Origin of the sequence: Pectobacterium sp. S5 (genome assembly GCF_051707265.1) — a bacterium.
GTDB lineage: Bacteria > Pseudomonadota > Gammaproteobacteria > Enterobacterales > Enterobacteriaceae > Pectobacterium > Pectobacterium polare.
In genome coordinates, this window is record NZ_JAULSZ010000008.1 from 1 (window position 1) to 56,724 (window position 56,724).

The 56,724-nt window shown below is 54.5% G+C and carries 50 protein-coding genes, 2 tRNA genes, 3 rRNA genes and 2 pseudogenes (1 of these 57 only partly in view); 30 read left to right on the forward strand and 27 right to left on the reverse strand.

Going from position 1 to position 56,724, the window contains the following annotated elements; translation table 11 throughout:
- Positions 1 to 32: 32 nt before the first annotated feature.
- The 6 genes from rrf (QWJ20_RS20390) to QWJ20_RS20415 all read left to right on the forward strand — a co-directional run bounded on the left by rrf (QWJ20_RS20390) (position 33) and on the right by QWJ20_RS20415 (position 2,387).
- Positions 33 to 148, forward strand: a 5S ribosomal RNA gene (rrf, locus tag QWJ20_RS20390).
- An 18-nt stretch (positions 149 to 166) separates the two neighbouring features.
- A tRNA-Thr gene (locus tag QWJ20_RS20395) sits at positions 167 to 242 on the forward strand.
- Between the two features lie 37 nt (positions 243 to 279).
- A 5S ribosomal RNA gene (rrf, locus tag QWJ20_RS20400) occupies positions 280 to 395 on the forward strand.
- Between the two features lie 52 nt (positions 396 to 447).
- Positions 448 to 520: transfer RNA gene (locus tag QWJ20_RS20405), tRNA-Asp, on the forward strand.
- Between the two features lie 168 nt (positions 521 to 688).
- Positions 689 to 804 (forward strand): 5S ribosomal RNA (rrf, locus tag QWJ20_RS20410).
- A gap of 302 nt (positions 805 to 1,106) precedes the next feature.
- Positions 1,107 to 2,387 (forward strand): MFS transporter, encoded by a 1,281-nt coding sequence (locus tag QWJ20_RS20415; RefSeq protein WP_095992750.1) that lies wholly within the window; start codon positions 1,107 to 1,109, stop codon positions 2,385 to 2,387.
- A 108-nt stretch (positions 2,388 to 2,495) separates the two neighbouring features.
- Here the strand turns inward: QWJ20_RS20415 and pssA are convergent, their stop codons facing one another.
- From pssA to trxC, 4 genes are all read right to left on the reverse strand, one after another.
- The gene (gene pssA / locus QWJ20_RS20420) at positions 2,496 to 3,851 is read right to left on the reverse strand and encodes a CDP-diacylglycerol--serine O-phosphatidyltransferase (RefSeq protein ID WP_109412982.1); all 1,356 of its coding nucleotides are present in this window, start codon (positions 3,849 to 3,851) and stop codon (positions 2,496 to 2,498) included.
- A gap of 200 nt (positions 3,852 to 4,051) precedes the next feature.
- Positions 4,052 to 6,700 (reverse strand): bifunctional acetate--CoA ligase family protein/GNAT family N-acetyltransferase, encoded by a 2,649-nt coding sequence (locus tag QWJ20_RS20425; RefSeq protein ID WP_433993343.1) that lies wholly within the window; start codon positions 6,698 to 6,700, stop codon positions 4,052 to 4,054.
- A gap of 32 nt (positions 6,701 to 6,732) precedes the next feature.
- A complete protein-coding gene (locus tag QWJ20_RS20430) occupies positions 6,733 to 7,482 on the reverse strand; it encodes a tRNA-uridine aminocarboxypropyltransferase (RefSeq protein ID WP_404826138.1) in 750 nt (249 codons plus the stop codon).
- 395 nt (positions 7,483 to 7,877) lie between these two features.
- Complete coding sequence (gene trxC, locus QWJ20_RS20435; RefSeq protein WP_127158117.1) at positions 7,878 to 8,297, reverse strand: thioredoxin TrxC; 420 nt, start codon at positions 8,295 to 8,297, stop codon at positions 7,878 to 7,880.
- Positions 8,298 to 8,546: 249 nt separating this feature from the next.
- Here trxC and QWJ20_RS20440 point away from each other — a divergent pair, with 249 nt between their 5' ends.
- Positions 8,547 to 9,698 (forward strand): tRNA/rRNA methyltransferase, encoded by a 1,152-nt coding sequence (locus QWJ20_RS20440; RefSeq protein WP_095992746.1) that lies wholly within the window; start codon positions 8,547 to 8,549, stop codon positions 9,696 to 9,698.
- Between the two features lie 69 nt (positions 9,699 to 9,767).
- On the forward strand, positions 9,768 to 10,202 hold the full coding sequence (locus tag QWJ20_RS20445; protein WP_095700415.1) for a DUF3574 domain-containing protein: 435 nt from the start codon (positions 9,768 to 9,770) through the stop codon (positions 10,200 to 10,202).
- 66 nt (positions 10,203 to 10,268) lie between these two features.
- Here QWJ20_RS20445 and QWJ20_RS20450 read toward each other — a convergent pair whose 3' ends face one another.
- From QWJ20_RS20450 to QWJ20_RS20480, 7 genes are all read right to left on the reverse strand, one after another.
- Positions 10,269 to 11,453: a NupC/NupG family nucleoside CNT transporter gene (locus QWJ20_RS20450; protein WP_323637002.1), complete on the reverse strand. Its 1,185-nt coding sequence runs from the start codon at positions 11,451 to 11,453 to the stop codon at positions 10,269 to 10,271.
- A 206-nt stretch (positions 11,454 to 11,659) separates the two neighbouring features.
- Positions 11,660 to 13,195 carry a multidrug efflux MFS transporter permease subunit EmrB gene (emrB, locus tag QWJ20_RS20455; RefSeq protein WP_095700413.1) on the reverse strand — a complete coding sequence of 512 codons (1,536 nt, stop codon included), beginning with the start codon at positions 13,193 to 13,195 and terminating at the stop codon, positions 11,660 to 11,662.
- A gap of 17 nt (positions 13,196 to 13,212) precedes the next feature.
- Positions 13,213 to 14,388 (reverse strand): multidrug efflux MFS transporter periplasmic adaptor subunit EmrA, encoded by a 1,176-nt coding sequence (gene emrA, locus QWJ20_RS20460; RefSeq protein ID WP_095992744.1) that lies wholly within the window; start codon positions 14,386 to 14,388, stop codon positions 13,213 to 13,215.
- A 274-nt stretch (positions 14,389 to 14,662) separates the two neighbouring features.
- Entirely contained in the window at positions 14,663 to 15,178 is a 516-nt protein-coding gene (mprA, locus tag QWJ20_RS20465) for a transcriptional repressor MprA (RefSeq protein ID WP_039487011.1), read from the reverse strand.
- A gap of 189 nt (positions 15,179 to 15,367) precedes the next feature.
- Positions 15,368 to 15,697 (reverse strand): L-valine transporter subunit YgaH, encoded by a 330-nt coding sequence (ygaH, locus tag QWJ20_RS20470; protein ID WP_039475517.1) that lies wholly within the window; start codon positions 15,695 to 15,697, stop codon positions 15,368 to 15,370.
- On the reverse strand, positions 15,694 to 16,425 hold the full coding sequence (locus QWJ20_RS20475) for an AzlC family ABC transporter permease (protein WP_109412988.1): 732 nt from the start codon (positions 16,423 to 16,425) through the stop codon (positions 15,694 to 15,696). The genes ygaH and QWJ20_RS20475 overlap by 4 nt, the downstream gene beginning before the upstream one ends.
- Positions 16,426 to 16,641: 216 nt before the next feature.
- Positions 16,642 to 17,862, reverse strand: a complete 1,221-nt coding sequence (locus QWJ20_RS20480; RefSeq protein ID WP_095700410.1) for an MFS transporter — start codon at positions 17,860 to 17,862, stop codon at positions 16,642 to 16,644.
- Positions 17,863 to 18,020: 158 nt separating this feature from the next.
- Between QWJ20_RS20480 and QWJ20_RS20485 the strand changes: the two genes are divergently transcribed.
- A complete protein-coding gene (locus QWJ20_RS20485; protein ID WP_174870349.1) occupies positions 18,021 to 19,181 on the forward strand; it encodes a lactonase family protein in 1,161 nt (386 codons plus the stop codon).
- Between the two features lie 60 nt (positions 19,182 to 19,241).
- Here QWJ20_RS20485 and proX read toward each other — a convergent pair whose 3' ends face one another.
- The 3 genes from proX to proV are packed head-to-tail and all read right to left on the reverse strand — an operon-like array spanning position 19,242 to position 22,737.
- The gene (proX, locus tag QWJ20_RS20490; RefSeq protein WP_433993379.1) at positions 19,242 to 20,246 is read right to left on the reverse strand and encodes a glycine betaine/L-proline ABC transporter substrate-binding protein ProX; all 1,005 of its coding nucleotides are present in this window, start codon (positions 20,244 to 20,246) and stop codon (positions 19,242 to 19,244) included.
- A 27-nt stretch (positions 20,247 to 20,273) separates the two neighbouring features.
- On the reverse strand, positions 20,274 to 21,542 hold the full coding sequence (gene proW / locus QWJ20_RS20495; protein ID WP_433993344.1) for a glycine betaine/L-proline ABC transporter permease ProW: 1,269 nt from the start codon (positions 21,540 to 21,542) through the stop codon (positions 20,274 to 20,276).
- Positions 21,535 to 22,737: a glycine betaine/L-proline ABC transporter ATP-binding protein ProV gene (proV, locus tag QWJ20_RS20500; RefSeq protein ID WP_095700405.1), complete on the reverse strand. Its 1,203-nt coding sequence runs from the start codon at positions 22,735 to 22,737 to the stop codon at positions 21,535 to 21,537. The genes proW and proV overlap by 8 nt, the downstream gene beginning before the upstream one ends.
- Positions 22,738 to 23,406: 669 nt before the next feature.
- Between proV and QWJ20_RS20505 the strand changes: the two are divergent.
- A pseudogene (locus QWJ20_RS20505) lies at positions 23,407 to 23,799 on the forward strand (VOC family protein).
- A 46-nt stretch (positions 23,800 to 23,845) separates the two neighbouring features.
- Here the strand turns inward: QWJ20_RS20505 and hpxZ are convergent.
- Genes hpxZ through QWJ20_RS20525 form a run of 4 tightly spaced genes read right to left on the reverse strand, consistent with a single transcriptional unit; the run spans position 23,846 to position 27,462 of the window.
- Positions 23,846 to 24,232, reverse strand: coding sequence for an oxalurate catabolism protein HpxZ (gene hpxZ / locus QWJ20_RS20510; protein ID WP_014916430.1), 387 nt, complete (start codon positions 24,230 to 24,232; stop codon positions 23,846 to 23,848).
- Positions 24,222 to 25,640 (reverse strand): AtzE family amidohydrolase, encoded by a 1,419-nt coding sequence (locus QWJ20_RS20515; RefSeq protein ID WP_174870352.1) that lies wholly within the window; start codon positions 25,638 to 25,640, stop codon positions 24,222 to 24,224. Before QWJ20_RS20515 ends, hpxZ begins: the two co-directional genes overlap by 11 nt.
- Positions 25,637 to 25,849, reverse strand: a complete 213-nt coding sequence (gene hpxX, locus QWJ20_RS20520; RefSeq protein ID WP_120358410.1) for an oxalurate catabolism protein HpxX — start codon at positions 25,847 to 25,849, stop codon at positions 25,637 to 25,639. The genes QWJ20_RS20515 and hpxX overlap by 4 nt, the downstream gene beginning before the upstream one ends.
- 26 nt (positions 25,850 to 25,875) lie before the next feature.
- A complete protein-coding gene (locus QWJ20_RS20525) occupies positions 25,876 to 27,462 on the reverse strand; it encodes a gamma-glutamyltransferase family protein (protein ID WP_039513960.1) in 1,587 nt (528 codons plus the stop codon).
- Between the two features lie 199 nt (positions 27,463 to 27,661).
- On the opposite strand from QWJ20_RS20525, the gene QWJ20_RS20530 reads away from it, so the two are divergent.
- The 7 genes from QWJ20_RS20530 to hpxK all read left to right on the forward strand — a co-directional run bounded on the left by QWJ20_RS20530 (position 27,662) and on the right by hpxK (position 34,558).
- Entirely contained in the window at positions 27,662 to 28,501 is an 840-nt protein-coding gene (locus QWJ20_RS20530) for a MurR/RpiR family transcriptional regulator (protein ID WP_095992736.1), read from the forward strand.
- Between the two features lie 597 nt (positions 28,502 to 29,098).
- Complete coding sequence (locus QWJ20_RS20535; RefSeq protein WP_095700398.1) at positions 29,099 to 29,905, forward strand: transporter substrate-binding domain-containing protein; 807 nt, start codon at positions 29,099 to 29,101, stop codon at positions 29,903 to 29,905.
- A 12-nt stretch (positions 29,906 to 29,917) separates the two neighbouring features.
- Positions 29,918 to 30,583, forward strand: coding sequence for an amino acid ABC transporter permease (locus tag QWJ20_RS20540; RefSeq protein ID WP_174866663.1), 666 nt, complete (start codon positions 29,918 to 29,920; stop codon positions 30,581 to 30,583).
- Positions 30,583 to 31,236 carry an amino acid ABC transporter permease gene (locus QWJ20_RS20545; protein ID WP_029368898.1) on the forward strand — a complete coding sequence of 218 codons (654 nt, stop codon included), beginning with the start codon at positions 30,583 to 30,585 and terminating at the stop codon, positions 31,234 to 31,236. The genes QWJ20_RS20540 and QWJ20_RS20545 overlap by 1 nt, the downstream gene beginning before the upstream one ends.
- Positions 31,217 to 31,960, forward strand: a complete 744-nt coding sequence (locus tag QWJ20_RS20550; RefSeq protein ID WP_014916424.1) for an amino acid ABC transporter ATP-binding protein — start codon at positions 31,217 to 31,219, stop codon at positions 31,958 to 31,960. The genes QWJ20_RS20545 and QWJ20_RS20550 overlap by 20 nt, the downstream gene beginning before the upstream one ends.
- A 94-nt stretch (positions 31,961 to 32,054) precedes the next feature.
- Positions 32,055 to 33,299 (forward strand): pyridoxal-phosphate-dependent aminotransferase family protein, encoded by a 1,245-nt coding sequence (locus QWJ20_RS20555; protein WP_433993345.1) that lies wholly within the window; start codon positions 32,055 to 32,057, stop codon positions 33,297 to 33,299.
- Positions 33,296 to 34,558, forward strand: coding sequence for an allantoate amidohydrolase (gene hpxK / locus QWJ20_RS20560; protein ID WP_433993346.1), 1,263 nt, complete (start codon positions 33,296 to 33,298; stop codon positions 34,556 to 34,558). The genes QWJ20_RS20555 and hpxK overlap by 4 nt, the downstream gene beginning before the upstream one ends.
- A 35-nt stretch (positions 34,559 to 34,593) precedes the next feature.
- On the opposite strand, the gene QWJ20_RS20565 is transcribed toward hpxK, so the two are convergent.
- Positions 34,594 to 35,361, reverse strand: a complete 768-nt coding sequence (locus QWJ20_RS20565; RefSeq protein ID WP_205545083.1) for an amidohydrolase — start codon at positions 35,359 to 35,361, stop codon at positions 34,594 to 34,596.
- Positions 35,349 to 36,506, reverse strand: coding sequence for a pyridoxal phosphate-dependent aminotransferase (locus QWJ20_RS20570; protein ID WP_433993347.1), 1,158 nt, complete (start codon positions 36,504 to 36,506; stop codon positions 35,349 to 35,351). The genes QWJ20_RS20565 and QWJ20_RS20570 overlap by 13 nt, the downstream gene beginning before the upstream one ends.
- Before the next feature lie 189 nt (positions 36,507 to 36,695).
- Here QWJ20_RS20570 and QWJ20_RS20575 point away from each other — a divergent pair, with 189 nt between their 5' ends.
- Genes QWJ20_RS20575 through QWJ20_RS20585 form a run of 3 tightly spaced genes read left to right on the forward strand, consistent with a single transcriptional unit; the run spans position 36,696 to position 38,541 of the window.
- Positions 36,696 to 37,313, forward strand: coding sequence for a methylthioribulose 1-phosphate dehydratase (locus tag QWJ20_RS20575; RefSeq protein ID WP_010306952.1), 618 nt, complete (start codon positions 36,696 to 36,698; stop codon positions 37,311 to 37,313).
- A complete protein-coding gene (mtnC, locus tag QWJ20_RS20580; RefSeq protein ID WP_433993348.1) occupies positions 37,310 to 37,999 on the forward strand; it encodes an acireductone synthase in 690 nt (229 codons plus the stop codon). The genes QWJ20_RS20575 and mtnC overlap by 4 nt, the downstream gene beginning before the upstream one ends.
- Entirely contained in the window at positions 37,996 to 38,541 is a 546-nt protein-coding gene (locus tag QWJ20_RS20585) for a 1,2-dihydroxy-3-keto-5-methylthiopentene dioxygenase (protein ID WP_095700391.1), read from the forward strand. Before mtnC ends, QWJ20_RS20585 begins: the two co-directional genes overlap by 4 nt.
- A gap of 503 nt (positions 38,542 to 39,044) precedes the next feature.
- On the opposite strand, the gene mtnA is transcribed toward QWJ20_RS20585, so the two are convergent.
- A complete protein-coding gene (gene mtnA, locus QWJ20_RS20590) occupies positions 39,045 to 40,073 on the reverse strand; it encodes an S-methyl-5-thioribose-1-phosphate isomerase (RefSeq protein ID WP_433993349.1) in 1,029 nt (342 codons plus the stop codon).
- Between the two features lie 135 nt (positions 40,074 to 40,208).
- Between mtnA and mtnK the strand changes: the two genes are divergently transcribed.
- Positions 40,209 to 41,411, forward strand: coding sequence for an S-methyl-5-thioribose kinase (gene mtnK, locus QWJ20_RS20595; RefSeq protein ID WP_433993350.1), 1,203 nt, complete (start codon positions 40,209 to 40,211; stop codon positions 41,409 to 41,411).
- 65 nt (positions 41,412 to 41,476) lie between these two features.
- On the opposite strand, the gene yajD is transcribed toward mtnK, so the two are convergent.
- Positions 41,477 to 41,827 carry an HNH nuclease YajD gene (gene yajD / locus QWJ20_RS20600; RefSeq protein WP_433993351.1) on the reverse strand — a complete coding sequence of 117 codons (351 nt, stop codon included), beginning with the start codon at positions 41,825 to 41,827 and terminating at the stop codon, positions 41,477 to 41,479.
- Positions 41,828 to 41,925: 98 nt separating this feature from the next.
- On the reverse strand, positions 41,926 to 44,373 hold the full coding sequence (gene fadE / locus QWJ20_RS20605) for an acyl-CoA dehydrogenase FadE (protein WP_433993352.1): 2,448 nt from the start codon (positions 44,371 to 44,373) through the stop codon (positions 41,926 to 41,928).
- A 354-nt stretch (positions 44,374 to 44,727) separates the two neighbouring features.
- Between fadE and lpcA the strand changes: the two genes are divergently transcribed.
- Entirely contained in the window at positions 44,728 to 45,309 is a 582-nt protein-coding gene (lpcA, locus tag QWJ20_RS20610; RefSeq protein ID WP_005975726.1) for a D-sedoheptulose 7-phosphate isomerase, read from the forward strand.
- Positions 45,310 to 45,358: 49 nt separating this feature from the next.
- On the forward strand, positions 45,359 to 46,126 hold the full coding sequence (locus QWJ20_RS20615) for a class II glutamine amidotransferase (protein WP_039361094.1): 768 nt from the start codon (positions 45,359 to 45,361) through the stop codon (positions 46,124 to 46,126).
- On the opposite strand, the gene dpaA is transcribed toward QWJ20_RS20615, so the two are convergent.
- Together dpaA and QWJ20_RS20625 are read right to left on the reverse strand one after the other, a co-directional pair.
- On the reverse strand, positions 46,097 to 46,831 hold the full coding sequence (gene dpaA, locus QWJ20_RS20620; protein WP_039495133.1) for a peptidoglycan meso-diaminopimelic acid protein amidase: 735 nt from the start codon (positions 46,829 to 46,831) through the stop codon (positions 46,097 to 46,099). The two genes, QWJ20_RS20615 and dpaA, sit on opposite strands and share 30 nt — an antisense overlap.
- 270 nt (positions 46,832 to 47,101) lie before the next feature.
- Positions 47,102 to 47,884 (reverse strand): annotated as a pseudogene (locus tag QWJ20_RS20625) (class I SAM-dependent methyltransferase); the annotation flags it as partial.
- Between the two features lie 239 nt (positions 47,885 to 48,123).
- Between QWJ20_RS20625 and QWJ20_RS20630 the strand changes: the two are divergent.
- Both QWJ20_RS20630 and dinB read left to right on the forward strand, forming a co-directional pair.
- Positions 48,124 to 48,924, forward strand: coding sequence for a helix-turn-helix transcriptional regulator (locus QWJ20_RS20630; protein ID WP_433993353.1), 801 nt, complete (start codon positions 48,124 to 48,126; stop codon positions 48,922 to 48,924).
- A gap of 75 nt (positions 48,925 to 48,999) precedes the next feature.
- Positions 49,000 to 50,058 carry a DNA polymerase IV gene (gene dinB, locus QWJ20_RS20635; RefSeq protein WP_433993354.1) on the forward strand — a complete coding sequence of 353 codons (1,059 nt, stop codon included), beginning with the start codon at positions 49,000 to 49,002 and terminating at the stop codon, positions 50,056 to 50,058.
- Between the two features lie 68 nt (positions 50,059 to 50,126).
- Here the strand turns inward: dinB and pepD are convergent, their stop codons facing one another.
- Positions 50,127 to 51,587 carry a beta-Ala-His dipeptidase gene (gene pepD, locus QWJ20_RS20640; RefSeq protein ID WP_095992719.1) on the reverse strand — a complete coding sequence of 487 codons (1,461 nt, stop codon included), beginning with the start codon at positions 51,585 to 51,587 and terminating at the stop codon, positions 50,127 to 50,129.
- A 331-nt stretch (positions 51,588 to 51,918) separates the two neighbouring features.
- Here pepD and gpt point away from each other — a divergent pair, with 331 nt between their 5' ends.
- On the forward strand, positions 51,919 to 52,377 hold the full coding sequence (gene gpt / locus QWJ20_RS20645) for a xanthine phosphoribosyltransferase (protein WP_005975741.1): 459 nt from the start codon (positions 51,919 to 51,921) through the stop codon (positions 52,375 to 52,377).
- 244 nt (positions 52,378 to 52,621) lie between these two features.
- A complete protein-coding gene (gene frsA, locus QWJ20_RS20650) occupies positions 52,622 to 53,869 on the forward strand; it encodes an esterase FrsA (protein ID WP_433993355.1) in 1,248 nt (415 codons plus the stop codon).
- An 80-nt stretch (positions 53,870 to 53,949) separates the two neighbouring features.
- Here frsA and QWJ20_RS20655 read toward each other — a convergent pair whose 3' ends face one another.
- The gene (locus QWJ20_RS20655; RefSeq protein WP_349964799.1) at positions 53,950 to 54,285 is read right to left on the reverse strand and encodes a 5-carboxymethyl-2-hydroxymuconate Delta-isomerase; all 336 of its coding nucleotides are present in this window, start codon (positions 54,283 to 54,285) and stop codon (positions 53,950 to 53,952) included.
- A 179-nt stretch (positions 54,286 to 54,464) separates the two neighbouring features.
- On the opposite strand from QWJ20_RS20655, the gene crl reads away from it, so the two are divergent.
- From crl to proA, 3 genes are all read left to right on the forward strand, one after another.
- Positions 54,465 to 54,839 carry a sigma factor-binding protein Crl gene (crl, locus tag QWJ20_RS20660; RefSeq protein ID WP_039486949.1) on the forward strand — a complete coding sequence of 125 codons (375 nt, stop codon included), beginning with the start codon at positions 54,465 to 54,467 and terminating at the stop codon, positions 54,837 to 54,839.
- Between the two features lie 123 nt (positions 54,840 to 54,962).
- Positions 54,963 to 56,066 carry a glutamate 5-kinase gene (proB, locus tag QWJ20_RS20665; RefSeq protein WP_005975751.1) on the forward strand — a complete coding sequence of 368 codons (1,104 nt, stop codon included), beginning with the start codon at positions 54,963 to 54,965 and terminating at the stop codon, positions 56,064 to 56,066.
- A 10-nt stretch (positions 56,067 to 56,076) separates the two neighbouring features.
- Positions 56,077 to 56,724, forward strand: partial view of a glutamate-5-semialdehyde dehydrogenase gene (gene proA, locus QWJ20_RS20670; protein ID WP_433993356.1) — the 5' portion only. Its footprint extends 606 nt past the window's final position; 648 of the gene's 1,254 nt are visible here — the first part of the coding sequence; it begins with the start codon at positions 56,077 to 56,079; its stop codon lies beyond the right edge, outside the window.

Consider the following 56,724-nt stretch of genomic DNA (forward strand, 5'->3'; position numbering starts at 1 on the left):
TTGGGTTAATGTTCGGCTTAAAAAAGAATTTACCTGGCGGCGATAGCGCGGTGGTCCCACCTGACCCCATGCCGAACTCAGAAGTGAAACGCCGTAGCGCCGATGGTAGTGTGGGGCTTCCCCATGTGAGAGTAGGGAACTGCCAGGCATCAATTTATACAGGTGCGCTGATATGGCTCAGTTGGTAGAGCGCACCCTTGGTAAGGGTGAGGTCCCCAGTTCGACTCTGGGTATCAGCACCAGTTATTTGGGTTAATGTTCGGCTTAAAAAAGAATTTACCTGGCGGCGATAGCGCGGTGGTCCCACCTGACCCCATGCCGAACTCAGAAGTGAAACGCCGTAGCGCCGATGGTAGTGTGGGGCTTCCCCATGTGAGAGTAGGGAACTGCCAGGCATCAAATTAAGCAGTAAGCCGGAGCGATCTGGTGGTTGTAGAGAAATTCGGTGGAGCGGTAGTTCAGTTGGTTAGAATACCTGCCTGTCACGCAGGGGGTCGCGGGTTCGAGCCCCGTCCGTTCCNCGATACGTTGAGCTAACCAGTACTAATGACCCGAGAGGCTTAACCTTACAACACCGAAGGTGTTTTGAGACGACTCAAAAAACAATACTCAGCTTGTTCAAAGATTGGTTCTGATGGTTGTGCGAGCGCGTAAGCAACGTATAACGGTTAGAATGAAACAGAATTTGCCTGGCGGCGATAGCGCGGTGGTCCCACCTGACCCCATGCCGAACTCAGAAGTGAAACGCCGTAGCGCCGATGGTAGTGTGGGGCTTCCCCATGTGAGAGTAGGGAACTGCCAGGTTTCAATTAAGATAAAAGGCCATCCTTAACGGGATGGCCTTTTATTTATTTCTATTTCAGGATAGTAAACTCTTCTTTTTACCTGAATAGACTCGCTTATCTTCTTATTAACCCACCTCATAATAACGTCCTGTTTGTTACTGCTTTATTTATCCGTGTTTCATTTAAGGGTAATAAAAGCACTGTTTGCGTTGTTACATTAATAAATTATTACAATCAGGAACTTTTTGCCTCAGGGTTTAAGTGCTGCTTTACTATAGCGGGCATCGTTTTATGCCCGGAAAAACAGGAGAATAAAATAGGATGACTGATCTAACGGAAAATGCAAAAGATACGCGTCAGCGTATCCGAGCTATAGTTGGCGCTTCATCGGGTAATTTGGTTGAGTGGTTTGATTTTTATGTTTATTCCTTTTGCTCAATCTATTTTGCCCATATCTTTTTCCCTTCGGGAAATACCACTACTCAATTACTACAAACCGCAGGGGTTTTTGCAGCAGGCTTTTTAATGAGACCGATAGGCGGTTGGCTTTTCGGTTACATTGCAGACAAGCATGGTCGTAAAAATTCAATGCTAATTTCGGTTTGCATGATGTGTTTTGGATCTCTGGTTATTGCATGTTTACCGGGATATGAAACCATTGGCACCTGGGCTCCTTTTTTACTGCTATTAGCCCGTTTATTTCAGGGGCTTTCTGTCGGTGGGGAATACGGCACCAGTGCAACGTATATGAGTGAAGTTGCCGTTGAGGGAAGGAAGGGGTTCTATGCTTCTTTCCAGTATGTCACGCTGATTGGCGGTCAATTGCTGGCGCTGTTAGTCGTTGTGATATTACAACAGGTTCTGAGTGATGAGGATCTGCGGGCGTGGGGATGGCGTATTCCTTTTGCTCTCGGTGCTGTTTTGGCGATTGTTGCGCTTTATTTACGTCGCTCTTTGAATGAAACCTCTGATAAAACAACCCGCGGACATAAAGATGCTGGCTCGCTTGCGGGTTTGTGGAAACATCGTCGCGCTTTTATTACCGTACTGGGTTTTACGGCCGGTGGTTCTTTAGCTTTTTATACGTTTACCACTTACATGCAAAAGTATCTGGTGAATACGGCCGGAATGGATGCGAAAACAGCTAGCGGATTAATGACCCTCGCACTGTTTATCTTTATGCTGCTGCAGCCGTTCTTTGGTGCGATGTCGGATAAGATTGGCCGTCGTAGCTCAATGCTCTGTTTCGGCGGATTTGCGGCATTGCTGACAGTTCCCATTCTGACGGTGCTACAGAGTGTGACGAGCCCTGTTATTGCCTTCTCGCTAGTCATGCTTTCACTGATCATTGTCAGTTTCTACACGTCTATCAGCGGCATTTTAAAAGCAGAAATGTTCCCGCCTGAAGTCCGGGCGTTGGGCGTCGGCTTATCTTATGCCGTTGCTAATGCGCTATTTGGTGGTTCGGCTGAGTATGTTGCACTTTCGCTGAAATCGTTTGGTATGGAAACGGCTTTCTTCTGGTACGTCTCAGTGATGGGGGCGATTGCGTTTATTGTGTCATTGACGCTGCATCGCAGAGGTAAGGGAATGAAGCTTTAGTTTTCAGATCGCTGCCATAACACCTGGCCGGTAGTTGCACCAGCCAGGTTCCAAAAGAACAATAAAAAACCTCGGCTTCCGAGGTTTTTTTAAAGCAGAGCACAGGCCTTAGAGGATACGACTGATGAGTCGATCGATACGGATACGGCGCAGACGTCGTATCAGCTTGCGGACTTTCACTGGATATTGCGCAATGCTCTCCAGTTCCATATAGCTTGTTACGACGTGGGTGTGTGTCCTGATTGTGTCCAGTTCGTCCAGACGCTGCTGCAATAGAACCTTCTGAGGATCGTGAATCAGGATGGCATTTTCCAGATCAAGACGCCATGCGCGCGGGTTAAGGTTATTCCCCGTCAACAGTTGCCACTTGTCGTCTACCCACATACCTTTCAGATGGAAGCTGTTATCGCCGTCTTTCCATAGCCGTACAACAAGCTGCTGGTTCTCAATGTAGCGCTCCAGACGACTCAGGAAACGGCGAAGGTTGATCTCATAGAGATACGGTAACGCGCCGATGATTTTGAAAGGCTGATCTTCTGGAATATAGAAGTCGTTAGCTGTCTTATCACCGATAATAATTTCTACTTTTTTACCGTCTCGTAATAGCCGGATAATATTTCTCACCAGCAGCGCTGGCAGGTTGAAATACGGGGTACAGATAACCACATGCTCATCAGCGCAATACATCAGGTGATGTATGGTCTTATTCAGCGGACTTTGTTTTCCTAACCCGACCAGTGGCGTGACGGTTAACTCGTTCGCGTCCGCGCTGTGTTCCGGGGCTTGATAATTGGCAGTACGCAACGTTTGGCGGAACTGCTTAATATCATTTTTGATTTCCAGACTCTTCGGGCGGTCGGTATGATCCAACCGCTGTACTGCCGGAGCCGACAGCATGGTCTGGATATATTGCACCATCGTATCGGCCAATGCCGGATTATGAATCAGCTGATAGCGGTCATAACGGTATTTTTGATGTTGGTGCAGATAAACATCATTCAGGCTTGCCCCGCTGTAGATGACCGTGTCATCGACAATGAAGCCTTTCAGGTGCAGCACGCCCAAGGCTTCGCGCGTGTTGACAGGAATACCATAGATAGGGAAATGCGTGTCTGGATGTTTTTTCGCCATATCGCAATACCAATCGGCATTGGTATTTTCTGCCACTGCGCCGATCCTGCCGCGCTGAGCACGATGCCAGTCTACCAGAACACGGACATCCAGCTCTGGGCACTGCCGTTTGGCTTCATAAATTGCGGATAGAACCCCCATGCCGCCATCATCGCGCTCAAGATATAACGCCACGATATAGATGCGTTTTTTAGCACTCAAAATGGCGTTAATCAGCGTCGTGCGGAAAAGCTCAGGCGAATGCAACGTCTGAACATCATCTGCGTTTTGAGGAATTCTGGGCAGTTGTGCAAGGTGCTGTTGGTATTTATTGCGTTTAAAATTTGACAGCATCACAGTGCGTTTCTTCTCTCATCAGTTTATACCCACCATACTTCGAACTGAATTAGGGTATATGACCTTCTGGTCATTATCAAAAGTTAAGGAGTAGCCGAATGGGCGATAATACCATTACTTTCCGGCTGTTGTGAGTCTGTTTTGCCATTGAATCGGTATCACAATTCCCGTTGCAAGAGCCATGTCACGTCTTGCTATCAATTCTTCAGCGGCAATTCCAGTGTCACAATTCCCTCTTCTAATTGTACGTCGATGTGAAAACCGAGCTTTTTGGACAGTTGGATCATGCCTTGATTATGCGGCATGGTGATGCCAGTCAAGCGGGAGAGACCATGCGCTTTGGCGTAATCAATCAGCTTTTCCAACAGACGTCTGCCAAGGCCCAGCCCTTTTAGATCGGATCGCACCAGCACGGCAAATTCCGCATCCGTATTATCCGGATCGGAAATCGCACGCGTCACGCCAATAATCTCAGTCTCCTCACCGAGCTGGCGCACGGCAACGAATGCCATCTCACGATCGTAGTCAATTTGTGTCATATTGGCTAAGTCTTCGTGAGTAAATTCATTAATTTCGCTGAAATAACGGTAATACAGGTCTTCTTTCGTCACTCTTGCAATGAACGAACTGAGCTGCGGTTCATCTTCCGGCAAAATTGGCCGGAACAGACAGCTATCACCATTTTTGAGGGTAACCGTTTCTTCCAGCTCGTGTGGATAAGGGCGGATTGCCAGCCTTGACTGCGGATCGCCACTGAACGGCGTCAGATGCAGCGTGACATCCAGCAGCGTAAAGGTGTCCCCTGACGCCAGCAGAGGATGAATATCGAGCCGGGAAATTTCAGGGCAGTCGAGAATCAGGTTGGATACCTGAACCAGTAAGCGGCTGAGTGCGGGAATGTCCAGCGGACGCAGCGCGCTGTATTCCCGAATTTTGCCGCCTTTTACCGCTTGCAGCACCAAATAGCGGGCCAGCGTCATATTCAGCGGCGGCAGGGCGACGGCAGCCTGTTTTTCTCGCCACTCAACACCGCCTTCGCCCAACATAATCAGCGGGCCGAAAACGGGATCTTGTTCGACGGCAATCCTAAGCTCCTGCGCACCAGCGCGATTTGCCATGCTCTGCACTAACAGGCCGTAAATGCGTGCCTGTGGGTAGGTGCGTTTCACTCGGTCAAGAATGGCATCTGCCGCCTGCTGGACTTCTCTCGCGGTTCGCAGGTATAGCATGACGCCCTGAACTTCCGATTTATGCGGAATATCTGGCGATCTCAGCTTAATCGCGACTGGGTAGCCAATTTGCTCGGCGATATGGACGGCTTCCGCGCTGTCGCCTGCAATCCAGGTGGGTAACGTATCCAAACCGTAGGCTTGCAGGATCGGCTGAACTTCATGCGTGTCGAGCTGCGTCACGCCGTCTGACAGCGCCTGATGAATCAGCGCATGTGCCTGACTGGCGTTGATGCCTAAATTCAGCGGTAGCGCCGGAGTTTCCTTTAGCTGTTTCTGATTACGTCGATATTCGACGGTATGCATAAATGCCGTGACCGCGCCTTCCGGCGTGCGATAGGTCGGAATGCCTGCGTCGTTAAACAAACGTCGTGCTTCCTGCGAGGAGAACTCACCGCACCAGTTGGTCAGCAGCGTAATTCTTTTCCCACGCGGATGCTGTTGGAAGAGCGTGATTAGCTGAGCTGCACTATCGGTGCCGGGTGCGGCGGCGCTGGGCGCGTGAATGATTAAGAGCGCATCGACTTCATCACTGTCCAGTAATACTGAGACCGCTGCCAGATAGCGAGCCGCAGTTGCGTCATCACGCAGATCGAGCGGATTGCCGATCGTGACGGTCGGTGGCAACGCTTCCTGTAGCGCTTGTTGAGTCGCCTCGCTGAGCTGTGCCAGCTTGCCTTGTCGACTGAGGAGCTGATCCAACGCCTGTGCAGCGGGTGATGCGCCGTTGCTCACCAGCATCAAGCGTTCACCGCGCAGCGGTCGCAGGTGGCTTAAGGTTTCTACCGCAGAAAAAAGCTCATGCGTATCCCGTACCCGCAACAAACCTGCACGTTGAATTGCTGCATCGTAGGCGGCATCCAGACCGTGGCGCTGGTCATTCAGCAACTGCTGCGCCTGCTGGCTGCGCCCGCTTTTTATCACCAGTATCGGTTTATTCCGGGATGCGCTACGAGAAGCGGAAAGAAAGCGGCGCGCATCGCTGATATGTTCCAGATGCAGCAGAATCGCACTGGTTTTTCCATCGCGTGCCAGAAAATCTAACAGGTCGTCGACATCGATATCCAGGCTGTCGCCCAGAGCGATGAAATAGGAAAAGCCAATACCGCGCTGCTGCGCCCAGTCCAGTATCGTGTTGGATACGGCGGCCGACTGCGAAATGAATGCCAGCTTGCCTTTCATAATCGGGACAGGGGAGAAACTGGCATTCAGGCCTTGCCAGGGCGCGAGTAGCCCGAGGCTGTTGGGGCCAAGCAGGCGCATGTGGTAGCGTACGGCGCAGGCCTTTAATTCGCTGAACTGAGTTGGCGGTGCGGAGAGGATGATGACCGTTTTGCAACCTTTCTGTCCCAGATCTTCTAACAGCGTGAGATTACGGCTGGCGTTGGTGCAAATCACGGCAAGGTCGGGCGTCATCGGCAGGCTGGCGACCGTCGGGTAGGCCAGCACGCCGCAAACGGCACGATACTTCGGTGTAACAGGCAGCACGGGGCCGCTGAAATGGCCGTCCAGCAAGTTTTTCATCATCAGAAAGCCGGCTCTTCCCGGTTTTTCTGACGCGCCGAGAACGGCAATAGACTTAGGGCGTAACAGTGCTTCCAATCCGCGCTGGCTCATGCGTCACTCCTTCAGATCAATCCCCTTTGATACTAAACGCTTTCTGCCGCTTGTGCTGTGACGGTGGGTAAATTTTCCCTCAAGCTGTGATGCGGTTTCCCTGCCAGATAGTGTCGTCGGAAACGGTCAAAATGCTGTGATAGCGCGTCTGCCGCGACGATATCTCCCGCCTGTGCGAGCAAGGCGATGGCAATTTCGGCAGTGCAGTGCTGTCCCGCGCTGCTGGCTTCACGCAGTTGATAGCGGGACAGTGCCTCTACATTCAGCGACAGGATCGGCAGGTTGTCCAGATAAGGGCTTTTGCGGAACATTTTACGCGCTTCCGGCCAGGTACCGTCGAGTAAGACAAATAGCGCAGGCTTTTCCGTTGCGGGAAGCTGGTGAAACACCTGACGTCCTTCTTCCGCTGCATCGGCAAGGAAAACCAGATACGGCTGAACGTCCGGGTTTTGCAGAGTAGCAAGCAACTCGGGATCGGGCTCGGTGCGTGACCAGCGAAACGCCTGCGTCTCAGGAAGAATATCGGCGATAAGACGTCCAGTATTGCTCGGCTTTAACGGTTCGGTATCAAACATTACCAGACAGACGCGGCTGCGTGACTCCTGCGCCTGAATAGTGTGGCACAGGCAGTTAATGGCGGGTAATAAACACTGCTGACAGCGTACTACGCGGCTGCCGCGGGCGAGGAACGGTTTGGTTGACTGCTCAAGACGTTGCTGGCGCAGGCGGAGTACGGCATTGTCCGTGAGGGGACGGTTAACCATTAAAGGATGGTTGATCATGAAATAGATGACGCCATGAGATTCTGCAACGAACCGGCTTCTTTCTCATCATTGAGAAGCCGATTCAGAAAGGCGACATTCTAATCGACAGGCGAGTTGACCAAAAGAGGCGAGGCAATAATACCCGTCATACTTCAAGTTGCATGTGCGTTGGCTTCACTCAGTCACCCGAATCACTTACTCAAGTAAGCTCATCGGGATGAAATGAGAGACATCCTGTCTCTCACCGGAGGCCAGCCGTTGGCTGGTCAAATTCGTTCCCGACGAATTTGTCCCTCGCTTGCCGCGTTACGAGGCCCATACATGTGCCTCGCCCTAAAGGGCCAACGCTTTGCGTTGTTCAAAACGTTAACGTTTTGTCCTGAAACTCGAATTATTTAGGGTATACGGTAATTCTACAGTGATTCGTCCAGCCAGCTCTCGAACTGTGCTTTTGGCAGCGCGCCGTTGAGGATGTCGGCCATCTGACCCTGTTTGAAGATCATGAGGGTTGGAATGCTGCGGATGCGGAAACGTGCGCTGAGTGCCGGTTCGGCTTCGGTATTGACCTTAATAAAGCGGATTTTCCCGCTACGCTCCTGCGCGACGTTTTCAAACACCGGAGCAAAGTTGATGCAGGGGCCGCACCAAGGGGCCCAGAAATCGATCACGACGGGAAGATCGTCCTGTAACAGCTTATCAAGCGTCGCTTCTGTGGCATTGGTAACGTCACCGCTGAATAAGGTTTCTCCGCAACGACCACACTTTGCATGGTCATCAACACGCTCTTCTGGCAGGCGATTGGTTGTTTGGCAAGATCCACATACCGTATTCATAACAGGGCCTCAGATAAAAGGGCTAAAATAGAGATGTCGCTGATAAAATGCACGCAATGCGGCATTGGAAAGTCAACGGCATGTTGCTTAAGCGTGAATAAATTATGGTGGGGAGACATTATGGCAACAACGTGGTTTGCCCAATAGCTACAATAGCTTCTGACTGTTAGCGCTCTTTTACCACAAGCGTGTGGCTAAGCGGGTGTACATAAGGTAATCTTCGCGCCCAGCGCGTAGGTGGAGAAAACAATGAGCGATTCATTCAATAGTAAAAGCGGCAAAGTCCGTGTGATGTACGTCCGTAGTGATGATGAGGGCGAGAAAGAGAATAAAAACAAGCGCCCAGCTGACAAAGATCGCCGTGGCGATCGGCGTGATGGCGGTGGCTCTCGCGATCAACGCGAAAAGCCGAAGCATCCGCGTGATGTTAACCCGCGCTATGCCCGGGAAAATCCGTCCCGCGACGGCGATAGCAATGCGAAATCGCCTTGGGGCAATAAAGATCGTAACGAACGCAGCGGTGATAAGCCTCGCCGCCCGCGTGGCGACGATACCGGTGGTTATGAATCACCGTGGAAAACCGTGTCTCGTGCGCCAAGCGACAGCGAAACGCCGGATCATGGTGGTATCACTGGCAAGAGCCATATCGATCCTGAGCAACTGCGTCGTCAGCGTCAGGAAGAAACACGTGTCTATGGCGAAAATGCCTGTCAGGCACTGTTTAAAAACCGCTCTGAGGTGATTGTTCGTGCCTGGTTCCTGCAAGAAGTGACACCGCGTTTCCGCGATGCACTGCGCTGGATGGCAGCAAACCGCAAGGCTTACCACGTTGTGGAAGAAGACGAGCTGGTTAAGGCTTCCGGCACCGAGCACCACGGCGGCGTTTGTTTCCTGATTAAAAAGCGTCAGGGAATGGATGTGCGTGAGTACCTGAAAACGGCTGGTGAGCAAGACTGTGTACTGGCGCTGGAAGATGTGGGTAACCCGCATAACCTCGGCGGCATTATGCGCAGCTGCGCGCATTTCGGCGTGAAAGGTGTGCTGGTGCAGGATGCGGCGCTGCTGGAATCCGGCGCTGCCGTGCGTACGGCGGAAGGCGGTGCGGAACACGTTAAAGCGATTAATGCTGACGATTTCCTGTCCGTGCTGGCGGAATTCCGTAACGCAGGCTATACCATCGTGACCACCTCCAGCCATAAAGGCACGGCATTGTCGCAAGCAACGCTTCCGGCGAAAACTGTGATCGTGCTGGGTCAGGAAGGTGATGGTCTGTCGGATAGCGCCTGGCAACAGGGGGACGTAAAAGTCTCTATCGGCGGTACCGGTAAGGTGGAAAGCCTGAATATTTCGGTCGCAACGGGCATTTTGCTGTCCGAGTGGTGGCGACAGAACCAGGCCTGATATCACGCGTCGACGCTCAGGGAGAATTCGCTCCCTGAGTAGGTGCAACCACGGATGAGAGGACGACTGATGAAGCAGAAAGTTATCGCGGTATCATTGCTGTTGGGTACATTGCTGGTAAGCGGTTGCAGTTCGTTGCCGCACTCGTCCGTTGCCGCTAAGCCAGCCGCTGATGCGTGCTTGGTTGGCGACAAACAGGTGCAGACCACGCTTTATTTTGGTTTGAATCGTCCCGCTGGCCCGGTGATTTCAGATGCCGAGTGGAAAGCGTTTTTGGATGGTGACGTTACGCCACGTTTTAAAGACGGGCTGACAGTGTTTGATGCCAAAGGACAATGGCTGGGGAACGATGGCGTAGTTGCCCGAGAGAACAGCAAGGCGCTGATGTTGATTCACGGCCCCGATCGGGAGCGTGATATTGAAGCGCTGCGCACCATCTACAAATCACGTTTCGCGCAGGAATCCGTCATGCGGATTGATGCACCCGTCTGCGTCGCTTTCTGATTTTTTCATCAGCCCCTTTTCAGGGGCTGATTATTTTCAATCTATATGATTTTCAATATATAAGTATTACAGCACCAGTCCCGCCACTGCCGCAGACAGTAAACTCACCAGCGTAGAACCATAAACCAGCTTCAGGCCGAAGCGCGATACCACGTTGCCCTGTGCTTCATTCAGCCCTTTGATAGCACCCGCGATAATGCCGATTGACGCGAAGTTGGCGAAGGAAATCAGGAATACGGACAGAATCCCCAGACCGCGTGGTGACATCTCTGCCGCGATCTTCTTCAGTTCGATCATGGCAACGAATTCATTCGCCACCAGCTTGGTCGCCATGATGCTGCCCGCGTTCAAAATATCGGAAGATGGAATACCGATCAGCCAGGCTAACGGTGAAAAGACGTAGCCCATAATCGCCTGGAAGCTAATGCCGAAGACGGTGCTGAACAGCGCATTCACGGCGGCAATCAAGGCCACGAAGCCGATCAACATCGCCATGATAATCATCGCCACTTTAAAACCGGCAAGAATGTATTCCCCCAGCATTTCAAAGAAGCTTTGGTCTTCATGCAGCTTTTCCAGCTTCAGTTCTGGTTCGTCGTCAGGCTGGTAAGGGTTGATGATCGACAGAATGATAAAGGTGCTGAACATATTCAGAATCAGCGCCGCAACGACGTATTTGGCGTCCAGCATGGTCATGTAGGCGCTGATAATCGACATGGACACGGTCGACATCGCCGTCGCAGCCATCGTGTACATCCGCCGTGGCGACATGTCGGCGAGGATGCCCTTATAGACGATAAAATTCTCTGACTGCCCGAGCATCAGCGTACTCACGGCGTTAAACGACTCCAGTTTCCCCATCCCGTTCACCTTGGACAGCAGAGTACCGATGCCTGTGATAATCAGCGGCAAAATTCGCCAGTGCTGCAAAATGCCGATCAGCGCAGAAATAAAGACGATAGGGCAGAGCACGTTGAGGAAGATAAAGGAAAGTCCCTGCGCGTTCATCCCACCAAACACAAAGTCCGTTCCTTGATTAGCAAAAGATAATAGCTTTTCAAACAAACCGGCAAAGGCGCTAATCGCGTTAAGCCCGATGCTGGAATGTAAAAGGAAATAGGCCAGCAAAATTTCAATCACCAGCAGTTGCACAATAAAGCGCAGTCGGATGCGTTTTCTGTCGTGACTGACGAGCAGTGCCAGCAAAAAAATGGCTGCCGTTGCCAAAATGAAATGTAAAACCTGTGACATAAAAGAACCACTTAATCCCCGAATAAAAGAGGCGCATTGTAAGCGGAATGTGAAAATATGTTTATCCCGAATCTGTAAATCCTTATTCGCTACAGCGCTATAGAAGGGGGGAATGTCTTCGGGTCATCAGGGGACGGTGGGAAGGGGATAAGAGGATTCCCCTTCGGCCCGTTGCTGGCAGAAGGGGAAAGAAAGCTTACGGCGAGTTAGTGCGCGCCGCCGCCTCCACCGCCAGTGGTAAAGGGCGGTTTAGCGAACCAGACCAGCACCAGCAGGACCAAAAATACGGCTGCCGCGGCCCAGAAGATTTCGTTGGCGGAAATAATCAGCCCCTGTGCGGTAATCTGCTCTGCGATGTAGGCTGAAGCCTGCGTTTGGCTCATCCCCATCGCTTGAAGCTGTTGGTACGTTTCCTGCGCTATCGGATTATAGGGCGTGATAGATTCCGTCAGGTGCGCATGGTGTAGCGATTCGCGCTGCGTCCAGAGCGTGGTGGTCAGCGATGTCCCGATCGAGCCCGCCAGCGTTCGGGTAAAGTTCGACAGGCTCGATGCTGCCGCCAAACGTTCCGGCGGAAGACCCGACAGCGTGATGGTCGTCAGCGGCATGAAGAAGCAGGCGACGGCAAACCCCTGAACGAACTGCGGCCAGGCCGATGCACCGAAATCCATGCCCGGCTCGAAGGTGTACGCTCGCCAGTAGAAACAGACGGCGTACATGATAAAGCTGAACGTCACCAGTTTGCGCATATCCAGACGCGGCGCAAATCGACCAATGATCGGCGACAGCACCACCGGCATCAACCCAACCGGTGCGGATGCCAGCCCCGCCCAGGTGGCGGTATAGCCATACACCTCCTGCAACAGCTGCGGCAAGAGCACGATCGCCCCGAAGTAAAACATGTAGGCAAGGCTGATACACAGGCAGCCAATGGTGAAGTTGCGCGATTTAAACAGCGACAAATCCACTACCGGGTGGTCGTCCGTTAGCTCCCAGACAATCAGGAACGCGATTGCAATCACCGCCACCACGGTCAGGGTGATGATTTCCGTCGAGTTAAACCAGTCCAGCTCTTTGCCCCGGTCGAGCATCATCTGAAGGCTACCGATGCCGACAACCAACAACGCCAGCCCGATGGTATCGATGGGCCTGATCTCGGTTTTGGTTTCCCGCCCGCGCAGCGTTTGCATGGCAATGAACACCACGGCGATGCCCAGAGGGACGTTGATGAAGAATATCCAGCCCCAGTGATAGTTGTCGCTAATCCAGCCGCCCAGAATCGGGCCACAGATCGGCGCGACGACCACCGTCATCGACCACAGCGCCAGTGCGATGCTGCGTTTTGCAGGGGGATAATTACTTAACAACAGACTCTGCGACAGCGGGATCAGCGGCCCGGCGACAATCCCCTGCAACACGCGGGCGAAAATCAGCATTTCCAGGCTGGTGGACATTCCGCACAGCCAGGACGTCAGGGCGAAGAGTGCCGTTGACCACAAAAACAGGCGGACTTCACCAAATCGTTTGGCTAGCCAGCCGGTGATAGGAATAGAGATGGCGTTAGCGACCCCGAACGAGGTGATGACCCACGTTCCCTGTGAGTTGGACGCACCCAGATTACCGGCGATGGTCGGAATAGCGACGTTGGCGATGGTGGAGTCCAGCACCTGCATAAACGTTGCCAGCGACAGAGCAACGGTCATCCAGGCCAGACTCGCGCCTTTAAGCGGTTCTCTCTGCACGTTTCTCTCCTGCCCGATTAACCGGCGTTCGCCTGAATAATGGCGCTGATTTCCTGATTAACAGGTGTGAGATCCAACGTCAGAGCATCACTTTGGTAGGCCGGCGTGGTGCGTGAGGTCTCTGCTAACGCGCTGCCTTCGGTATTAGCGGTATCGACATTAACCAGCGCGGACAGACCGATACGCAACGGATGTTCGGCGACCTGCTTCGGATCGATCTCAATACGCACGGGCAGGCGCTGCACGACCTTGATCCAGTTGCCGGTGGCGTTCTGAGCAGGCAACAGAGAGAACGCGCTACCGGTACCCATATCGAGGCCGACTACTTTTCCCTGATATACAACATCGTCACCATAGATATCCGCGATCACGGTAGCCGGTTGGCCGATACGCATATTGGCTAACTGCGTTTCTTTGAAGTTTGCATCGACCCACAGGTGATTGGCCGGAACGACGGCCATCAGTGCTGATGTCGAAGAGATACGCGCGCCAATCTGCACACTGCGGCGTGAGACATAGCCGTCAATCGGGCTGACGATTTTGGTGCGCTGTAGTGCCAGCCAGGCATCGCGCATTTCTACGGAGGCTTGCTGTATGGCGGGTTGCTTCTCAAGCGGCGTATCCAGAATCATTGCCTGATTCGCCTGATATTGCTGTCTGGCGACTTCCAGCGCGGCTTTGGCGGTCGCGACGGCATCACGAGCATGCTGCACTTCTTCACGCCCGATAGCATTGGCGCTGCCGAGTGCTTCCCGGCGGCTCAAGTCACTTTGTGCCTTGTTCAGCTCGGTCTGGCGCAGCTCAATATTGGCCTGATACTGCTTACTGTTGATGATCAACTGGTGCGTCTGGCGGACGCTGTTGGCCAGCCCGGTTTTCGCACGTTCAAACGCTTGCAGGGCATCGGTCGGATCTAACTCCACCAACACCTGTCCCTGCTTAACAAAATCGGTATTGTCGACGTTAACATGGGTGACGCTGCCGCTGACTTGCGCCATGATCTGAATCTGGTTGCCTGCGACGTAGGCGTCGTCGGTACTTTGGTGGTGTCTGAGCACCAGGAACCAGTAAACCAGCCAGGCACAGCCCAGCACGACGAAAATAAACGTCAGCAGTGATAACACGCGTTTGCGCTGCTGTTTTTTGTTTTTCTGTGGCGTCTGCGGCACCTGATTTTCCACACTTTCACTCATGCTGTTCTCTCTCTTTTTATTTTCTTTGTATCGGCTATCGCACCAGACAGAGCAGTCTGGCGATAGTCGCAATGAATTCATTTTGCTGTGCGGCCCGGGGGGCTTAAGGTCGCCCGCCCGGAGCGTGAGATTGCCGTTTTGCTAAGCCGCATATCGCGGTTGCGAAGAGGTTATGCCTATTTTTTGCAGCAAAACGCCTCCGCCCGATACATAAGCATCGGGTCATTCCGGGTGGAAAGGTGCTGACTATTGTTTTTTGTTGTTGTTTTTTCTGTTATTCGTTGACTGACTCGTCCATCTCATCCAGTCGGACTAGCATCTTTCTCATCAGGCTTTCGAGCTGCTTTTGCTCACCAGATTCAAGCACGGAGCAAAGCACATGGAGGCTATGGTGCTGCGGTGGAATCAGTTGACCAAGAAATGCTTTGCCTTCTTCCGTCAGATGCAGATGCAGACAGCGTCTGTCGCTACTGCTCTCGCGTCGTTCAATCCAGCCTCTTTTCTCCAGATCGTCGGCAATGCGCGTCGCATTGGTGCGTGACGATCCCAGTGCGGCACTGAGTTCAGAAGGCTGAATGCTATAAGACTCTTGAGATTCCAGCGTCAGCAATGCCATGAAGAGGGTTTCATTGATGCCCTGTTCTTTCAGCATTCTGTTTCTGTGTTCCAGGATTTTGCCCTGTACGTGCATGAATAAACGCAGCAATAGCACTTCCTGACGTGGGAAATCGGGCTTACGTGAAGCACGCAGGTCGAGCATTTGTTCTATAGGAGTGAATGAACTGTCCATTTTTTATATAAACCTCATTAATCACGGTGTGCATAGTAACTAATGTTACTAACTGGGTAAACGGCATTTAGGTGGGAAATTGTGCTTATTTCTGTGACAGAAAGTAAGCGGAGAATCTCTGAAAATGAAGTTTATTCACCACTTACTTTATTTAAATCAAAATGTTAACTGATAATTTACACTGCGAACTCAAAGCAGTTTAAAGGCAACGCCGTAGCAGAGCGCGCCCAGTAACGTCGATAAGACGATACTGCGAGTTTTATAAAAACAGGCGGTCAGCGTAATAAAGCCTACCAGCGTTGGCAGCAGCTTTTCGTGATGCGCGAGAATATCCGGCACGCTGGAAACAATCAGCAGCGCACAGATGGAAGCAATGCCGATGCTATCAAGCAACAGCGCTTTTTTACCGCGTTGCAGCGAACCGGAAGCGCGTGAGGCGCTCAGCCGTAGCGGCAGATAGCGGAAGAGGTAGTTCACCAGCCCGACAATCAGCCCGATAAGAATGACTTCTGTACTCATGCGTTCACCTGTGGCGTGGCAGGATTAACCAGCGAAGCCAGACAGCCGCTGAGAATGCCGAACAGTATTGCGGCCGGGATGGAGGAAAGCAGCAGACCAAGCAGCGCGCCCCCAAGTGCGCAGGCCACGACCAGACTCTGTTTCCGCCTGAAGGACGCGAGTAAAAAGCTCAGGAAAAGTGCGGGCAGCATGAAAGACAGCGCCGCTTCGACGGCAGGGTAATCATTCAGTGGGCCGTTACCGAACATGGCTCCGATCACCGTGCCGAGCACCCATGAAAGCCAAGCGAGCAGTGACACGCCCATCATCCAGTCTTCTGACCAGCGTCGGTTATCTTTCGCCAGACGGGTGGCGGCTGCGGCAAAGACTTCGTCCGTCAGACCGAACGCCCACAGCGCGGTTTTTCGGGTCGGTAGCCGTTGTGCAATGCGATGCCGTAATGCCGGCCCATACAGCACATGGCGGATATCCATCGCCATGACGGTCAACGCCGCTACCCAGATGGACATGCCTGCACTGAGCAGGGCGGTGATGACGAACTGGCTGGCCCCGGCGTAAATGATGCAAGAAAGGAAAATGCCTTCCAGCGGGGTAAATCCTAGTTTGACGGCGTTCATGCCAAACGCGAATGCCACGGGCATGTAGCCGATAACAATCGGCAGACTATCAAATACGCCTTCGCTAAAAGATGCAGATTTTGTCGGTGCAGATGGGGTTAATGTCTTCACTGGCTTGATATGTTTTGTTCTTAAAGGAAATTAACCGGTAACACTAGCAAAGCGTCACCGGAATTTCACGTTATTGCGTAACTGGCGTGATGGTTTTTGACGAAATGGTATCGGATGTAATTTTCTCGCGAGAAACTGTCTCAAATGAGACGATCTCAAGCGAGCGTGTTACAAATGCGAAGGTCTGTGTTGCAAATATGAAGGTCTATGAAGGCACTATAGCGCCGCCATCGCTTCCTGCGTTTCGTGATGATGGCTTCGCCACCACACCAGCAGGTTCAACAGACTGATAATGCCGCCTGCGGCACAGACGCCCAGCCAGCCCCACTGCTGGTAAGCTGATGCTGAAAGGAGCGAGCCCAGCGCACCGCCGATAAAATAGCTGGTCATGTAGCCTGATGTCAGGCGATTACGTGCTTCGGGCATCATACGGTAGATCACGCTCTGGTTGGTTACGTGTACGCCCTGAACCGCCAGATCCAGCACGATGATACCGATGAGCAGCGCCGCCACGGAGTGAATACCGAGCGCGATAAAGCCCCACGACAGCAAAAGCAGGATAATCCCCACGCTGGTGGTCGGCTTGGCTTTGCCCTGATCGACTAAACGCCCAGCGCGTGATGCTGCTAAGGCTCCGGCTGCACCAACCAGCCCGAACAGGCCGATAACCCCTTCGGAATAACCGTAGGGCGGTGAGGCCAGCAGGAAGGCCATTGACGTCCACAGAATGCTGAAATTGGCAAAGGACAGGCAGCCGAGGATGGCTCGCGTGCGCAGCAGCGGGGTGGTGGAGAACAGGCGGAAGATTGAGACGAGCAATTGCGGATAGTTCAGCGTGTTTTGCTGAGGAATCCGCGGCAATGCTCGCCACAGAATCAGCGCCATGATGACCATCAGCGTGCTGGCAAACCAGTACACAGTGCGCCAGTCACCGAGTGAAGCCAGTGCACCTGCGACGGTACGCGCCAGCAGAATCCCCAGCAGCAGGCCACTCATAATCGTTCCGACGACTTTACCGCGCGTTTCCGGCGTCGCCAGCGTTGCGGCCAGAGGCACCAGCAACTGCGCGACAACGGAGAACAGCCCGGTTAACGCCGTACCCGCAATCATTATCCAGAGCGTGGGCGCAGAGGCGGTGATCAGCATCCCGCCTGCGGCGAGTAGCGTCATGCCGACAATCAGCGTCCGGCGTTCAAACATGTCCCCTAGCGGCACCAAAAACAGCAGGCCGACGGCATAACCCAACTGCGCAGCGGTGACAATGAACCCCGCCTGATTAACGGAAAGCGCAAAGACTCTGGCAATGGTCTCCAGCAGCGGCTGGGCATAATAGTTACTGGCGACGGCAAGACCAGTCGCGACAGACATAATCAGGGTCAAAGACAGGCTAAGCCCTTGTTGCGGTTGGGGTGATACAGATTGTTGCTGAAGAGACATAGTGTGAACGTTAATATGATGTTAAAAGCAGAAGGTATAGTATCCGGCAGAGCCTAATGAGATACCAGAATATCTTTACGCTTCTTAAGTTTGTTTTGTTTTTAATGATATTGATTTAGCTTATCGCCAGCGTCATAACATTATCGACAGGGGACATTATGTTTAAGCATTATCAGATATTTAAGAAAAAAAGCGTTGCAGTGTTAATGGGATGTGCACTTCTGCCCGCAGCAGCGCTGTGGTCGATGGGCGCACAGGCGGTAACGGCCGTCTACGTTTCTGCTGCCACTGACGGCGCAATCGATGCCTACACACTCAACACGCAAAGCGGCGAATTAACCGCTATTGGGAAAGCAGCCGCAGGCGCGAAAGTGATGCCGATGGCTATTAGCCCCGATAAGTCTTTCCTCTATGCCGCGACGCGCGGCATTCCTTACTCGGCGGTTAGCTATAAAATCGATCCTAAAAGCGGCGTGCTGAGCCCGTTAGGCAAAGCGGAATTGCCGGACAGCATGGCCTACATCTCGACGGACCGCACGGGGAAGTGGCTGTTCAGCGCCTCGTACGGCGGTAATAAAGTCGCGGTTAATGGCATTGATAAAGACGGCAAGGTGAACGCGAGTGTCGTCACCGTGGTGCCAACAGGCGAGAAAGCACACAGTATTATTGCCGATCGCAAAAATAAGTTCGTCTTTGCCAGCAATCTGGGCAGCGACCAAATCGTACAGTTCCGGTTTGATGCGAAAACCGGCACGCTGACGCCAAATGAACCGGCAGAAATTAAGCTGCCTAAAGGAAACGGGCCGCGCCATCTGGTGTTATCACCAGATAATAAAACGCTCTATGTGAGCAATGAACTGTCCGGCAAAGTCGCGCGTCTGGCGCTGAATGAAAATACAGGGCAGCTCACGCTGTTGGACTACACGGACACCGTGCCAGCCGATGCAGGAATGCGAGCAGGAACGATTACGCCGGATAAAAATAGCACCGACAGCCGTCCGCAGATATGGAGTGCCGATTTACGTCTGACGCCAAATGGAAAATTCCTGTACGTATCGGAACGCACCAAAAGCACGATTGCGCTGCTGCGGGTAGAACCGAAAACCGGACAGCTGCAATACATCACGCGCTACCCGACAGAAACGCAGCCGCGCGGTATTCAGATCGATCCAAGTGGGAAGTTCCTGATCGCCAGCGGTGAGAAATCAACGTCACTGTCGGTGTATCGCATCAATCAGGATAACGGGGATTTAGTGCGAGTCGGGCAATATCCGACTGGAAAAGGCGCGAACTGGGTCGAAATCGTTAATCTGCCGTAATGGTCGCCCATCAATGAAAAACGCCCCTTTCACTGGAAAGGGGCGTTCGTCTACCAGTGATTATTTCGCTGCGTCGGCGGCGGTTTTCACCCAGCCGTCAAACACCTGCTGGTGGGCTTTGATCCAGCCATCAACATGGCGTTCGATATCTTTCTGTGAACCTTGGCCTTCATGCATACGCAGGTTCTGCGCATTCACATCAGCAATCGGCAGCTTCATGATAGCGAACAGTTTCGCCGCAGCCGGGTTTTTCTCGGCCCACGCTTTATTCGCGGCAATCTTCATCGTGTTGACAGGGAAGCCATAGTCAGCCCCGTTTGGCAGCTTGGTGCTGACATCCTTCATTTCACCCGGTTGAGAAGAGAAAGGTACCTGCAACCAGACTACGTCACGTCCCGGAACCAGCACATCACTCACCCAGTACGGCGTCCACGTGTAGTACAGAATCGGCTTGCCTTCTTTATAACGGGTGATGGTATCGGCAATCATCGCCGCATAGTTGCCCTGATTATGCTCTACCGTGTTGGTTAAGCCATAGGCAGGCAGGTGATGATTAATCGCCGCTTCACATCCCCAGCCCGGCGTACAGCCCGTCAGATCGGCCTTGCCGTCGCCATTGGTATCAAACAGCTTGGCGATTTTCGGATCTTTTAGCTGCGCAATATTGGTGATTTTGTATTTATCAGCCGTTTTCTTATCGATCAGATAACCCTGCGCGGCGCCGGAGACATATTCACCCTGACGGTAGAACTTCTCGTCCCCGCCAGCGGCTTTGTACTGATCGGCGTGCAGCGGATCCCAGTTCACGGCGATAAACGTCGCATCGCCGGAGGCAATTGAGGTGTAGGCCACGTTGTAGTCCACTTCACGCGGAGGTTGTACGTCATAGCCCAGCTTTTCCAACGCGCGGCTGACCAGCAGCGTCTGGAACGTTTCCTCGGAGATGGTGCTTTGCACCGGAATAACGGTGATACCTTTACCAGGTTGCGCGGTGTCTGCGGCGTAAACCTGCGTACTCAACAGGGCGGTAGTCAGGGCGGCGGCCCAAAGTTTGGTGTTACGCATCATGATTCCCTCTGTTTTTATCGTGCGTTATTGCTTGATGAAAGGACGGGTCAACAGGCCAATCGGGCCGCTGGTGTACCAGCTTTTGTTGCCCTTGCTGCGGCGATCGCGTCCCAGAGACTGCGTCAGGCGGTCAAGAATAATCGCCAGAATAACGATCCCGACGCCGCCGACGGCAGCCAGACCCATATCCAGACGACCGATACCGCGCAGTACCATCTGGCCCAGACCGCCTACGGCGATCATCGAGGCGATAACCACCATCGACAGTGCCAGCATCAGCGTTTGGTTAACACCGGCCATGATGGTCGGCATGGCAAGCGGGAGCTGAACCTTAAACAGCATCTGGCGCGGGCTGGCACCGAATGACTCGGCGGCTTCGATCAAATCGGCCGGCACCTGACGAATACCCAGAATCGTTAAGCGAATAATCGGCGGCAGGGCAAAGATTATTGTCACCACGACGCCCGGCACGTTACCGATACCGAACAGCATGACGATCGGCACCAGATAGACGAACGCGGGGGTGGTCTGCATGGCATCTAACAGCGGCCGGATAAACTTCGCCGCCCGTTCGCTACGCGCCAGCCAGATCCCCACGGGAAGCCCGATGAGTACGCAGAAGAACAGTGCAGTCAGCACCAGCGCTAACGTGATCATGGCCTGCGACCAGGCACCAATCGCACCAATCGCGATCAGAGAGAGCAGCGTCGTGATGCCCATACCTAAGCTGGACATCTGCCAGGCAATCAGCGAGAACACCAGAATGGCGATCGGCGCGGGCATTCCCAGCAGGAACTGCTGGAAGCCGCCCAGAATAAAGTCGACCGGGACGCGAACGCCCTGAGAGACCGGTCTGAAGTGCAGCACAACCCAGTCGATCCCGTGGGTGACCCAAGTGTCCAGCGGGATCAGCGTGTCTTTAAACGGATCGAGCAGGTTGAAATGCTCGGGTGTCGCAGGGGCGGCGCTGTTTAACCAGTCACTGCCGGATTGTGCAGCCTGATGAGCGGCATCGGTTGAACCATCGGGAGCCGGTGCGGTGCTCCAGGCATCGCTGCCGTTAGCTGGTGCATCCTGAGCGGGCGCGCCAGTGGACCAAGGATCGCTCTGCGTTGCGCTGTCAGGCGTCGTACCATGCTGTGCGGGTGCGTGATCGGTGGGCGCGCTCTGCGTACTGGCTGCCCACGGATCGTTTTGCTGTGCACCATTAGCCTGTTCAGGGGTTGCATCCTGATTGGCCGGCTGATTTTGTGCCGTGGTGTTGTCCCACGGATTTGATGTTGATTTACTCATTGGTCACTCCTTCCTTATCCAGTGCCTGTAGCAACATTCCTTTGGAAATGATGCCAATGTACTCATGGTTCTCGCCGATGACAGGAACGGCACAGGGAGCCTGTGCGACCTGAGAAATCAGCTCGTTGAGTGACATATCTGCGGGCACGGGAGCAGGTTCGGGCAGTAACGCCTGTTCCAGCGGCTGCTGTTCTTTCAGCGCCTGCTTCAGTGAATCAATCGAGACGACGCCAATGAAGCGTTTTCCGCCTTCTAGCACGTAACCGTAATCACGGTCTTCATCCTGAAGGATTTTCAGCGCGGAGCGTGGGCCCACGCCGGGCGTTTTACGGATTAAGGTGACCGGGCGACGGCGGGCGATATCTTTGGCACTAAATACGTGGCTGATATCGACACCGCGGAAGAAGGTGCGCACATAGTCATTGGCTGGGTTATTCAGGATTTCATCGGGAGTACCGACCTGAATGACTTCACCGCCGTGCATGATGGCAATCCGGTCACCGATGCGCATCGCTTCATCCAGATCGTGCGAGATAAAGACGATAGTGCGTTGATGACGAGACTGGAGTTTGACTAACTCATCCTGCATTTCAGTACGGATCAGCGGGTCGAGCGCGGAGAACGCCTCATCCATCAGCAGGATATCGGGGTCATTCGCTAACGCACGTGCCAGACCGACACGCTGCCGCATCCCGCCGGACAGCTCATCTGGGTAAGACGCAGCGTAGGCTTCAAGGCCAACCTGCTGCAAAGCATCCAGCGCTTTTTGCTCACGTTCCGCTTTCGGCACGCCAGCCAGCTCCATACCAAACGCGGTATTGTTGAGGATGTTCAGATGCGGCATCAGCGCAAAGGATTGGAACACCATACTGATCTTCTTGCGGCGTACGTCACGCAGCGCGGTATCGGATATCTTGGAGATATCCTCACCGTCGATCAGCACCTGACCCCGAGTGGGTTCGATCAGACGATTGAGAAGGCGTACCATGGTTGATTTGCCGGAACCGGATAATCCCATGATGACAAATATCTCGCCTTCTTCAATGGCCAGACTGGCATCTTTCACGCCGACAGTAAGCCCTGTTTTTTCAAATACCTGATCTTTGCTCAGGCCTTTATCAATCAGTTTAAATGCTCTGTCAGGATGCTCGCCAAATATCTTATAAAGATTCTTTACTTCAAGTTTAATTGCCATGAAATTATTGTTTTCCTGTGTCGTTTATAATTCTATAACGTAACCCTGATAATGATTAAACATAATCTACCCTACCATACTCAGATTCTGAGACAACCCTTGATTGCCTCAGGGATGTTTCTCACTAGGCTAATATTCGCGATAACGGCAGCACTATTATTGCTGCCTTATCTTCATGATTTATGTGATCTTTATGATTTTTTATTGGAAGGGTAATTCTTTTTATAACAGTGTGTTACCTGTTGGTTTCTACGTGTCGGATTCTCGGGGGATATAACCTTTTATGATGGTGGATAAACCGCGAGTTATAGCGAATTCCACTAATGGAATAATATGATAAATAAATCACATTTTTCGGGTTATAGACACTCAAATAGGCCGACGTAAGTACATTTTTTACTTATGATATCTGTCGGTATTTTATACAGTATAGCAAAAATATTACGGGTAAAATGATTGCGTTAATTCCCATCAATAAATGAGAGTGTTCTGAATAATATATCTGTCATATTGAGGGGGAATAAAAGCAGGGTGGCAGCGCTGATTCGATGGGATGTTTTGTGTACCGTCGTGTGTTTCTCTTTTGCCGATCGCGATCATATTATCCATGATAAAAGTATGGTTATAGTGGCTAAATATCACCCACAATGATTATCGAAAGGAGTCATCGTGTTAGATCACCTGAGCATTCCGGTGAGGGATATTGCCCGTAGCCGACAATTCTATGAAGCGGCGCTCAAGCCGTTGGGTTATCGCCTGATTAAGGACATGTCATTTGCCGTCAGCTTTGCTGTGATGGAAGGGTATGGGCAGTCAAGCGATCCCGGCGGCGAGTTCTGGATTTATCAATCGAAGGGCGAACCGTGTCCGGCGGTGCATTTTGCGTTCAGCGCCGCCTCGTGAGAGCATGTTGAGGCTTTCTTTGTCGCTGCTATGGCGGCAGGAGGCATAGATAATGGGCCGCCGGGGCTGCGCCCGCATTATCATCAGGATTATTACGCTGCATTCGTGCACGACCCTGATGGCTACAACATTGAAGCGGTGTATCACCGTCAGCCTTGAGGATGTGGGTCGGTAGATATGGTAAGAGGGGGAGAATCCCCCTTTGCTACTCGCTCATCAGGCTGACGTGGGCGGCGACAACGCGCCAGCCTTCGGGCATTTTTACCCAGGTTTGCATTTGGCGGCCGATCTTCGTGCTACCTGCGCGGGTAAACTCCGTGCTGGCGACGGCCATATCATGACCATAAGTGGTGATGACCGTATTACGCAGGGTTCTGTCCAGACCGGCAGAGGGGCGAGCGAGGCGAAAGGCGCGGATTTCCTCGATCCCGTACAGATTTTCTCCCGCACCGTAGCGCACCGTTTTTTCATCGTGCCAGAACAGTTCATCCAGCACCGCAACGTCATTACCCGTTAAGGCTTTCTCATAGCGATAGAACGCGGCGGTCACGTCGGCCAGCACATCCGGCTGGTTAATATCCTCAGGCAACATATTTTCTTTCCTCTACTGTGTAGGTGATGCCCTGCTGCTCCAGCGCCCATGCCGTCCGCAGGCAAAGATCCTCGCGCCACGGTGCGGCAATAATCTGCACGCCTATCGGCAGGCCGCTCGCGGTCGCTACCGGTACCGTCACGACGGGCAGCCCGACGAAAGAGATCGGCTGTGTCAGCATGCCCATGCTGGCGCGGACGGGCAGATCGGTATCATTAATGCGCATAGTTTCCTGCCCAATGAGCGTGGCGGAACAGGGTGTTGCCGGGGCGATCAGCAGGTCGGTGTGCTCAAACAGCGCCAGCGTCTGTTGGCGGAAATAATTACGGAAGCGCTGAGCCTGCACATACCAGGCGGCGGGGATCATCGCGCCTGCCAGCAACCGCTCACGTGATAGTGGCTCGAAGCGCTCAGGCTGCGTGCGTAAGGCTGGCAAATACTGGTTGCCCCCTTCACTGGCCGACAGAATAAAGGCGGCGCTACGTGCCAGTGTGGCATCGGCTAACGTCAGGCTGTCCTGCGCGCCCAGCGCCAGTGCGATCTGGCGGACGGCGGCGCTGGCCTCCTCACTGGCCCACGTGGAGAAATAGCCATCGAGCACCGAGTAGCGTAGTCCATCACTGCCCGCTTCCAACTGTGCAGCGGTATGCTGTGTTTCCCGCTCGGCCTGAAAACGATCGTGTTCATCGCGACCTTGTAAGGCGTCGAACACCAAGGCCAGATCGTCTGCGCTACGCGCCAGCGGGCCGATATGGTCGAGGCTGGCGACAAACGGGTGGCTGCCGTGGCGTGATAATCGACCAAACGTCGGCTTTAGCCCGAAAATGCCGCAGAGTGACGACGGCACGCGGATCGAACCATTGGTGTCGCTGCCTAGCGAGAAGTTAACCAAGCCTGCTGCGACGGCGGCTGCCGATCCGCCAGACGATCCACCCGCAATGCGCTGTGTGTCGAGCGGGTTGTGCGTGGGGCCGTAATGGCTGTTTTCGGTGGTAAAGCCGTAGGCATAGGCATCCATATTCAACATGCCGGACAGCAGCGCGCCCTGACTGGCAAGCTGGCGGATGGCAAAGGCGTCCTGTGCAGCAGGCGGTCGCTGGCTGAAAAGCTCGGCACCCGCCAACGTGGTTTCGCCACTGACGTCAAACAGGTTTTTGACGGCGTAAGGCACGCCGGCCAGTGCAGGCAAGGTTTCGCCGCGTTGGCGGCTGGCATCAATACGCTCAGCCTCTGCCAGCATGCGTTCGCCGGTGACATGGGTGTAGGCATTAATAGCGGGGTTGGCCTGCTCAATGGCGCCCAGCGCCTGCTGTGCAAGCTCTCTGGCGCAGAACGTGCCGGCCTGCAAACCTTGCTGAATCTGCCGGATAGATAATGATGAGGACGCGCTTCTGGCGTGTAAGCTCATAGCGTATAAGCTCCTAGCGTATAAACCCCGGCAATTTCCTGATGCTCATCAAGAGGAAAATCCATCAGCGGCTGTGCCATGGCGTGAATGCGGCTGAACTGAACTAATAGCTCCTGACGCCGCTCCTGACTGAGTTGCAGCGCCAGCAGCGTTTCCATGTGCTGAAGATAGGCGGCTAGCGTGTCGTTATCGATAGATGTTGTCGTCATGCGGTGTTCTCCCTGTTGAGTCATGATTAAAAACCTGCCGCGCTGCCGTTGCTGCGCGGATCGAAGGCACCTTCCAGCATGCCGTTGGTGTGCCGTACGATGGCCCCCGCGTGGCCGACCGTTTCACTAAAGCTGCTCAAGAGCTCGACGTCGTGACCGAGCTGACGTAGGGCATCCACGGTGGCGGGTTTAAAGCGATCTTCGATCTTTAGCGTATCGGAGACCTGTCCCCAGGTGCGGCCCAGCAGCCAGCGCGGGGCGGTAATCGCCTGTTGCAGCGGTAGCCCTTGCTGAACGTGACGGATAAAGATGGCCGCCTGCGTCTGCGGCTGCCCGTCTCCGCCCATCGATCCGTAGACCATGGTACGTCCGTCGGACAGGCGTGCAGCGGCAGGGTTTAAGGTATGAAACGGTTGTTTGCCCGGTTCTAGTGCCAGCAGGTGTGCCGGATCGAGGCTGAACGAAGCCCCGCGGTTTTGCCAGAGCACGCCAGTTCCCGGTAAGACCACGCCACTGCCAAACTCGTGGTAAATGCTTTGAATGAAAGAGACGCACAGGCCGCTGCTGTCACATACGCCCATCCAGACAGTGTCGCCGGGGCCTTTGCCTTCTCCCCACGGTGCGGCTTTTCGAGTATCGACCTGCCGAGCCAGCACGCCGAGCGCATCGTTTTCCAGCAGCGCCTGAACGTCCTGCGTCATCAGCTTGGGATCGGTAATGAAGCGGTCACGCAGGCCAAATGCCAGCTTGGTTGATTCGACAATGCGGTGGATCGTCTGGCTGTCGTTCAGATCTTCCATGTCTAAATGGTCGGTCAGACCGAGAATGGCGAGCGACACCAGGCCCTGCGTCGGCGGTGCGAGGTTATAGATGTCGCCTTTACTGTGCTTCAGCACCAGCGGTGTTGTCCGCTTGGCGCGGTAATGTGCCAGATCGTCAGCCGTCAGCGGCATACCGAGCTGCGCCATCTGTGCCGACAGCTTGGCAGCGACGGAGCCGCGATAAAAACTGTCCAGCCCTTCAATACTGAGTGTCGTCAGAGTATCGGCTAAATCCGACTGTGTGAAACGACTGCCCGCGCGCGGGATATTCCCCTGCGGCATAAACAGCTGGCTAAAGGCCGGACAATCGTTCAGTTCGTGATAGCGCTGAGTGAGTGCATCTTCTTGCGATTGTGTGACGGGAATGCCGTCAGCCGCATAGCGAATCGCGTCAGATAACAGACGGGCCAGCGGCATCGGTGTGTCGTCTATTTCTTGTGAATAGGTTAGTGCTTCCTGCCAGCCGCCGACGGTGCCCGCGACCGTCAGCGCCGCTTTTGGGCCACGGTGTGGAATGCGGCTTTCACCCTGATAGTACTCACGGCAGGCCAGCGACCCCGCCGCCCCACTGGCATCGATAGCAATCGGCTCACCGTGTGGCGGCACAATCAGCCAGAACCCGTCGCCGCCGATCCCGTTCATATGCGGGTAGACCACGGCAATGGTTGCCGCCGCCGCGACCATGGCTTCAATGGCGTTTCCGCCTTCACGCAGAATCGCCAACGCGCTGGCACTGGCTAAATGATGAGGTGCGACCGCCATGCCCAGCGGGGCGGTGTTGCTTTGCATCATCTCAGGATTCCTTTTTAAGTTTTATGTAGGGTAGGTTGGTTCTATTAACCCTAGCTATAAGCAAACGGCGTTCCAGTTTTTCGGTGCAGAGGAAAGTCTGTATGCGGTGCTGGAAGGGTATCTATATCATCCTGACAATCCTGTGCTATGTTCTGCGACATGAAACAAACGTTACAGCAAGCGCAACGGATGAGAGACGATGATGCAAATAGATGAACGATTACGGGATCGCTACAGCGAGCTTTCACCGCAGGAGCAGCGCGTCGCGGATTTCATCTTCGATCACTTTGACGATTTAATTAGCTACAACAGCGCCGAGCTGGCGCGGCTGAGCAGCGTCTCCAAAGCGACCGTCAGCCGGTTGTTCAAACGGCTGGGCTACCCCAGCTACCGTGACATGCGCGATGAACTCAGAACGCTGCGCCAGAGCGGAATGCCGCTGGCGGATAATCGGGATGCCGTGCAGGGGAACACGCTGCTGGCGCGGCATTACAAGCAGGAAATGGCGAATCTGACGCAGTGGATAAACCAGATTGACCCCGTGCAGTTTGGCGCAGTGATTCAGGCGCTGATGCAGGCGCAGCGCCTGTGTTTGATTGGGTTACGCAATAGCTATCCGGTGGCGCTGCACCTGCGCCAACAGCTGCTCCAGATTCGCCAACAGGTCACGCTGCTGACACAGCCGGGGCAGACGCTATCCGAAGAGCTGGTGGATCTTACTGCGCAGGATGTCGTGATTGTAGTGGCTTTTCGCCGCCGTCCGCGCCTGATTCAGCCGCTATTGGCGCAGTTGCAAAAGCGCGGCGTGCCTGTGCTGCTGCTGTGCGAACCACAGGTGAGTACGCTAATGTCGCTGGCAACCTGGTCGCTGTGCGTCCCGCTGGACAGCGTCTCGGCGTTTGACAGCTATTCATCTGCCATGAGTTTAGTGAACGTGATCAGCAATGCGTTGCTGCATGAAATGCTGCGTGACGGACGCCAACGCATCCACCAGATCGTGGATCTTTATGGTGAATTGGATGAGCTTGAGCAACGCTAATGGTGCGTTGGGATGGTGCTGTTGCACGTTAATGGTGCATTTAACTGATGTGCTATATAGCCAGGAAGCTCGTTTCGGGCGTGATAGCTCTGGATTATTTTTGTGACGCAGCGCTGTGGATTGTTTCTCGTTGTTATCTGTTCATCGGCGTAAAAAATTATGATGAGAAACGTGGGGCATCCCGAATGAGCAGCATGGACGCTGCGAAAGCCTGTGCCGCGTCGGGAGCGCGTCACAGGCGGTTCGACAGGATGACTCGCGTTTCGAATGCACCGCGTAGCGGCATAATTCACGCCGAAAGCCAGGGTTCGTAGGGCTGCGGCGACTGAGCAGCCCTACGTCGGGCGTGGTGCATGAGTTGCATAAATTATCTTTCTGCAATCACGCACGAAATTTTTCACTGATATTACATATCCATAGCGCTATCCCATATTTTAGAAAAACTCTCTGACTCCTCATGTTATTTCCTCATAACCAACAGCACAAAAAGCGCAAAGGTAATCTGGCATGCTCCTTGCTTAATATCTGCAACGATGGTTTCAATTTTTGTTTTTAAAGAATCTTTCGTTTCAATTATACTAACCGGGGGCAGAGACGATGTTGATCAATAAACTGGGCATCAAAAAAGGGTTACTGGCGGTGATGGGCGCGGCAATGTTACTGGTTCAAGCTGGTAGCGCGATGGCCGATCAGTTGCAGGATATCGAGAAGCGCGGTGTGCTGCGCGTCGCTGTCCCGCAGGATTTCCCGCCGTTTGGATCGGTAGGAACGGATCTGCAACCGCAGGGGTATGACATCGATATCGCTCGCTATCTGGCGAAAGAGATGAAACTAAAGTTGCAGCTGGTTCCGGTAACCAGCGCCAACCGCGTGCCGTATCTGCAAACTAACAAAGTTGATCTGGTGATCTCCAGTCTGGGCAAAAATGCCGAGCGTGAAAAGGTGATCGATTTCAGCCGCGCCTACGCGCCGTTTTTCCTCGGCGTATTTGGGCCGAAAGACAGCACGCTGACATCATCAGAAGCGCTGGAAGGCAAAAGCATCGGCGTCACGCGCGGTGCGGTAGAAGACATGGTGCTGACGGATATCGCGCCGAAGGCCGCACAGATTCGACGCTACGAAGATAACAACACCACGCTGTCGGCGTACCTGTCCGGGCAGGTGGAATATGTTGCAACGGGCAACCTGGTTGTGGCTGCTATCGCCGAGCAGAACCCGACGAAAGCACCAGTGGCGAAATTTATGCTGAAAGATTCGCCGTGCTACATCGGGCTGAAAAAAGATGAGCCTGCGCTGAAAGCGAAAGTCGATGCGTTGATCGAGCAGGCGCTGAAAGACAATACGCTCAATACCCTGTCGGAAAAATGGCTGAAAGCGCCGCTGCCGGCCAGCATCAAGGCTTAACGGGAGCACGCCATGACCTATCAGCTTAATTTTTCCGCGCTGTTTCCGTTCTGGCCTGAGTTGCTGGAGGGGTTGTGGGTCACCATTGAACTGACGGTCATGGCAACCCTCGGCGGCATTACTATCGGCATCTGTGGTGCGGCCTTGCGCAGCGGCAAGCCCACCCTGCTGAGTCGGCTATGGGGCGTCTACGTCGAACTGATCCGCAATACGCCGTTTGTGGTTCAGCTGTTCTTCATCGTTTTCGGCTTGCCGAGCCTGGGCTTGAAGCTCACAGCGGGAGAGGCCGCGCTGTTGGCGATGTTGATTAATCTGGGGGCATACAGCACCGAGATTATTCGCGCGGGGATTCAGGTGACGCCGAAAGGCCAGTGGGAAGCCGCCCGCGTGCTGGGGCTGACGTGGATGCAAACTTTCCTGCGTGTGATTCTGCCGCCCGCGCTCCAGCGGATTTATCCGGCGCTGGTCAGCCAGTGCATCATCGTCATGCTGGGATCGTCGGTGGTGTCGCAGGTGTCTTACGAGGAACTGACCTTTGCTGCCAACCTGATTCAGTCCCGTACGTTTTTGAGCTTTGAAGTGTATCTGGCAACCACGCTGTGTTACCTGATGCTGTCTGTTCTGATGCGACAACTCTTACTGCTGGCGGGTCGGCGCTTTCTGGGGAATCAGTCATGATGACATTTACCGACTGGGATATTGTGCGCAACCTGCTGTTGGCGGCACGTTGGACGCTACTGCTGTCGCTGACGGCTTTCATCGGTGGCGCGATAGTGACCTTTCCGCTGATGCTGCTGCGGCTGACTAAACGCAAATGGCCGACGCGTCTTGTCCATCTGTATTCCGAGCTGTTTCAGGGCACGCCGCTGCTGATGCAGCTGTTTCTCGCCTTTTTTGGGCTGGCGCTGTTCGGCATTGATGTGAGCCCGTGGACGGCGGCGGCACTGGCGCTGACGCTCTTTACCAGCGCCTTTCTGGTGGATATCTGGTGCGGCAGCGTGGAAGCCTTGCCGAAAGGGCAGTGGGAGGCGTCGCGCTGCCTCGGGCTGGATTTTGGCCAGACGCTCTATCGGGTGATTGCGCCGCAGGCGATGCGTATCGCCATCGCCCCTACCGTGGGGTTCTCCGTGCAGGTAATTAAAGGTACCGCGCTGGCGTCGATCATCGGGTTTATCGAACTGACCAAAGCGGGAACCATGTTGAATAACGTGACCTATCAGCCGTTTAAAGTGTTTGGATTGGTGGCGCTGGGCTATTTCCTGATGTGCTATCCGCTCTCTTACTACAGCCGCTATCTGGAGAAGAAATTCAATGCCGCTCATCACCATTAATCAGGTTCAAAAATATTATGGCCAGAACCACGTTCTGAAAGGCGTGGATCTGGATATCGAAATGGGTGAGGTCATTTCGATCATCGGGCGCAGCGGCTCCGGTAAGAGCACGCTTTTGCGCTGCATGAACGGTCTGGAAGGCTATCAGGACGGCAGTATCAAGCTGGGAGGAATGACGGTCACCGACAGAGATTCACAAGCGCGAGAAATCAGCCGCTCGGTCGGGATGGTGTTCCAGAACTTCAATCTGTTTCCGCACATGACGGCGTTGGAAAACGTGATGTTGGCGCCGCGCCGCGTGCTGGGTAAAAGCGCGGCGGAGTGCCGTGAGCTGGGCGAGCGAGTGTTGAAAAAGGTGGGGCTGGGTGAGCGCCTTCACTATTACCCAGCCAACCTGTCGGGCGGCCAGCAGCAACGCGTCGCGATTGCCCGTGCGCTGGCGATGAACCCGAAAGTCCTGCTGTGCGATGAAATTACCTCGGCGCTCGATCCTGAGTTAGTCGGCGAAGTGCTGAAAGTGCTGGAACAACTGGCCGCAGAAGGCATGACGCTGATTCTGGTGACGCATGAAATGAATTTTGCCCGTGAAGTGGGCGACCGCGTGGTGTTTATGCATCAGGGCACGGTCTGGGAACAGGGCGACAGCAAAACGCTGTTCGCTAACCCGCAGACCCGCGAACTGAAACAGTTCATCGCCTCGGTCCGAGGACTATCGGAAGCGTAAGGCTTCTCTCTCTTTTGAGCTAATCACGCACGGAAACGTGCATCAAATCATTCGATTAGCAGACCAGTAACGTAAGAATCTGGAGCACATAACCATGAACAGCGAACTGTACGCGCAAATCAATCCCCCTCATCGCCTGTTGATGGGGCCGGGACCGATCAATGCCGATCCGCGCGTATTACGGGCAATGGCTAGCCAACTGGTGGGTCAGTATGACCCTGCGATGACCAACTACATGAATCAGGTCATGGAGCTCTATCGTCAGCTTTTCCGCACGGAAAACCGCTGGACGATGCTGGTAGACGGCACCTCGCGCGCGGGCATTGAGGCGATTTTGCTGTCGGCGATCCGCCCCGGCGATAAGGTGCTGGTGCCGGTGTTTGGTCGTTTTGGTCATCTGCTGTGCGAGATTGCCCGCCGCTGTCGTGCTGATGTTCATACCATCGAAGTGCCGTGGGGCGAGGTGTTCTCGCCAGATCAGATCGAAGATGCGATCAAAACGGTACGCCCGCGTTTACTGCTGACGGTGCAGGGCGATACGTCGACCACCATGCTGCAACCGCTGGAGGAACTGGGCGAGATCTGCCGCTGTCACGACGTACTGTTCTATACCGATGCCACGGCGTCTTTTGGCGGCAACCCGCTGGAAACGGATAAATGGGGACTGGATGCGGTTTCCGCCGGATTGCAGAAGTGTCTCGGCGGGCCGTCTGGCAGCTCACCGATCACGCTCAGTCCGCAGATGGAAGCGGTGATCCGCCGTCGTAAATGTATTGAGCAGGGGATCCGAACGGACGCCCATCAAGACGGCGACGACGAGATGATCTATTCCAACTATTTCGATCTGGGCATGGTGATGGATTACTGGGGGCCGGAGCGCCTGAACCACCATACTGAGGCAACGAGCATGCTGTTTGCCGCACGCGAGTGTGCCCGAACGATCCTCGAAGAAGGGCTGGATCGCAGCATTGCCCGTCATGCGCTGCATGGTAGTGCGCTGGTGGCGGGGATTCAGGGAATGGGGCTGGACACCTTTGGCTCGCTGACCCACAAAATGAATAACGTACTGGGCGTGGTGATCCCTGATGGCGTTCACGGTGAGCAGGTGCGTAAGCTGCTGCTGGAAGACTTCGCCATTGAGATCGGCACGTCCTTTGGCCCGCTTCAGGGCAAGATCTGGCGCATCGGGACGATGGGTTACAACGCACGTAAAGACTGCGTGATGCAAACGCTGACGGCGCTGGAGGCGGTGCTGAATCGCCTTGGTTTCCGCACCGTGCAGGGCGAGGCTTTGCAGGCCGCCTGGAATTGCTACGCGGCAGATGAGGGACGTGCATGAGTGAAATGTTGATGTTGCCCGCTGCCGCACAGGCCGCCGCTGAGCAGATTATGTCGCGCTGCGATGTGCTGGCTGAAATCAGCGAAACGCCCGGCCAACTGACCCGCGTTTATCTGTCGCTGGAGCACCTGCGTGCCAATGCGCAGGTGGGAGAATGGATGCGCGAAGCGGGCATGAACGTTTGGCAGGATAGCGTGGGTAACATTTGTGGCCGCTATGAAGGATTAACACCGGATGCGCCAGCGCTGTTGCTGGGTTCGCATTTGGATACGGTGCGCAATGCCGGACGATATGACGGCATGCTGGGCGTATTGACGGCGATTGAAGTGGTGCGCGCATTCCATCGGCAGGGGATGCGTTTGCCCGTGGCGCTGGAAATCATCGGCTTCGGCGATGAGGAAGGCACGCGGTTTGGCATTACGCTACTGGGTAGTCGGGGGATAACGGGTACCTGGCCGGAGAACTGGCTGGAGTGTCAGGATGCCGAAGGCACCAGTGTGGCGCAGGCGTTGACCATTGCGGGACTGGATCCGCTTGAGGTGGCACTGGCGGCACGTCCGGTCAGCGATATCACCGCCTATCTGGAATTGCACATCGAACAAGGGCCGTGTCTGGAGCAGCAGGATCTGGCGCTGGGCGTGGTCACCGCGATCAACGGGGCGCGGCGGCTTAACTGCACGTTCCTCGGGCTGGCGGGTCATGCGGGCACGGTACCGATGACGCAGCGGCAGGATGCGCTGGCGGCAGCAGCCGACTGGATGGCGCAGGCAGAGCGGATCACACGGGAAAGCGATCCTCATCTGGTCGCCACGTTTGGCACATTGCAGTGCTTACCGGGTGCGGCGAACGTCATTCCCGGTGAGGTGAAGATGACGCTGGATATTCGCGGGCCGGAAGATGCGCCGCTGGATGCGTTGCTACAAAAACTCCTGACGCTGGGACAGGCTATCGCACACCAGCGCGGCTGCCAGTTCAGCGCCGAAGAGTATTATCGTATTGCGGCAACCCGCTGCGATCCCGCGTTGCAGTCGGTATTAAACGACGCGGTGACGCAGGTACAGGGGAAAACGCTGATGCTGCCAAGCGGCGCGGGGCACGATGCGATTGCCATCGCCGAACGCTGGCCGGTCGCGATGCTGTTTGTCCGCTGCCGCGGTGGCATCAGCCACCATCCTGATGAGTCTGTTACCACGGCAGATGTGGCGCTGGCGCTACAGGCGTTCTATCAGGCGGTGTTCTACCACGCCTCTGCACAGTAACGACAGCGACATCATTACAACTACAGCAATTACAGCTACAGCGTAAAGCGGTCGGCATCACGCCAGGCAGGGAAGGATTCCCGGTAGCTTTGCAGTGCTTCCAGCGACAGCTCGGCGTCCAGACGGGCGGGCTGGTTGGGAGCGGCAGAGGCCAGAATTTCCCCTTGCGCATTAATAATCAGGCTGTCACCACGGTAGCTGTGGCCGTTGCCGTCGGTACCGACGCGGTTGCAGCCTGCAACGTAGGCCTGATTCTCAATGGCACGCGCCGCCAGCAGCGTCTGCCAGTGTGCGGCTCGTGGCGCTGGCCAGTTGGCGACATACAGCGCCAGATCGTAGTCCTGCCGATTGCGTGACCAGACCGGGAAACGCAGGTCGTAGCAGATCATCGGGCAGATGCGCCAGCCGCGCCACTCAAGGGTGACCCGTTCCGTGCCTGCCTGATAGTGGTGGTGTTCGTCCGCCATGCGGAACAGGTGGCGTTTATCGTAGTGATGCACCTCGCCGTGCGGATCGACCAGCAGGAACCGGTTCACCGCACCTTTCGGCGTATTTACCGCGACGCTACCGCCGATCAGCGCATTCGTCTTCTGCGCCCACTGGTGCAGCCACGCCTCTACAACCGACTGATCCAGACTGCCTTTGGCGGCTTCCATCGCAAAGCCAGTGGTGAACATCTCCGGCAGGACAATCACATCACGCCCGCTTATCTCCGCTAATAAGGTATCGAAGTGGCGCAGGTTAGCTTCCCCATCGCGCCAGACCAGCGGCTGTTGTAGCAATGAAATCTTTAAAGTCGACATAAACGCTCCGCAGCGGCATCCAACGTTGCTTCCTGTTTAGCAAAGCATAGTCGAATCAACGTATGTGGGAACGGATCGGCGCAAAAGACGGACAGCGGAATGGCCGCGACGCCAACGTGTTCGGTCAGCCAGCGGCAGAAGCTGACATCGTCCAGATCGGAAATCGCCCGATAGTCCGCCAGCAGGAAGTAGGTGCCTTCACAGGGCAGAATGTCAAAACGGCTGCCTGCCAGCGCCTTGATGAAACGATCGCGGCGTGCGCGATAAAAATCGGGCAGTTCGCGCCAGTGTTGCGGCTGTTCACGCAGCATGTCGGCAATGGTGAACTGCGCGGGCGTGTTCACGGAGAACGTCAGATACTGGTGAACCTTACGCACTTCCGCACTCAAGGCCGCTGGTGCGACGCAGTAGCCGACTTTCCAGCCGGTCATGTGGAAGGTTTTGCCAAACGATGAAACGGCAATCGCGCGTTGGCGCAGCGATGGGTGGGCCAGCACGCTGGCGTGTCCTTCACTGTCGAAACAGATGTGCTCGTAGACTTCATCGCTCAGCACAAAGATGTTACGTGCGGCAATCGCCTGCCACAGTTGCTCAAAATCCGCCTTCTGCCAGACGGTGGCGGACGGGTTGTGCGGCGTATTCAGGATGACCAAACGAGTGCGGTCGCTCAGCAGGTCAGCAAAATGCGACCAGTCCACGCGAAACGCAGGCGGCTGCAAGGCGATGCGCTTGAGTATGCCGCCAGCCAACGTCACAGCGGGCGCATAGCTGTCATAGCTGGGATCGAAACAAATCACTTCGTCGCCGGGGCGAACCAGCGCCGCAATGGCGGCAAACAGCGCTTCGGTTGCGCCTGCCGTGACGGTCACTTCGCTGTCGGCATCCGGCTGCCAGCCGTACAGTTCTTCCGTTTTTTCGGCAATCGCCTGACGCAGCGGCGCAACGCCAGTCATTGGCGCATATTGGTTGGCGCCCTGACTCACGTGATACGCCAGCCGCTGTTGTAAATAGTCCGGGCCGTCAAAATCAGGGAAACCTTGTGATAGATTGATGGCCTGATGCTGTTGGGCCAGCGCACTCATCTGGGTAAAAATGGTGGTGCCCAGCGAAGGCAGTTTACTGTCGGGGATCAGAGCGGCGCTCATAGCGGGGTGGAACTCCTGCAAGCCTGTATTGCTTGGTAATATAACATGCTGTTAGTATTTGGCAATCAAGACGCTTGGACGTTTAAACGGCTAAATGCTTTTATGTACTAAGCCATAACAAAAGCATCTAAATCGCCAAAAAGCATCCAGAAAAGTAGCGAGAAAAATGGACCAAAAACGGGAAGCCTCATGACTGAAAATCAACAATTGACGGCGCTGCTTGCGGCCTGCCACTGGATAGGTGAAAAGGGCTGGTGTCCGGCGACGGGTGGCAATATGTCCGTGCGCCTTGATGAAGCGCAGTGCCTGATTACCGAATCGGGTAAAGACAAAGGCAGCCTTCAGGCAGAGGATTTCCTGCTGGTGGAGATTGCCACTAACCATGTGCCGAGCGGCCGCACGCCGTCGGCGGAAACGGGGCTGCATACGCTGTTGTATCGCCGCGAGCCGACTATTGGCGCGGTGCTGCACACGCACTCGGTAAACGCCACGGTGCTGTCTCGGGTAGAGAAGGGCGCTGAACTGGTGCTGCACGGCTACGAAATGCAAAAGTCGCTGGCGGGGCAGACCACCCATTTGGATCGCGTGGCGATCCCTATTTTCGATAACGATCAGGATATTCCGGCGCTGGCGCAGCGGGTAACCGAGTACGCCAGCCACACGCCGCTTCGCTACGGCTTTCTGGTGCGCGGCCACGGCCTTTACTGCTGGGGCGCGACGGTGAAAGAAGCGCGTCGCCATCTGGAAGGGCTAGAGTTCCTGTTCCAATGCGAATTGCAACGGCGACTGCTGGAGGCGAAAGCATGATTAACGCGATTGTGACGGATATTGAAGGCACCACCAGCGATATCCGTTTTGTTCACAGCGTGCTGTTTCCTTATGCCCGCGAACGTCTGGCCGACACCGTTCGGCAGCACGGTAGCGATCCTGAGATCGCGCAGGCACTGGACGCGCTGCGTCAGGAGCTAGGTCAGCCCGATGCGGATAGCGAGACGCTGATTACCGCGCTGAACCAGTTTATGGATGAAGATCGTAAATCCACCGCGCTGAAGCAGCTGCAAGGCATTATCTGGCGTGCGGGCTACCATAACGGCGATTTTCAGGGGCATCTGTATCCTGAAGTGGCTGCGCAGCTCGCCGCATGGCAGCAGCAGGGCCTGCGCCTGTATGTGTACTCGTCAGGCTCGGTGGAAGCGCAGCAGTTGCTGTTCGGCTATAGCAACGCCGGCGATCTGCGCCCGCTGTTCAGCGACTATTTTGATACCCGCGTCGGTGCGAAGCGGGAGACCGATTCTTATCGCACGATTGCGCAAGCCATCGGGCTACCGGCGGAGCAACTGTTGTTCCTGTCGGACATTCGTCAGGAATTGGATGCCGCGCAGGATGCCGGTTGGCACACCTGCCAACTTATTCGTGATGATGCGGATAGCGTAAGCCGTCACCGTCAGGTGGCACGTTTTGACCAGATCGACTTACCGGAGTACGCCCAATGAGTGGATTAACCATTTTTAGCGACAGCGATGCAAGCCAGCCGATTTGGCAAAGTCAGGATGCCGAGGCGATTCAGAAACAGCTGAACGAGATCGGCGTACGTTTTGAACGCTGGGAAGCCAGCCAGAAGCTGAGCGATGCACCGTCGTCTGAGGAAGTGCTGTCGGCCTATCAGCATGAAATCGACAAGCTGGTGGCAGAAAAAGGCTATCAGAGCTGGGACGTCATCAGCATGCGTTCCGATAATCCGCAGCGTGCGGAACTACGCACCAAATTTTTATCCGAGCATGTCCACCATGAAGACGAAGTACGCTTTTTCGTCGAAGGCGCGGGACTGTTCTGTTTGCACCTGAACGGCAAGATTTACCAGATCCTATGTGAGAAGAACGATCTGCTGTCCGTACCCGCTGGCACGGCGCACTGGTTTGATATGGGGCCGGAACCGCACTTCACCGCCATCCGCCTGTTCGATAACCCGGAAGGCTGGATCGCGCATTTTACCGGCGATAAGATCGCGGATGCGTATCCAAAGTTGGAGCGCTAGCGCGCTCGGTTGGTGTAGAACCTTTTTCCAGCCTTTACCTGTCTCTTAGTCACATTTTTTATGCGGACTGAGAGACGGTTTCGTGCGCGATAATTCCGTTATTTTCATGCTACCTTGTAGCACGCGCCCGACCCAGGGCGGCTCAATCGCCGTCGCCCTGGGAACCCTGGCTTTCGGCGGGAAATTATGCCGCTGACGCGATACCTTCGTCGGTACCTGGCTTAACGGACCGCTTGCGACACGTTTACTCGTCCCATAAATGGGACTCGCCCTTCGGGCCAGCACTAGTGCTGTTCAAAAACGTCACTGACGTTTTTGTCATACGTGGCGCAAGCTTTCGCCGCGTCCGTGCGGCTCATCCGAAGCCCGCTATCTCCTCAGCATAATTTTTTACGCCGGATAACGGCAAAATCCGAGATACCTCTGTATTGGTGTATCAAGGATTTCTTCATAGGGAAGTGCCGAGGTGATTCTCTACCCAAAAATATCAACATTACCTTTGGTTATTTCAACGCTGTCTGAAATATCCCTTCTTTCACGTCCTGTGGCGTGACCACGCCGGTGTCGAGTACCCAGCCGCTGATTAATTCGGCGGGAGTGACGTCAAACGCTGGGTTGTAGACCGCGGCGTTCTGCGGTGCCCATTGGCAGTGGCCGAAGCTGCCGGAAACGCCAGTGACTTCGGTGGCGGCGCGCTGTTCGATAGGGATTGCTCGACCGTCCGGGCACGCAGGATCGTGCGTGGTGTGCGGTGCCGCGACGTAAAACGGAATCTGATGATAGTGCGCCAGTACCGCGAGGCTGTAAGTGCCGATCTTATTAGCGACGTCGCCGTTGGCGGCAATGCGGTCTGCGCCGACCCAAATCGCATCGACCTGACCCTGCGCCATCAGGCTGGCGGCCATCGAATCACAGATGAGCTGATAAGGAATGCCTAGCTCACCCAGTTCCCAGGCCGTGAGGCGTCCGCCCTGCAAGAGCGGGCGCGTTTCATCGACCCACACTTGCGAGACTTTTCCTTGTTGGTGCGCACGCAGTAGCACGCCAATAGCGGTGCCGATACCTGCCGTTGCCAGTCCGCCAGTGTTGCAGTGGGTCAGCAGGCGGCTGTTTGGCTTCACCAGCGCTACGCCGCGATCGGCAATGCGTTCACACAGGGCGCGATCTTCTTCTACCAGACGCAGAGCTTCCCGTACCAGTGCATCGACAAACTGCGGCTGTGCCAGCACCAGCTTCATGCGATCCAAATTGTTCATCAGGTTCACGGCGGTAGGGCGTGATGCCCGCAACGTCTCCAGCGCCAGCGCCAGTTCAGTCTGCGATAACCCTTTCTCCGCCAGTAGCGCGAGTAGCAGGCTGGCGGATAGGCCAATCAGCGGTGCGCCGCGTACTCGCAGCGTCTGAATATGCTCAACCAGTGAGGCGACATCTGGGCAAGGGCTCCAGCGTTTTTCTTGCGGTAGCGCCTGCTGGTCGAGGATCCACAGTTGGTTATCAACGATTTTTAGGCTAGTTGTGTTAAGTGTCTGCATAGGTCGTTAAATCCATGTTGCATCGATATTCTTATTCTGCCAAGATGCCTGATAGATGTATAGACGTCCAAACGTTTTTATGTCCGTGTTTTTAATTCCAGAATAAGTTTGATTTCAGAATAGCGAGGGGTTGGAATGTCACTTTACCGCACTTTTACGGCGGATGACGCTGTTGAATATGCCCGCCAGTACGGCGGTGTCAGTCAGCCGCACACGCTGGTAGCCGCAGAAGAGATCGGCGATGGCAATCTGAATCTGGTGTTTAAAATTAAAGATGAAGCGGGCGTTAGTCGAGTGATCGTCAAACAGGCGCTGCCCTACGTGCGCTGCGTCGGGGAATCCTGGCCGCTGACGCTGGACCGCGCCCGCATTGAAGCCGAAACGTTGCTGACGCACGCGCGGTTTTGTCCGCAGCATACCGTGACCGTGCTACATCACGATCCCGAACTGGCGGTGATGGTGCAGGAAGATCTCTCCGATCATCGTATCTGGCGCAGCGAGCTGGTTAACGGCGCGGATTATCCGCAGGCGGCGGCACAGCTGGGAGAGTATCTGGCACAGACGTTGTTCCACACTTCTGATTTTCATCAGCATCCGCATGAGAAGAAAGCGGCGGTAAGCCAGTTTACCAACCCTGAACTGTGTCAGATTACCGAAGATCTCTTCTTTACCGACCCTTATATCGATCATGAAAGAAACCAGTTTGACGCTGCACTGACGCCGGATGTGCTGGCATTGCGTGACGATCGGGTGCTGAAGCTGGCGGTTGCCGGACTGAAGCACGGTTTCCTAAGCAAAGCTGAGGCGCTGCTGCACGGCGATATCCACAGTGGATCGATCTTTGTGGCAGAAGGGCGCTTAAAAGCGATTGATGCTGAGTTCGGTTTCTACGGGCCAATTGGTTTTGATGTCGGTACGGCAATCGGTAATCTGCTGCTGAATTATTGCGGCCTGCCGGGGCTACTGGCACCGCGCGAGGCGGCGGCGGGGCGCGAACGACGTCTGGAAGATATTCGTACGCTGTGGCAGACCTTTTCCACACGTTTTCTGGCGTTGAGCGAAAATGAAAGCCGCGATCCTGCGCTGGCGGAATCAGGTTATGCCGCGTTGTTTTTACAGCAGGTTTGGCGGGATGTCGTTGGTTACTGCGGCACCGAACTGATTCGCCGCACGATTGGGCTGGCGCACGTTGCCGATCTGGACGGCATTCAGGAGACGGAAGCGCGTTTAGCGTGCCAGCGTCATGCTATTTCGCTGGGCAGAACGCTGGTGCTGGCGGCTCCGCATATTGCGGATGTGGATGCGCTGCTGGCGCGTGTACGACAGAGTGGTGCCTAGTCGTCGTTAGTCACGCTATTTTATAACCGCTCCCCTCATAGAATCTGATGGGAGCGGCAAACCGATTATTTCTTCCCTTTATTCATCATGGCCTGCAAATTCGCGAAAGGATTATGGGTGGCAACCCCGACATCCTTCTGCGCATCTTCACCTGCAACGACGGTCGATCCGTACATATCCGCATCGGTATATTTCGAATGCTCATGGTCGTGGCAGTAGAGGCACAGCATTTCCCAGTTACTACCATCTTCCGGATTATTGCTGTGATCGTGATCGATGTGGTGAACGGTTAATTCACGCAGGTTGGAATAGACGAATTCGCGTGAACAGCGACCACATACCCACGGGAAAAGTTTGAGCGCTTTTTCGCGGTAGCCGCTTTCAAGTTTGGCGTAGTTCTTGGGGATGTAAGCCATGTGTCGGGTTTCATTCAGAAGGAAAGATGATGTGGATTTTACAACTGATGAGCATCTAAAAGAAAGAACAGGCCGCCATATTGGCGGCCTGATTCTATTTATGCTGCTTCGGTTTTTCTTTCCGGTTGCGCTACGGGCGCGGGCTTGTTGGCGGCCAGTGCGTCGAACGCAAAGTCATCCACGTTGATTGAACGTAAGCGGCTGGCTTCGGCTTTGGTCAGAATATCCGCTTCTTCTGCGGTAATTTGACCTTCTACCAGCGCCTGCTCTGCCAACTGATCCAATCGCATGAACGGCAGCGCTTTGTCGCTGGCCTTCGACAGGCGTTGGTAAATCGGCTCGGCGGCGATGATATCCAACAGCGCCTCTTCCAGCAGCCCGACAGGGTTGTGCTCGCTGGCAACCAGATATTGACCGCGTCCCAGACGGCTGCGCGTTTCTGACGGCGTTTGCAGAATCTTCGCGACCTCATGATCGAGGCGGTCAGACGGCGCAGCGCAGCGCAGACCCAGCGGGAAGATGATAAAGGTCAGCAGTCCTGCGACGGCACGATTCGGGAAGTTACGCAGCAGATCGTCCAGCGCCTGCTCGGCCTGATGCAGACTGTCCTGCACGCCCCAGTGCACCAGCGGTAAATCTGCTTTCTGACGCCCTTCGTCCTCATAGCGTTTCAGCGTCGCGGAAGCTAAATAGAGCTGGCTGAGAATATCCCCGAGACGCGCGGAGATACGCTCACGACGTTTCAAGCTGCCGCCCAATACCGCCATCGACACATCCGCCAGCAGCGCCAGATTCGCGCTGAGTCGGTTGAGCTGCTGATAGTAGCGACGCGTTTTGTCGTTCACCGGCGCACTGCTCAGGCGGCCGTTGGTCAACCCAAGCCAGAAGCTGCGCACTGTGTTGCTGCCGACGTGACCGATGTGACCCACCAGCGAACGGTCAAAGCGTGATACGTCGTTCTCCTGCGCGGCTGCCATCTCTTCCAGCACATAAGGGTGACAGCGGATTGCACCTTGCCCGAAGATGATCATGCTGCGCGTCAGGATATTCGCCCCTTCCACGGTAATCGCAATCGGTGCGCCCTGATAGCTGCGCGCCAGGAAATTGGACGGGCCAAGACAGATGCCTTTACCACCGGCGATATCCATCGCATCCAGTACGCTGCGCTGACCGCGGTGGGTACAGTGATATTTGACGATAGCGGAGAGCACCGCCGGTTTTTCACCCTGCATGATGCCGCTGGTAATCAGCGTTGCGGCGGCGTCCATCACGTAAGCGTTACCCGCGATGCGTGCCAGCGGTTCTTCGATACCTTCCATCTTACCGATGGAGATTTTGAACTGGCGGCGAATGTGCGCGTAAGCACCGATGCCGAGGGCAATAGATTTCAGCCCACCGGTAGAGTTAGACGGCAGCGTAATACCGCGCCCGACCGACAGACACTCCATCAGCATACGCCAGCCCTGACCCGCCATCTTCGCACCGCCGATGATGTAATCCAGCGGAACAAAAATGTTCTCACCCTGCGTCGGGCCGTTCTGGAACGGCACGTTCAGTGGGAAATGGCGGCGGCCGATTTTAACGCCGTCGGTATCCGTCGGAATCAACGCACAGGTAATGCCTACGTCGTCTTGATCGCTTAACAAATGGTCAGGATCGTACAGCTTAAAGGCCAGCCCCAGCACGGTAGCGACGGGGGCGAGAGTGATATAGCGTTTATTCCAGGTCAGGCGCATGCCCACGACTTGTTCGCCATGCCAGTTGCCGTAGCAGACAATGCCGGTATCGGGAATCGAACCTGCATCCGAACCCGCTTCCGGGCTGGTCAGCGCAAAGCAGGGGACTTCCTGACCGCGTGCCAGACGTGGCAGGTAGTGATCTTTTTGCGCTTCTGTCCCGTAATGTTGCAGTAGTTCGCCGGGGCCGAGTGAGTTAGGGACGCCGACGGTGATCGCTACAATGCTGGAGACACCTGCCAGTTTTTGCAGCACCTGCGCCTGTGCATAGGCAGAGAATTCCAGCCCACCGTACTGCTTCTTGATGATCATGGCGAAGAAGCGATGTTCTTTTAAATATTCCCACAGTTCTGGCGGGATATCGGCACGTTCGTGGGTGATTTCAAAGTCGTTTGCCATTCGGCAGGCTTCAGCAACCGGCCCGTCGATAAAGGCCTGCTCTTTGGCGGTCAGCTGTGGGCGCGGGTAGTTATGCAGTTTTTTCCAGTCTGGCGCACCGCGAAACAGGTCGCCTTCCCACCAGGTTGTCCCAGCATCAATCGCTTCTTTCTCCGTGTTCGACATCGGCGGCATGACCTTCTGGAACATGCGCAGCGCGGAAGCGGAAACCAGCTTTTGACGCAGTGCGGGAACCGTAATCGGAATCAGCAGAATCACGAGCGGAATCATCAGCCAGACGGGCCACAGTAACATGGCGGACATGGCTGCAAAGTAGGCCAGCAGGATGGCGCTGCCGAGCAGCAGACTGAGCCGATGGTAAAACATCGCTCCGATGATAATCAGTAGGAGGAGGATACTGACAGCAACCATAACGTGTCTCCAGCATTGTGATCGAATTGAGGACTTTCACCTTTCCACTAAGCGTTGCGTGGCAGTGGAAAGCGAGAACCGTGTCATCGGTGAAATAAGGCGTAGTAGGTCAATATCGTAAGAGGTCTGACCTGTTGCTTATATTCGTTGTAGTTTATCTGATTATTTTTATCAATTCGTTTACATCATAATTACAACTCACTTCACAAACCGAGCGGCAGTCGTGCGTTTTCTGACGGGCATCAGCGATCCTCTCAATCCCGTGATTACGCGCTTCTCGCTGTTGGTACGATCCGCTACACTGCTGGACAATAGAGAATAGAATGTTGTCACCAGACAAAATGAGAGGATTCCATGTATCAGGATTTAATCCGTAGTGAACTGAAAGAAGCAGCAGAAACACTGAATAATTTCTTGAGTGATGATGCGAACATTCAATCGATTCAAAATGCTGCGGTGCTGCTGGCTAACGCGTTTAAAGCGGGCGGTAAAGTGATCTCCTGCGGCAACGGTGGTTCACACTGTGATGCCATGCACTTTGCCGAAGAGCTGACGGGGCGCTACCGTGAGAACCGTCCGGGCTATCCGGCCATTGCGATTTCCGATCCGAGCCACCTGTCCTGCGTCAGCAACGATTTTGGCTATGACTTTGTCTTCTCTCGCTATGTTGAATCGCTAGGGCGTGAAGGCGATGTGCTGCTGGGGATTTCCACGTCGGGCAACTCCGGCAACATTATTAAAGCCATTGCCGCAGCAAAAGCGAAAGGCATGAAAGTCATTACGCTGACCGGGAAAGACGGCGGTAAAATGGCGGGTTCAGCCGACGTGGAAATTCGTGTTCCGCACTTTGGCTATGCCGACCGTATTCAGGAAATCCATATCAAAGCGATTCACATCCTGATTCAACTGATTGAAAAAGAGATGGCGGATCAGTAAGCCGCTTAATACGCTCTAAAAGGGCAAGAAGGGAAGGGTAGAAAGTCAGATGTGTGAACTGCTGGGGATGAGCGCGAATGTACCGACGGATATCTGCTTTAGCTTTACCGGGCTGATACAGCGCGGTGGGAAAACTGGACCGCATCGGGATGGCTGGGGCATTACCTTTTATGAAGGGAACGGCTGTCGTACGTTCAAAGATCCGCTGCCAAGCTATAACTCGCCGATTGCGCGATTGGTACAGGATTACCCTATCAAATCGTGTGCAGTGGTTTCACATATTCGACAGGCGAATCGCGGCGCGGTGTCGCTGGAAAATACCCATCCCTTTACGCGTGAGCTGTGGGGGCGGAACTGGACATACGCCCACAACGGGCAACTGAAAGGTTACAACACCCTGAAAACGGGCATGTTTCGCCCTGTTGGCCAGACGGACAGCGAATTTGCTTTCTGCTGGCTGCTGTCCCAATTGGCTGAGCGCTACCCGCGCACGCCGGGTAACTGGCCAGCGGTATTCCGCTATATCGCCAAACAGGCAGATGTCTTACGGGAGAAAGGCGTGTTTAACATGCTGCTGTCGGACGGGCGCTTTGTGATGGGATATTGCTCAACTAAACTCTACTGGATCACTCGCCGCGCGCCGTTTGGTAAAGCGACGCTGTTGGATCAGGATGTAGAGATTGATTTTCAGCAGCAGACGACACCGAATGATGTCGTCACCGTGCTGGCGACGCAGCCGCTAACGGGCAACGAAACCTGGCATCAGATTATGCCAGGTGAATTCGTTCTATTTTGTTTCGGCGAGCGCATACTTTAAGGTCGGCTGGCTAGTCATCAACGGTGGGTTAACGACGTATTGCCCGTTAAACACCGTGACGGCCGGTGGCTGATTGTGCTGATTAAAATAGGTGTACCCCGGCTGAAGCTGTTTCCAGAAGCTGGCGTAGGTGGAATTGCGGTGGCGCTGCATGTTCTGTTCCGTCATACGGAACGGGTAGATGGCGATATCAATCTTCGCCTGCCCGTTGCGTAATGCGGCTTCTGCATAGCGATAAATCTCATCCATATAGGTGTTGGTCATGGCATAGCAGCCAACCGACACACATTCGCCGTGGATCATCAAATAGCGACCAGAATATCCCTGTGATTTATCATAGTCGTTGGGGAAGCCGATATTGATCGCGCGATAATATTGGCTGTCTGGCTTGAGCTGACGCAGGTCAACCTGATAGAAACCTTCCGGGCTTTTTAAATCGCCTTCAACGCGTTTTGGTCCTAATCCGCCCGAATATTTACAGATGGGGTATTGTTCCAATAAACGATATTCGTTACCGACTTTCGCATAAAGTTCGAATATCCGCTCTTCTTTAAAGATCTGAATATAGATCGGAGAGCCTAATAATTGCTGTTTTAATTCTTTTGCTATCGGCGCTAGCGGCGGTGCGGTCTCGCTGGCGGCGCTGGTAACAACAAGAGAAGGCAAAAAAAACAACATCGCAAACGACAGCGCGATTTTTTGCATTATGGTTCCTGATAATAAAATTGCCTGCTATATGCGGCATCCGCATCGCGTTCTCCATTCGTTTAGCGAGAAAGCGTTGGAACAACCGTTATCGGTATCTATTTCGTCGGCGAATAGGTAACGACGAAAACGAAATCACATTATCATTGGTTTCATATTAATCAAGCGTTGAAAAGCGCTAAAAAATAACATTTACAAAAAACGACCCGAAAGGATGCGGGCCGTCCAATTTGAGATCGTTTTGAGGTCGTTAATTGCGGGAAAAGCGTATCAGGCGCGGGTGGCTTCTATCATCATAATGTCGGTGACAAAGGAACCGTCTGCCTGTACGTCAAAATGCTGCACTACTTCGTCCGGCAGCGTTTTTTGCAGTTCACGAATCGCGACAGCGAAATGTTCTGGCGTGCGCATACGTGCGATCCAACTGCTGAATTCCAGCGTCAGCCTGTCGCTGGTGACGTTACGCACGATAAACCCAGCGTCGGTAAAGAAGCTCAGCCATTCACCCGGCGCGTAATTGCGCACGTGTGAGGTATCGCGCAGCTTCTCTACCGTCTGCAAATAGCTGTCCAGCAGTGGATGACCGGGCGAAACGACATCCATCATGATCACGCGCCCACCCGGTTTCAGGACGCGCCGCATTTCACGTAACGCCTGTCCGACATCATGCCAGTGATGCGCGGAGTAACGGCTGATGATGATATCTGCGCTGTTATCCTCGAACGGTAAAGACTCGGCTACGCCTTGCTGAACGCGGATGTTATGCAGTCCTTTTTCTGCGGCAGCCTGACTCACCACGTCCAGCATTTGGGAAGACAGGTCGTAGGCGACAACTTCCGCGACAGCCTGTGCAGCGACAAAGCTGGCATGTCCGGCACCGCAGCCGACGTCGATCACGCGCGCCTGCGGGAAAGGCGCTAATAAAGCAGCCAGTTGGGTTAAATCTTTGCCCTGCGCATGCACCGCACTGGTCAGGTAGCTCTGCGCCTGTGAGCCGAACTGGTGTTCGACGCGATCATTATGATTCTGTTTTTCTTCCATCATTGCTCTCGCTTTATCTGAATTGCTTTCGTTTCATCATGGGTTAAACGGCGGCGCGCCAGCCACTAAAGAAGACGTCGGTCTGAGAACACTATCCTTGGTCTAAGAACACTATAGTCAGGGAAAAATACGGGTACAATATGAGCATTTATACGGGTATAAAATACTCCCTGTTTGATTAACATGTCTTGCATTAGCGCTGCTGTCATCGCAAGCCGCCTATACGAGCGGGATGAAAAGGACACCTGACTATGTCTGCACATTCGTTTATACCAGCCAATTCTCTGAGCGGCCCAAAAGCGCTGGGGGCTTTCTTACGGGTTCTCCGTGAGCGGACTACGCCGGAAATGGTGGGCTTGCCAGCCTCCGGGCGGCGGCGCACCAGTGGACTACGTCGCGAAGAGCTGGCGCAAATCGCCCGAATCAGCACCACCTGGTATACCTGGCTTGAGCAGGGGCGTGATGTGTCTGCTTCGGCATCGGCTCTGCTCCGCGTATCGCAGGCATTAAAACTGGAACCCGCAGAGCACGATTATCTTTTTAGCCTTGCTGGCGTGAAGGATCCTCAGAAGCAGAGTAGGGCAACGTCGCCGGATGCGCAGGTTGCCGCCAGCCTGCATCACATTACTTGCCCTGCATATCTTCTGGATGGCAGCTGGAATATGCTGGCGTGGAATGCGCCGTCAGAACAGCTGTTTGCCGGATGGCTAGGGCACGATCCCGAGCCGAACCTGCTGCGTTTCATGTTTTTGAATCCGCTGGCACGATCGCTGGTGGTCAACTGGCCGGAACGAGCGAAGCGGGTGGTGGCGGAGTTTCGTGCGGAATCAAGCCATTACGCACCGACTGACGCCGTTCGGCAAATCGTGATGTCGCTGTGTGAAGAAAGCCGTGAATTCAATCTCTGGTGGTCGCAGCAGGCGGTAACCGCGCGTGAAGGCGGCGAGCGACGTTTCCACCATCCTTTGCTTGGCGATATTGCCTATCATCAACAGACTTTCCACCCTGCTGTGCAGAGCGAATTTAAGCTGGTGATGCTGATCGCCCAGTAAACGCGGCAGGCATCGCGCAGCTTGTCTATACTGACTTTGATCTGTATATTCATACAGTGTTGTCAGAGGGCCAGTATGCGCAAAATCATTCATGTTGATATGGACTGCTTCTACGCAGCAATTGAGATGCGTGATAACCCGCGCCTGCGCGATATTCCTCTGGCAATTGGTGGGAGTGCCGATCGCCGTGGCGTCATCAGCACCGCTAACTATCCTGCCCGACGCTACGGTATCCGCAGCGCGATGGCAACGGCAACCGCCTTACGTCTCTGTCCACACCTCACGTTGTTGCCGGGGCGCATGGAGGTGTATAAATCCACCTCGCGCCAAATCCGCGAGATCTTCTCCCGCTACACTTCGCTGATCGAACCCCTTTCGCTGGATGAAGCCTATCTGGATGTCACCGATAGCCCGCACTGCAACGGTTCGGCGACGCGCATCGCCGAAGACATCCGTCGAACCATCGCCGATGAACTGAATCTGACCGCCTCGGCGGGGATTGCGCCGATCAAGTTTCTGGCGAAAATCGCCTCTGAGTTAAATAAGCCGAATGGACAATATGTGATTACACCGGAGCAGGTGGATGATTTCCTGCTTACGCTACCGCTGGAGAAGATCCCCGGCGTTGGGAAGGTGACCGCAAAACGGCTGGAAGAGCGTGGCCTGCACACCTGCGCGGATGTTCGGGTGTATGCGCTGGCGGATCTGCTTAAAGAGTTTGGCAAATTTGGCCGCGTGCTGTGGGAACGATGTCAGGGGATTGATGAGCGACGGATTTCACCCGATCGGCTGAGGAAGTCGGTCGGCGTGGAAAAGACGCTGGCGCAGGATATTCACGACTGGGAACAGTGTGAAAACCTGATCGAACAGCTTTATGAGGAGCTGGAAGTCCGCCTGAAACGGGTGAAACCCGATCTGCATATTGCGCGTCAGGGCGTCAAACTCAAGTTTGATGATTTTCAGCAAACGACGCAGGAGCATGTGTGGCCGGTGCTGAATAAACAGGATCTGTTGAAGATCGCGCAACAAACCTGGCAGGAGCGGCGTAAATCCAGAGGCGTCCGGCTGGTTGGGCTACATGTGACGCTGCTCGACCCGCAAATTGAGCGACAGCTGGTGTTTGATTGGGGATAAGGCTATTTAGTTGAGGATAAAAAAGGGCGACGCCTCTGCGCCGCCCTGATTTTTTTACGGCTACGCGATTATGCGCGTGGCGGAATCGCTTTCAGCAGTGCTGTCAGCAATTTCCAGTACAGATCGACACTGCCGATATGCACTTGCTCATCCGGCGAGTGTGGCCCGGTGATGGTCGGCCCGATGGAAACCATATCCATGTCTGGGTACGGTTTCTTGAACAGACCGCATTCCAGACCCGCGTGAATCACCATGATGTTCGGCGTCTTGTTGAACAGTTTCTGATACGTTTCGCGTACCAGCGCCATGACCGGCGAATGCGCATCCGGCTGCCAGCCTGGGTAGCCGCCTTTCGGTGACGTTTTCGCGCCAGCCAACTGGCCCAGCGCCGTCAGCGTACCAACGACGGCGTCTTTACCGCTGTCGATCAGCGAACGAATCAGGCAGATAATTTCCGCGTGATCGTCTTCCATCGTAACCACGCCCAGATTCAGCGACGTTTCCACCACGCCTTTGACCTCGTCGCTCATGCGGATCACGCCGTTCGGCGTGGCATTGAGCAGTGCCAGCAGGCGATCGCGGCTGTCCTGCGTCAGCGGGTGCTCGTTGCTGTCGCTGGCTTCCACCAGCACGGTCACGTTTTTCTCAACGGCGGACAGCTCATTTTTCAGCACGGCCAGATAGTCCTGGCTCAGCGCTTTCAACTGCTCGACGTTAGCGGCAGGCAGTGACAGCGTGGCAAAGGCTTCACGCGGAATCGCGTTACGCAGTGTCCCGCCGTTCAGATCGAGAATGCGGATATCCAGCGCTTTCGCCTGCTCGAACAGGAAACGTGCCAGCAGCTTGTTGGCGTTGCCCAGCCCCAGATGGATGTCGCCGCCGGAGTGGCCGCCTTTCAGCCCTTTAATCGTCAGCTTCAGCGTGTGGTAACCTGCAGGTGGCAGCTCGCGCACCAGCGGCAGGCGGGTAATAAAATCAATACCGCCAGCGCAACCCATGTAGATCTCGCCTTCTTCTTCCGAATCGGTATTGATCAGAATTTCGCCCTGAAGCCAGTTAGGTTGCAGGCCAAACGCGCCATCCATACCGGCTTCTTCCGTCATGGTCAGCAGCACTTCCAGCGGACCGTGCTCGACGCTCGGATCGGCCAGCACCGCCAGCGCAGAAGCCATACCGATACCGTTATCCGCACCCAGCGTGGTGCCGCGTGCTTTCAGCCATTCACCGTCAACATAAGGCTGGATAGGATCGGTAGTGAAATCGTGTACGGTGTCGTTATTTTTCTGCGGCACCATGTCCAGATGCGCCTGCAACACGACAGGTTTGCGATTTTCCATACCTGCGGTTGCCGCTTTGCGCAGCAGAATATTGCCGACCTGATCGCGCTCGGTATAGATGCCTTTTTCTTTAGCCCATTCCAGAATGTGCTCGGCCAGCGCTTCTTCATGATAAGAAGGATGCGGAATAGAACAGATCTTGGCGAAAATATCCCACAGAGGCTGGGGGGAAAGTTGAGATAATTCAGACACTATTTGAGTCTCCTTTTTAGCCACCTATCTTCGCACTCTGGCGTGCAGGCGCTACAGGTTAAAAATCAATCGCGGTTAGCCACGGAACATGGCGCGTCAACGCAGAATATCATTTTCCATCAAAGCAGGGGAATTGCCGTCGGCCCCGTCTTACTTTTCCTGCTGCAATATGAACCAATGGGCCCGGCAGGGCGCAGGTTGTCAGGAAAAACTCGATTCTCATGTTGAGAAAAACTGGTTTTTATGTTGTTGGCTATCTATAATCTCGCGCAACCTTTTTCCCCCCTCAGACTCAACTTAAGCCGTTTTTTATTCGGCTGGGATATATTTTATGAGCGAAAAGTACGTCGTAACCTGGGATATGTTGCAAATTCATGCCCGTAAACTGGCACAGCGTTTACTGCCTGCCGATCAATGGAAAGGCATCATTGCTGTTAGTCGTGGTGGTCTGGTTCCTGGCGCGCTGCTGGCGCGTGAGCTGGGCATTCGTCACGTTGATACCGTTTGCATCTCCAGTTATGACCATGACAACCAACGCGAAATGAAAGTCATCAAGCGTGCCGAGGGAGATGGCGAAGGATTCATCGTAGTTGACGATCTGGTTGATACTGGCGGTACGGCGAAGGCGATTCGTGATATGTACCCGAAAGCGCATTTTGTGACCATTTTCGCCAAACCTGCTGGTCAACCGCTGGTCGATGACTACGTGATTGATATCCCGCAGGATACCTGGATTGAACAGCCGTGGGATATGGGCGTGGTGTTTGTTCCGCCTTTGTCTGGCCGTTAATCGCCAGAGCGAATATCGATTTCCCCCAATGCCCGGTTTAGCCGGGCATTGTTGTTTTTGACGATTGTTGTTTATGGCGACGGTTGTTTCTGAACGGTCGTAATTTCTGCCACAGGATTTGATCCGAACGTGTGTTTCTGCCGTTGATATTTGTCTTCTCTGGCCGGAGTTCGTTACACTTTAACGGGTGACGAAGAAGTCGTCTGATGTCCGCTAACAGCGGTTTACATTAACGGAGGCTGCTGTGGCGCAAGCTAACCTGTCTGAAACGCTATTCAAACCGTCCTTTAAACATCCAGAAACCTCGACGTTGGTCAGACGTGCGCGGAATAGCCCGGATGTGCAGGGGCTGCATTCTACGCTGGAAGGGGAGAAGACCCGCAGTTGGTATCGGTTGATTAACCGGCTGATGTGGATTTGGCGTGGTGTCGACCCGTGGGAAATCGAAGATGTGCTGTCGCGCATCGCTGCCAGTAAGGCCGACAGAAGCAACGAGCAACTGCTCGATACGGTGATCGGCTACCGAGGCGGTAACTGGATTTATGAATGGGCGAAGCAGGGCGCAGACTGGCAGCAGCGGGCGCTTGAGAGTGAAGACGGGGCACAAACCGGGCAACTCTGGTTGAATGCTGCCAACCTCTACAGCATTGCTGCCTATCCGCATATTAAAGGCGACGAACTGGCGGAGCAGGCGCAAACGCTGGCAAACCGCGCCTATGAAGAAGCTGCCAAGTACCTGCCTTATGAACTCAAAGAATTAACCTTCCCGATTACGGGCGGCAGTACGCTGACCGGTTTTCTGCATATGCCAGCGCAGGCGAAAGCGCCTTTCCCTACTGTGCTGATGTGCGGCAGTCTGGAAATGTTGCAGAGCGATTATCATCGCCTGTTTCAGGACTATTTTGCGCCAGCGGGCATGGCAATGCTGACGATTGATGTTCCCTCCGTTGGATTTTCTTCCCGTTGGAAACTGACTCAGGATTCCAGTTTCCTGCATCAGCAGGTCTTGCGTGCGCTGCCGGATGTCCCGTGGGTCGATCACACCCGCGTTGTGGCGTTTGGCTTCCGCTTTGGTGCCAATATTGCCGTTCGGCTGGCGTATCTGGAATCGCAGCGCTTACGCGGTGTGGCCTGTCTTGGCCCCGTCGTGCATCACCTGTTAAGCGATCCGAATCGCCAGCAGCAGGTGCCGGATATGTTTATGGATGTGCTGGCGAGTCGTCTGGGTATGCCGTTCTCGACGGATACCTCGCTGAAAACCGAGCTGGGACGCTATTCGCTGAAAACGCAGGGGCTGTTAGGACGCCGCTGCCCGACACCGATGCTGGCAGGCTACTGGGATAACGATCCGCTCTGCCCGAAAGAAGAGGCCAGCCTGATTGTGAATTCATCCGCGCAGGGGAAACTGCTGCCGGTTAATTTCTCGCCGGTGTACCAGAATTTCCACCGCGCACTACAGCAAATCAGCGGGTGGTTGCAGGATAAAGTGTAGAAGAGCGGGCGTAACGCACGGTCTGTGCAGGCGAGTCTTCGCTACACAGGCCGCTGTTCCTGCCAGACGATAACCGTCGATCACAGGATCTTTTTGGCGTAGCAAAGCCTGTCCATATCAACCACTTCAACCGTCACTGACAGATTCTTCAATCCCAGCGCTTCGATCTTCTGAAGAACAAGATTGGAGAGACTGCTTTTCTGCTCTCCTGTCCGTCCGGACAGTATCTTGACTGCCACATGAATAAAGCTGGCTCGTTCACCACCTGTCGTGTAGTTATCGTACGCGAGGGATCTGACTTTGATATCACTGCCGTCACTGGCAAACAAACCAGATTCGAGCGCACCGCGATAGATCGCAGAGAGTAGGGCATTGATATCAATGTCTGAGGAATGTTCGGCGATACAATGGGGCATGGGCGTCACTTCTCAATAAACGAAAATGAAGAGATCAGAGTATTAAATACCCCGTGTCGATCGGCAATGCTTTTTCAGGAACGCCTGCGCGGACAAAGTGGAGACGTAAGTTGTTATGCAGGTGGTTGATAAATTGCCATTCTCTGCTAAAAAGAATGTTCAACCAGAGGAGATCGTAGATGATGTTACCGAGTGGACACCCCAAAAGCCGACTCATGAAAAACTTTACGTCGTTGGGGCCTTATATCCGTGAAGCGCAGTGCGAGGATACCGCGTTCTTCTTTGATTGCCTGGCGGTCTGTGTCAACATCAAGCCCGCGCCAGAACAGCGGGAATTCTGGGGCTGGTGGCTGAATTTGGAAGATACCGGCACAGGCTTTGCCTATGAATATCACTACGGTCTGTTTGATAAACAAGGCAACTGGCGTGAGGAAAAAATCAAGGATAAAGCCGTGATGGAGCAGGTGGAAAATGCCAGAAAGGCTTTCCATGTTCGATTGGAGAAGCAAGTTAACGCGCTGGAACCCGCCTGTACCCTCGTCGCTCGACCGTGATACTTCCCCGACGATCCCCGATTTATTCGCAGGTTTTCGCGTTGTGCCTGTTGGCATAACGCGTCTGTCCTGCTACAACGTTTTCCTTATTCTTATTTTTTGACATTCAACGGCAGAAAAATTATGAGCGGCAGCCAGACTTTGGTTGTGAAACTGGGCACCAGCGTGCTAACCGGCGGTTCGCGCCGTCTTAACCGCGCCCACATTGTTGAACTGGTGCGCCAGTGTGCGCAGCAACATGCGGCAGGGCATCGGATTGTTATTGTTACCTCTGGGGCGATTGCCGCCGGGCGTGAACACTTGGGTTATCCCGAACTCCCAGCCACGATTGCGACCAAACAACTGCTGGCCGCCGTGGGTCAAAGTCGCCTGATTCAACTGTGGGAACAGCTGTTTTCCATCTACGGTATCCACGTCGGGCAGATGCTGCTGACGCGTGCAGATATGGAAGATCGTGAGCGTTTCCTCAACGCGCGCGACACCATGCGAGCGCTGCTGGATAACAATATCGTCCCGGTCATTAATGAAAACGACGCCGTTGCGACCGCCGAGATCAAGGTCGGTGACAACGACAACCTGTCTGCGCTGGCGGCGATTCTGGCCGATGCAGATAAGCTGCTGCTGCTGACCGATCAGGCTGGTCTGTTTACCGCCGATCCACGCAATAATCCTGATGCGGAGCTGATCCGTGAAGTCACCGGCATCAACGATGCACTGCGCAGCATTGCGGGCGATAGCGTGTCTGGCCTCGGAACGGGCGGCATGTCGACCAAATTGCAGGCTGCCGATGTGGCCTGCCGTGCCGGTATCGATGTGGTGATTGCCGCAGGCAGCAAACCGGGTGTGATTGGCGATGTGATTGCGGATATCTCCGTCGGAACACGTTTTCATGCACTCGATGCGCCACTGGAAAGCCGCAAACACTGGATTTTCGGCGCTCCACCAGCGGGGGAGATCACCGTCGATGATGGTGCGCTCTCGGCGATCCTCGAACGGGGCAGTTCGCTGTTGCCTAAAGGCATCCGCACCGTAGAAGGGAACTTCTCTCGTGGTGAAGTGATCCGCGTGCGCAGTCTGGCAGGCCGCGATGTGGCGCATGCCGTGACGCGCTATAACAGCGATGCGCTGCGTATGATTGCCGGACACCATTCTCAACAGATTGCCGATATTCTTGGCTACGAATACGGTCCGGTGGCTATCCATCGTGACGACATGATTATCAATTAAGGAGTTCGCGATGCTTGAACAAATGGGTAAAGCGGCAAAAGCGGCCTCTTATCAGTTGGCGGTCTTGAGCACGGCTCAAAAAGATCGCGCGCTGCTGACGATTGCGGATTTGCTGGAAGCCGAGAGTGCGACAATTCTGGCGGCTAACGCGCTGGATTTAGCCGATGCGCGCCAAAATGGCATGAGTGAGGCGTTGCAGGATCGCCTGCTCTTAACGCAGGACAGATTGAGCGCGATTGCCAGCGATGTGCGTCAGGTCTGTCGCTTGACCGATCCGGTAGGGCAGGTGATTGACGGCAGTATGCTGGATAACGGGCTTAAGCTGGAGCGTCGGCGCGTGCCGCTGGGCGTGGTCGGGGTGATTTATGAAGCGCGCCCGAACGTTACCATTGATGTGGCGTCCCTGTGCCTGAAAACCGGTAACGCGGTGATTCTGCGCGGTGGAAAGGAGACGTACCGCACCAATGCGGCGACGGTAAAAGTGATTCAGCAGGCGCTGTCGCAGTGCGGCCTACCTGCCGCTGCGGTGCAGGCGATTGAAAGCCCGGATCGCGAACTGGTCAATCAGTTGCTGAAGCTGGATCGCTACGTAGATATGCTGATTCCGCGCGGTGGTGCAGGTCTGCATAAGCTGTGTCGCGAACAATCTACGATCCCA

Excerpts from the sequence above, each read along its gene's own strand:
- emrA (WP_095992744.1), bottom strand. The coding sequence starts at position 14,388 with ATGAGTGAAAGTGTGGAAAATCAGGTGCCGCAGACGCCACAGAAAAAC.
- proB (WP_005975751.1), top strand. The coding sequence starts at position 54,963 with ATGAGCGGCAGCCAGACTTTGGTTGTGAAACTGGGCACCAGCGTGCTA.
- mprA (WP_039487011.1), bottom strand. The coding sequence starts at position 15,178 with ATGGACAGTTCATTCACTCCTATAGAACAAATGCTCGACCTGCGTGCT.
- hpxK (WP_433993346.1), top strand. The coding sequence starts at position 33,296 with ATGAGTGAAATGTTGATGTTGCCCGCTGCCGCACAGGCCGCCGCTGAG.
- fadE (WP_433993352.1), bottom strand. The coding sequence starts at position 44,373 with ATGGTTGCTGTCAGTATCCTCCTCCTACTGATTATCATCGGAGCGATG.
- pssA (WP_109412982.1), bottom strand. The coding sequence starts at position 3,851 with ATGCTGTCAAATTTTAAACGCAATAAATACCAACAGCACCTTGCACAA.
- QWJ20_RS20430 (WP_404826138.1), bottom strand. The coding sequence starts at position 7,482 with ATGATCAACCATCCTTTAATGGTTAACCGTCCCCTCACGGACAATGCC.
- QWJ20_RS20585 (WP_095700391.1), top strand. The coding sequence starts at position 37,996 with ATGAGTGGATTAACCATTTTTAGCGACAGCGATGCAAGCCAGCCGATT.
- QWJ20_RS20555 (WP_433993345.1), top strand. The coding sequence starts at position 32,055 with ATGAACAGCGAACTGTACGCGCAAATCAATCCCCCTCATCGCCTGTTG.
- QWJ20_RS20565 (WP_205545083.1), bottom strand. The coding sequence starts at position 35,361 with ATGTCGACTTTAAAGATTTCATTGCTACAACAGCCGCTGGTCTGGCGC.
- QWJ20_RS20525 (WP_039513960.1), bottom strand. The coding sequence starts at position 27,462 with ATGATGCAAAGCAACACCGCCCCGCTGGGCATGGCGGTCGCACCTCAT.
- mtnK (WP_433993350.1), top strand. The coding sequence starts at position 40,209 with ATGTCACTTTACCGCACTTTTACGGCGGATGACGCTGTTGAATATGCC.
- yajD (WP_433993351.1), bottom strand. The coding sequence starts at position 41,827 with ATGGCTTACATCCCCAAGAACTACGCCAAACTTGAAAGCGGCTACCGC.
- QWJ20_RS20615 (WP_039361094.1), top strand. The coding sequence starts at position 45,359 with ATGTGTGAACTGCTGGGGATGAGCGCGAATGTACCGACGGATATCTGC.
- QWJ20_RS20545 (WP_029368898.1), top strand. The coding sequence starts at position 30,583 with ATGACATTTACCGACTGGGATATTGTGCGCAACCTGCTGTTGGCGGCA.
- QWJ20_RS20515 (WP_174870352.1), bottom strand. The coding sequence starts at position 25,640 with ATGAGCTTACACGCCAGAAGCGCGTCCTCATCATTATCTATCCGGCAG.
- QWJ20_RS20535 (WP_095700398.1), top strand. The coding sequence starts at position 29,099 with ATGTTGATCAATAAACTGGGCATCAAAAAAGGGTTACTGGCGGTGATG.
- QWJ20_RS20655 (WP_349964799.1), bottom strand. The coding sequence starts at position 54,285 with ATGCCCCATTGTATCGCCGAACATTCCTCAGACATTGATATCAATGCC.
- mtnC (WP_433993348.1), top strand. The coding sequence starts at position 37,310 with ATGATTAACGCGATTGTGACGGATATTGAAGGCACCACCAGCGATATC.
- QWJ20_RS20630 (WP_433993353.1), top strand. The coding sequence starts at position 48,124 with ATGTCTGCACATTCGTTTATACCAGCCAATTCTCTGAGCGGCCCAAAA.
- proW (WP_433993344.1), bottom strand. The coding sequence starts at position 21,542 with ATGAGTAAATCAACATCAAATCCGTGGGACAACACCACGGCACAAAAT.
- ygaH (WP_039475517.1), bottom strand. The coding sequence starts at position 15,697 with ATGAGTACAGAAGTCATTCTTATCGGGCTGATTGTCGGGCTGGTGAAC.
- hpxZ (WP_014916430.1), bottom strand. The coding sequence starts at position 24,232 with ATGTTGCCTGAGGATATTAACCAGCCGGATGTGCTGGCCGACGTGACC.
- QWJ20_RS20550 (WP_014916424.1), top strand. The coding sequence starts at position 31,217 with ATGCCGCTCATCACCATTAATCAGGTTCAAAAATATTATGGCCAGAAC.
- QWJ20_RS20485 (WP_174870349.1), top strand. The coding sequence starts at position 18,021 with ATGTTTAAGCATTATCAGATATTTAAGAAAAAAAGCGTTGCAGTGTTA.
- QWJ20_RS20540 (WP_174866663.1), top strand. The coding sequence starts at position 29,918 with ATGACCTATCAGCTTAATTTTTCCGCGCTGTTTCCGTTCTGGCCTGAG.
- hpxX (WP_120358410.1), bottom strand. The coding sequence starts at position 25,849 with ATGACGACAACATCTATCGATAACGACACGCTAGCCGCCTATCTTCAG.
- QWJ20_RS20425 (WP_433993343.1), bottom strand. The coding sequence starts at position 6,700 with ATGAGCCAGCGCGGATTGGAAGCACTGTTACGCCCTAAGTCTATTGCC.
- mtnA (WP_433993349.1), bottom strand. The coding sequence starts at position 40,073 with ATGCAGACACTTAACACAACTAGCCTAAAAATCGTTGATAACCAACTG.
- QWJ20_RS20480 (WP_095700410.1), bottom strand. The coding sequence starts at position 17,862 with ATGTCTCTTCAGCAACAATCTGTATCACCCCAACCGCAACAAGGGCTT.
- trxC (WP_127158117.1), bottom strand. The coding sequence starts at position 8,297 with ATGAATACGGTATGTGGATCTTGCCAAACAACCAATCGCCTGCCAGAA.
- dpaA (WP_039495133.1), bottom strand. The coding sequence starts at position 46,831 with ATGCAAAAAATCGCGCTGTCGTTTGCGATGTTGTTTTTTTTGCCTTCT.
- QWJ20_RS20575 (WP_010306952.1), top strand. The coding sequence starts at position 36,696 with ATGACTGAAAATCAACAATTGACGGCGCTGCTTGCGGCCTGCCACTGG.
- QWJ20_RS20440 (WP_095992746.1), top strand. The coding sequence starts at position 8,547 with ATGAGCGATTCATTCAATAGTAAAAGCGGCAAAGTCCGTGTGATGTAC.
- dinB (WP_433993354.1), top strand. The coding sequence starts at position 49,000 with ATGCGCAAAATCATTCATGTTGATATGGACTGCTTCTACGCAGCAATT.
- QWJ20_RS20570 (WP_433993347.1), bottom strand. The coding sequence starts at position 36,506 with ATGAGCGCCGCTCTGATCCCCGACAGTAAACTGCCTTCGCTGGGCACC.
- QWJ20_RS20530 (WP_095992736.1), top strand. The coding sequence starts at position 27,662 with ATGATGCAAATAGATGAACGATTACGGGATCGCTACAGCGAGCTTTCA.
- proX (WP_433993379.1), bottom strand. The coding sequence starts at position 20,246 with ATGCGTAACACCAAACTTTGGGCCGCCGCCCTGACTACCGCCCTGTTG.
- QWJ20_RS20445 (WP_095700415.1), top strand. The coding sequence starts at position 9,768 with ATGAAGCAGAAAGTTATCGCGGTATCATTGCTGTTGGGTACATTGCTG.
- proV (WP_095700405.1), bottom strand. The coding sequence starts at position 22,737 with ATGGCAATTAAACTTGAAGTAAAGAATCTTTATAAGATATTTGGCGAG.
- crl (WP_039486949.1), top strand. The coding sequence starts at position 54,465 with ATGATGTTACCGAGTGGACACCCCAAAAGCCGACTCATGAAAAACTTT.
- QWJ20_RS20415 (WP_095992750.1), top strand. The coding sequence starts at position 1,107 with ATGACTGATCTAACGGAAAATGCAAAAGATACGCGTCAGCGTATCCGA.
- gpt (WP_005975741.1), top strand. The coding sequence starts at position 51,919 with ATGAGCGAAAAGTACGTCGTAACCTGGGATATGTTGCAAATTCATGCC.
- QWJ20_RS20450 (WP_323637002.1), bottom strand. The coding sequence starts at position 11,453 with ATGTCACAGGTTTTACATTTCATTTTGGCAACGGCAGCCATTTTTTTG.
- lpcA (WP_005975726.1), top strand. The coding sequence starts at position 44,728 with ATGTATCAGGATTTAATCCGTAGTGAACTGAAAGAAGCAGCAGAAACA.